General features: G+C 60.4%; 50 protein-coding genes (2 of these 50 running past the window's edge). 30 read left to right on the top strand and 20 right to left on the bottom strand.

Annotated elements, in window-relative coordinates:
• Together HNO79_RS07135 and HNO79_RS07140 are read left to right on the top strand one after the other, a co-directional pair.
• Nucleotides 1-1,436, top strand: the 3' portion of a protein-coding gene (locus HNO79_RS07135) for an efflux transporter outer membrane subunit (protein ID WP_214165059.1). It extends 16 nt beyond the left edge of the window; only the last 1,436 of its 1,452 coding nucleotides appear in the window; its start codon lies beyond the left edge, outside the window; its stop codon occupies nucleotides 1,434-1,436.
• Between the two features lie 381 nt (nucleotides 1,437-1,817).
• Nucleotides 1,818-2,351, top strand: coding sequence for a methylated-DNA--[protein]-cysteine S-methyltransferase (locus HNO79_RS07140; RefSeq protein WP_200409153.1), 534 nt, complete (start codon nucleotides 1,818-1,820; stop codon nucleotides 2,349-2,351).
• 40 nt (nucleotides 2,352-2,391) lie between these two features.
• On the opposite strand, the gene HNO79_RS07145 is transcribed toward HNO79_RS07140, so the two are convergent.
• The 7 genes from HNO79_RS07145 to HNO79_RS07175 form a co-directional block, all read right to left on the bottom strand.
• Nucleotides 2,392-3,009: an acetate uptake transporter gene (locus HNO79_RS07145; RefSeq protein WP_214165060.1), complete on the bottom strand. Its 618-nt coding sequence runs from the start codon at nucleotides 3,007-3,009 to the stop codon at nucleotides 2,392-2,394.
• A gap of 666 nt (nucleotides 3,010-3,675) precedes the next feature.
• Nucleotides 3,676-4,134 (bottom strand): c-type cytochrome, encoded by a 459-nt coding sequence (locus HNO79_RS07150; RefSeq protein WP_214165061.1) that lies wholly within the window; start codon nucleotides 4,132-4,134, stop codon nucleotides 3,676-3,678.
• A 268-nt stretch (nucleotides 4,135-4,402) separates the two neighbouring features.
• Nucleotides 4,403-4,678 carry a hypothetical protein gene (locus tag HNO79_RS07155; protein WP_010517727.1) on the bottom strand — a complete coding sequence of 92 codons (276 nt, stop codon included), beginning with the start codon at nucleotides 4,676-4,678 and terminating at the stop codon, nucleotides 4,403-4,405.
• A gap of 128 nt (nucleotides 4,679-4,806) precedes the next feature.
• Nucleotides 4,807-5,166 (bottom strand): hypothetical protein, encoded by a 360-nt coding sequence (locus HNO79_RS07160; RefSeq protein ID WP_010517725.1) that lies wholly within the window; start codon nucleotides 5,164-5,166, stop codon nucleotides 4,807-4,809.
• A 37-nt stretch (nucleotides 5,167-5,203) separates the two neighbouring features.
• Nucleotides 5,204-7,240 (bottom strand): FUSC family protein, encoded by a 2,037-nt coding sequence (locus tag HNO79_RS07165; RefSeq protein WP_214165062.1) that lies wholly within the window; start codon nucleotides 7,238-7,240, stop codon nucleotides 5,204-5,206.
• Nucleotides 7,241-7,482: 242 nt separating this feature from the next.
• Entirely contained in the window at nucleotides 7,483-9,150 is a 1,668-nt protein-coding gene (locus HNO79_RS07170; protein ID WP_244987457.1) for a carbohydrate porin, read from the bottom strand.
• A 106-nt stretch (nucleotides 9,151-9,256) separates the two neighbouring features.
• On the bottom strand, nucleotides 9,257-9,775 hold the full coding sequence (locus tag HNO79_RS07175; protein WP_214165063.1) for a hypothetical protein: 519 nt from the start codon (nucleotides 9,773-9,775) through the stop codon (nucleotides 9,257-9,259).
• Nucleotides 9,776-9,940: 165 nt separating this feature from the next.
• Between HNO79_RS07175 and HNO79_RS07180 the strand changes: the two genes are divergently transcribed.
• From HNO79_RS07180 to HNO79_RS07200, 5 genes are all read left to right on the top strand, one after another.
• Nucleotides 9,941-10,483 (top strand): iron transporter, encoded by a 543-nt coding sequence (locus HNO79_RS07180; RefSeq protein WP_048856977.1) that lies wholly within the window; start codon nucleotides 9,941-9,943, stop codon nucleotides 10,481-10,483.
• A 41-nt stretch (nucleotides 10,484-10,524) separates the two neighbouring features.
• Complete coding sequence (locus HNO79_RS07185; RefSeq protein WP_010516246.1) at nucleotides 10,525-11,661, top strand: ABC transporter substrate-binding protein; 1,137 nt, start codon at nucleotides 10,525-10,527, stop codon at nucleotides 11,659-11,661.
• Complete coding sequence (locus HNO79_RS07190; RefSeq protein ID WP_200409159.1) at nucleotides 11,648-12,751, top strand: FecCD family ABC transporter permease; 1,104 nt, start codon at nucleotides 11,648-11,650, stop codon at nucleotides 12,749-12,751. Before HNO79_RS07185 ends, HNO79_RS07190 begins: the two co-directional genes overlap by 14 nt.
• On the top strand, nucleotides 12,748-13,530 hold the full coding sequence (locus tag HNO79_RS07195; protein WP_010516244.1) for an ABC transporter ATP-binding protein: 783 nt from the start codon (nucleotides 12,748-12,750) through the stop codon (nucleotides 13,528-13,530). The genes HNO79_RS07190 and HNO79_RS07195 overlap by 4 nt, the downstream gene beginning before the upstream one ends.
• 975 nt (nucleotides 13,531-14,505) lie before the next feature.
• Nucleotides 14,506-15,006: a MucR family transcriptional regulator gene (locus HNO79_RS07200; protein ID WP_010516243.1), complete on the top strand. Its 501-nt coding sequence runs from the start codon at nucleotides 14,506-14,508 to the stop codon at nucleotides 15,004-15,006.
• Between the two features lie 539 nt (nucleotides 15,007-15,545).
• Here HNO79_RS07200 and HNO79_RS07205 read toward each other — a convergent pair.
• The 3 genes from HNO79_RS07205 to HNO79_RS07215 form a co-directional block, all read right to left on the bottom strand.
• Nucleotides 15,546-17,540: a M1 family metallopeptidase gene (locus HNO79_RS07205; RefSeq protein ID WP_214165064.1), complete on the bottom strand. Its 1,995-nt coding sequence runs from the start codon at nucleotides 17,538-17,540 to the stop codon at nucleotides 15,546-15,548.
• Nucleotides 17,541-17,628: 88 nt separating this feature from the next.
• Nucleotides 17,629-18,414: a sulfite exporter TauE/SafE family protein gene (locus tag HNO79_RS07210; RefSeq protein WP_214165065.1), complete on the bottom strand. Its 786-nt coding sequence runs from the start codon at nucleotides 18,412-18,414 to the stop codon at nucleotides 17,629-17,631.
• 551 nt (nucleotides 18,415-18,965) lie between these two features.
• Nucleotides 18,966-19,955, bottom strand: a complete 990-nt coding sequence (locus tag HNO79_RS07215) for a nucleoside hydrolase (RefSeq protein WP_214165121.1) — start codon at nucleotides 19,953-19,955, stop codon at nucleotides 18,966-18,968.
• A 165-nt stretch (nucleotides 19,956-20,120) separates the two neighbouring features.
• Here HNO79_RS07215 and HNO79_RS07220 point away from each other — a divergent pair, with 165 nt between their 5' ends.
• The 6 genes from HNO79_RS07220 (at nucleotide 20,121) to HNO79_RS07245 (ending at nucleotide 25,564) form a co-directional block, all read left to right on the top strand.
• Nucleotides 20,121-20,375 (top strand): hypothetical protein, encoded by a 255-nt coding sequence (locus tag HNO79_RS07220; protein ID WP_042659009.1) that lies wholly within the window; start codon nucleotides 20,121-20,123, stop codon nucleotides 20,373-20,375.
• 206 nt (nucleotides 20,376-20,581) lie between these two features.
• Nucleotides 20,582-21,757 carry a cytochrome-c peroxidase gene (locus HNO79_RS07225; RefSeq protein WP_338034400.1) on the top strand — a complete coding sequence of 392 codons (1,176 nt, stop codon included), beginning with the start codon at nucleotides 20,582-20,584 and terminating at the stop codon, nucleotides 21,755-21,757.
• Between the two features lie 51 nt (nucleotides 21,758-21,808).
• Entirely contained in the window at nucleotides 21,809-22,117 is a 309-nt protein-coding gene (locus HNO79_RS07230) for a hypothetical protein (protein WP_232275950.1), read from the top strand.
• 68 nt (nucleotides 22,118-22,185) lie between these two features.
• Nucleotides 22,186-23,472, top strand: a complete 1,287-nt coding sequence (locus tag HNO79_RS07235; protein ID WP_214165066.1) for an Hsp70 family protein — start codon at nucleotides 22,186-22,188, stop codon at nucleotides 23,470-23,472.
• Between the two features lie 365 nt (nucleotides 23,473-23,837).
• Nucleotides 23,838-24,581, top strand: coding sequence for a CDP-diacylglycerol diphosphatase (locus HNO79_RS07240; protein WP_042659008.1), 744 nt, complete (start codon nucleotides 23,838-23,840; stop codon nucleotides 24,579-24,581).
• Nucleotides 24,582-24,763: 182 nt separating this feature from the next.
• Nucleotides 24,764-25,564: an SDR family NAD(P)-dependent oxidoreductase gene (locus tag HNO79_RS07245; RefSeq protein WP_214165067.1), complete on the top strand. Its 801-nt coding sequence runs from the start codon at nucleotides 24,764-24,766 to the stop codon at nucleotides 25,562-25,564.
• A gap of 21 nt (nucleotides 25,565-25,585) precedes the next feature.
• On the opposite strand, the gene HNO79_RS07250 is transcribed toward HNO79_RS07245, so the two are convergent.
• Nucleotides 25,586-26,098, bottom strand: coding sequence for a DUF3574 domain-containing protein (locus HNO79_RS07250; protein ID WP_200409166.1), 513 nt, complete (start codon nucleotides 26,096-26,098; stop codon nucleotides 25,586-25,588).
• A gap of 380 nt (nucleotides 26,099-26,478) precedes the next feature.
• Nucleotides 26,479-26,865: a VOC family protein gene (locus HNO79_RS07255; protein WP_200409167.1), complete on the bottom strand. Its 387-nt coding sequence runs from the start codon at nucleotides 26,863-26,865 to the stop codon at nucleotides 26,479-26,481.
• A gap of 175 nt (nucleotides 26,866-27,040) precedes the next feature.
• Here HNO79_RS07255 and HNO79_RS07260 point away from each other — a divergent pair, with 175 nt between their 5' ends.
• Nucleotides 27,041-27,730, top strand: coding sequence for a YfdX family protein (locus tag HNO79_RS07260; RefSeq protein ID WP_010516230.1), 690 nt, complete (start codon nucleotides 27,041-27,043; stop codon nucleotides 27,728-27,730).
• 55 nt (nucleotides 27,731-27,785) lie between these two features.
• Here the strand turns inward: HNO79_RS07260 and HNO79_RS07265 are convergent, their stop codons facing one another.
• Entirely contained in the window at nucleotides 27,786-28,253 is a 468-nt protein-coding gene (locus HNO79_RS07265; RefSeq protein WP_154220799.1) for a hypothetical protein, read from the bottom strand.
• Nucleotides 28,254-28,407: 154 nt separating this feature from the next.
• Complete coding sequence (locus HNO79_RS07270; protein ID WP_214176804.1) at nucleotides 28,408-28,767, bottom strand: hypothetical protein; 360 nt, start codon at nucleotides 28,765-28,767, stop codon at nucleotides 28,408-28,410.
• 242 nt (nucleotides 28,768-29,009) lie between these two features.
• On the opposite strand from HNO79_RS07270, the gene HNO79_RS07275 reads away from it, so the two are divergent.
• On the top strand, nucleotides 29,010-29,543 hold the full coding sequence (locus HNO79_RS07275; RefSeq protein ID WP_048855968.1) for a DUF4142 domain-containing protein: 534 nt from the start codon (nucleotides 29,010-29,012) through the stop codon (nucleotides 29,541-29,543).
• A 39-nt stretch (nucleotides 29,544-29,582) separates the two neighbouring features.
• Here HNO79_RS07275 and HNO79_RS07280 read toward each other — a convergent pair whose 3' ends face one another.
• The gene (locus HNO79_RS07280; protein ID WP_214165133.1) at nucleotides 29,583-29,984 is read right to left on the bottom strand and encodes a hypothetical protein; all 402 of its coding nucleotides are present in this window, start codon (nucleotides 29,982-29,984) and stop codon (nucleotides 29,583-29,585) included.
• 61 nt (nucleotides 29,985-30,045) lie between these two features.
• Here HNO79_RS07280 and HNO79_RS17395 point away from each other — a divergent pair, with 61 nt between their 5' ends.
• Together HNO79_RS17395 and HNO79_RS07285 are read left to right on the top strand one after the other, a co-directional pair.
• A complete protein-coding gene (locus tag HNO79_RS17395) occupies nucleotides 30,046-30,405 on the top strand; it encodes an urease accessory protein UreD (RefSeq protein WP_253735561.1) in 360 nt (119 codons plus the stop codon).
• A complete protein-coding gene (locus HNO79_RS07285; protein ID WP_253735562.1) occupies nucleotides 30,386-30,844 on the top strand; it encodes an urease accessory protein UreD in 459 nt (152 codons plus the stop codon). The genes HNO79_RS17395 and HNO79_RS07285 overlap by 20 nt, the downstream gene beginning before the upstream one ends.
• An 80-nt stretch (nucleotides 30,845-30,924) precedes the next feature.
• On the opposite strand, the gene mgrA is transcribed toward HNO79_RS07285, so the two are convergent.
• Nucleotides 30,925-31,950 carry an L-glyceraldehyde 3-phosphate reductase gene (gene mgrA, locus HNO79_RS07290; RefSeq protein ID WP_010513377.1) on the bottom strand — a complete coding sequence of 342 codons (1,026 nt, stop codon included), beginning with the start codon at nucleotides 31,948-31,950 and terminating at the stop codon, nucleotides 30,925-30,927.
• A 221-nt stretch (nucleotides 31,951-32,171) separates the two neighbouring features.
• Between mgrA and glgP the strand changes: the two genes are divergently transcribed.
• From glgP to HNO79_RS07330, 8 genes are all read left to right on the top strand, one after another.
• Nucleotides 32,172-34,679: an alpha-glucan family phosphorylase gene (gene glgP / locus HNO79_RS07295; protein ID WP_214165069.1), complete on the top strand. Its 2,508-nt coding sequence runs from the start codon at nucleotides 32,172-32,174 to the stop codon at nucleotides 34,677-34,679.
• Between the two features lie 228 nt (nucleotides 34,680-34,907).
• Complete coding sequence (gene glgA, locus HNO79_RS07300; RefSeq protein ID WP_214165070.1) at nucleotides 34,908-36,533, top strand: glycogen synthase GlgA; 1,626 nt, start codon at nucleotides 34,908-34,910, stop codon at nucleotides 36,531-36,533.
• A 55-nt stretch (nucleotides 36,534-36,588) separates the two neighbouring features.
• Nucleotides 36,589-38,808, top strand: coding sequence for a 1,4-alpha-glucan branching protein GlgB (glgB, locus tag HNO79_RS07305; RefSeq protein WP_214165071.1), 2,220 nt, complete (start codon nucleotides 36,589-36,591; stop codon nucleotides 38,806-38,808).
• A complete protein-coding gene (glgX, locus tag HNO79_RS07310) occupies nucleotides 38,805-40,943 on the top strand; it encodes a glycogen debranching protein GlgX (protein WP_214165072.1) in 2,139 nt (712 codons plus the stop codon). The genes glgB and glgX overlap by 4 nt, the downstream gene beginning before the upstream one ends.
• Nucleotides 40,940-42,718, top strand: coding sequence for a malto-oligosyltrehalose trehalohydrolase (treZ, locus tag HNO79_RS07315; protein ID WP_214165073.1), 1,779 nt, complete (start codon nucleotides 40,940-40,942; stop codon nucleotides 42,716-42,718). The genes glgX and treZ overlap by 4 nt, the downstream gene beginning before the upstream one ends.
• The gene (malQ, locus tag HNO79_RS07320) at nucleotides 42,711-44,783 is read left to right on the top strand and encodes a 4-alpha-glucanotransferase (RefSeq protein ID WP_214165123.1); all 2,073 of its coding nucleotides are present in this window, start codon (nucleotides 42,711-42,713) and stop codon (nucleotides 44,781-44,783) included. The genes treZ and malQ overlap by 8 nt, the downstream gene beginning before the upstream one ends.
• Nucleotides 44,780-47,521 carry a malto-oligosyltrehalose synthase gene (gene treY / locus HNO79_RS07325; RefSeq protein WP_214165074.1) on the top strand — a complete coding sequence of 914 codons (2,742 nt, stop codon included), beginning with the start codon at nucleotides 44,780-44,782 and terminating at the stop codon, nucleotides 47,519-47,521. Before malQ ends, treY begins: the two co-directional genes overlap by 4 nt.
• A gap of 196 nt (nucleotides 47,522-47,717) precedes the next feature.
• The gene (locus HNO79_RS07330; RefSeq protein WP_232275569.1) at nucleotides 47,718-47,948 is read left to right on the top strand and encodes a hypothetical protein; all 231 of its coding nucleotides are present in this window, start codon (nucleotides 47,718-47,720) and stop codon (nucleotides 47,946-47,948) included.
• A gap of 88 nt (nucleotides 47,949-48,036) precedes the next feature.
• Here HNO79_RS07330 and HNO79_RS07335 read toward each other — a convergent pair whose 3' ends face one another.
• Nucleotides 48,037-48,333, bottom strand: coding sequence for a hypothetical protein (locus tag HNO79_RS07335; RefSeq protein WP_010513368.1), 297 nt, complete (start codon nucleotides 48,331-48,333; stop codon nucleotides 48,037-48,039).
• Between the two features lie 676 nt (nucleotides 48,334-49,009).
• Between HNO79_RS07335 and HNO79_RS07340 the strand changes: the two genes are divergently transcribed.
• The 4 genes from HNO79_RS07340 to HNO79_RS07355 all read left to right on the top strand — a co-directional run bounded on the left by HNO79_RS07340 (nucleotide 49,010) and on the right by HNO79_RS07355 (nucleotide 53,374).
• Entirely contained in the window at nucleotides 49,010-49,585 is a 576-nt protein-coding gene (locus HNO79_RS07340; RefSeq protein WP_244987459.1) for a hypothetical protein, read from the top strand.
• Between the two features lie 139 nt (nucleotides 49,586-49,724).
• Nucleotides 49,725-50,033 (top strand): hypothetical protein, encoded by a 309-nt coding sequence (locus tag HNO79_RS07345; protein WP_214165076.1) that lies wholly within the window; start codon nucleotides 49,725-49,727, stop codon nucleotides 50,031-50,033.
• Nucleotides 50,034-50,127: 94 nt separating this feature from the next.
• On the top strand, nucleotides 50,128-50,595 hold the full coding sequence (locus HNO79_RS07350; protein ID WP_010513363.1) for a hypothetical protein: 468 nt from the start codon (nucleotides 50,128-50,130) through the stop codon (nucleotides 50,593-50,595).
• Nucleotides 50,596-51,025: 430 nt separating this feature from the next.
• Nucleotides 51,026-53,374: a mechanosensitive ion channel family protein gene (locus HNO79_RS07355; RefSeq protein ID WP_244987471.1), complete on the top strand. Its 2,349-nt coding sequence runs from the start codon at nucleotides 51,026-51,028 to the stop codon at nucleotides 53,372-53,374.
• Nucleotides 53,375-53,391: 17 nt separating this feature from the next.
• On the opposite strand, the gene HNO79_RS07360 is transcribed toward HNO79_RS07355, so the two are convergent.
• The 3 genes from HNO79_RS07360 to HNO79_RS07370 form a co-directional block, all read right to left on the bottom strand.
• A complete protein-coding gene (locus tag HNO79_RS07360; protein ID WP_214165077.1) occupies nucleotides 53,392-54,030 on the bottom strand; it encodes a hypothetical protein in 639 nt (212 codons plus the stop codon).
• 240 nt (nucleotides 54,031-54,270) lie between these two features.
• Entirely contained in the window at nucleotides 54,271-55,653 is a 1,383-nt protein-coding gene (locus HNO79_RS07365; protein ID WP_214165125.1) for an Nramp family divalent metal transporter, read from the bottom strand.
• A gap of 530 nt (nucleotides 55,654-56,183) precedes the next feature.
• Entirely contained in the window at nucleotides 56,184-57,335 is a 1,152-nt protein-coding gene (locus HNO79_RS07370; protein WP_214165078.1) for an acyl-CoA dehydrogenase family protein, read from the bottom strand.
• Between the two features lie 261 nt (nucleotides 57,336-57,596).
• On the opposite strand from HNO79_RS07370, the gene HNO79_RS07375 reads away from it, so the two are divergent.
• Nucleotides 57,597-57,671, top strand: partial view of an aldo/keto reductase gene (locus HNO79_RS07375; protein ID WP_214165079.1) — the start only. Its footprint extends 972 nt past the window's final position; only the first 75 of its 1,047 coding nucleotides appear in the window; the start codon lies at nucleotides 57,597-57,599; the stop codon falls past the right edge of the window.

The raw sequence follows: 57,671 nt of genomic DNA on the forward strand, positions 1-57,671 counted from the left end.
TTTTCCAATGCAGGGTGCGCATGCTCCTGTTTCCCATGCTGCTTGCGGTCGCCGGTTGCAGTATGGGGCCGGATTTCGTACGGCCGAAGCCGGTGCTGCCGGAGCAGTGGCAGAATGCGGGGGCTGTGGAACATGCCCGGCCGTCATCCCTGCCATGGTGGCATATGTTTAATGATCCTGTGCTCGATCAGCTTATGCTCCGCGCCGAAACCGGAAATCTGGATATGGCGCTGGCGCGTGAACGGGTCAAAGCCGCCCGCATACAGCGTCGCGCCGCATCGGCTGAAAGTCTCCCGTCACTGAACGGGCAGGCTTCCTATACGCATGAACGCCTTGCCACATCAGGGGTAGGGGAGGTCCTGCAGCCCCTGCTGGGTCTTTCTCCAGATGCGGTAAGGCAGGAGCCTGAGGGTGTTTCCTATACAAATTACAGTATTGGCGCGGTGGCCTCATGGGAACTGGATATATGGGGACGCCAGCGTCGGCTAAGGGAGGCGGCAAAGGCGGAGTTGTCTGCCGTACAAGCCGATGTGGATGCCATGCATCTTTCGACACAGGCAGAAATTGCACGAACCTATTTTCAGTGGCTATGGGTTTCGGACCGCCTGAAATGCGCCGAAAAAACGCTGGAACGGGCAACGCAGCTTCTGACCATAGCCAGGGCTGTCCATGCACGCGGCCTCCTTGCGGGTGTTGATCTGGAGAAACAGCAAAGCGTCACTCAGGCCGCACTTGGTGAAAAAGATGAACTTGCCCTGCAACAGGCTTCGTTACATCGGGCACTGGCCGTGCTTGCGGCAGGGCGACCGGATGCGGACATACCCGAACTGGCAAAACCCGCAGACCTTCTGGATATGACAATGCCAAAGGTTGCTGTTGACATTCCTTCCGATATGGCCCGGAAACGTCCGGATATCCGGGCGGCGGAGGCGCGGCTTCACGCGGCCACAGCGACGATTGGCATGGCACAGGCCGATTTCTATCCGCAGGTTACCCTGACAGGGCAGATCAGTCTCGATGCGCTGACAGTGGCCGAACTGGGGTGGAATGCACGCAACACGTCCTTTGGCCCGACACTTACCCTCCCGATCTTTAATGGTGGCCGTCTGTCCAGTCAGCTTGCGCTGCGCCATTCTGAACAGAGGAGCGCGGGCATATTTTATCAAAGCGTCGTTTTGAATGCATGGGTTGAGATCGAAAACCTCTTGTCACACGAACAATTTTTAAGGTCACAATATCAAAGGCAGCTCTCTCTCCTTAATGCTGAAAAAGCGCGCACTGCAGCACTTCAGAAACGCTATCAACATGGTGACATGTCGCGGGAGGAACTATTGACTGCCGCTCTTTCTGAAAGTGAAAGTGAAGCAAACCTTGCCAGAACATATGTAGCATTGCTGACCAATGCCGTTGATCTCAAAACAGCACTTGGTATCTAACATTACCTTGGCAGAAAATTTGGGTAAGGATTCTGACATGCTCCCCGAAAATGTGCCCATTTTAAGGTAGGGTCCGATCGGGAAGGATACGGACGGATGAAACGCAGTGGCTTTACGGAAGAGCAGATCATAGGGATACCGAAGGAACAGGAAACTGGGCTGGAGGTCTCTGATCCATGCCTCCGAGACCCTTGTCATTCCATCAGGCCCAAGCCATAAAAAACGGGAACTCTCCTTATTAAGTGGATACAAAAAGGGGGCACGTCACTTAGACAGCGTCTATACGCTTAAATGACGATCCGCCGTCCGGAACGTTGAACCCTGTTGTATTACCGCAGGCGCATGGGATAGAAACGTGTAGCCACAGGGAATGTCCCGACCATGACATCCGTATCGTCTGCTGTTTCCGGTGCCCGCCTTGTCACGGGACAATCCGTGCTTGGGGCGGTACAGGTGGTGACCGGGGATGGTGGTGTCGCGGCCATCATGCTGGGTGATGATCCGGTCGCGCTTCATGATGCAGCCCTGAAGCGTTTTCCGGATGCCGTTCCCGCAGGAAAGGCGGAGGCGGATCGTGTGCTGGCTGCCGTGCGGACATGCATTGAAACGCCATGGGCAACGTTTGGCCTGCCGCTGGATATGCGGGGTACCCCATTCCAGTGTCAGGTCTGGCAGGCCCTGCGCGCCATCCCGTGTGGCGGAACGGCAACATACACGGAACTGGCGGCGCATATTGGCAGGCCAGAAGCCGTGCGTGCCGTGGCGGGTGCATGCGGCGCGAACCCGCTGGCGGTTGTCATTCCCTGTCACCGCGTCATACGGCGCGATGGCAGCCTGTCTGGCTATCGCTGGGGTGTCAGCCGCAAGCAGTGGCTGCTGGACCGGGAACGGACCGGGATGGCGCGCGGGCAATAGGCGCGCGCCATTGGCACGGGAAACATCCGGTCCGTCCTGATCAGGAAATATGCAGGACCAGATCATCCTTGTGTGGGGCGTCACCTGTGGTGCGGGGCCAGCCTACCGGCAGGACCGCGTGACCGAACTGGGCTGCAAGGATCTCGCTGGCGGCCAGATAGATGGCGCTGAAACCGCATAGAAGTCCTTCATATCCAGCGATGACATCCAGCATGGGCCGATTTAATACCGCAGCACTGCCAAGCAGGACAAACAGCAGCGTCAGGCTGAAGAACACGACCTGATGCATGCGCGATGCCACCAGTGATCCCACTGCCATGATGGCCGTAAACAATGCCCACAGCCACAGGTAACCACCCAGCAGGGCGGGGGACGACGCGGGCATCAGTCCCCATTGCGGCAGGAACAGCAGCATGGCCAGCGATATCCAGAACGCCCCGTAGGCCATGAAGGCCGTCATGCCAAAAGTATTGCGGTTGCCATATTCCATTACCCCCGCGATGAACTGCGTCAGCCCGCCAAAAACCAGCCCTGTCGCCATGATGGCGGAACCCATCGGCACGATCTGGGCATTGTGCAGGTTAAGCAGGACGGTACTCATGCCAAACCCCATGAGCCCCAGCGGGGCGGGATTGGCGTCTGTGTTGTTGTGTATCATGCTGGTTTTCCATTCCACACCGGATGAATATGACAAACCATGTCACCGTCATGCGGGTCGGGATATTAAAATATGCCTTACCCTTGCCGCACACGACATCACGCCAATGCGTGATTGCCGGTGGGGTTCCCGCAAAGGGGATAAAGATATGAAATGAGGGATATTCCTCTGTCCATATTGCATATTGCCGGACACAGAATGCGAATTTTCCAATAATTTAAGTAATATTTATTTCATAACAAATAATGAAATATGTTTTTTGGAGGCAGTTATGAAACAAGCGCGCACATATGTGTTGTGACATCAAAATGGCAACTGCCCTATCTATGATATGAATGAGGTATTGGTGCCCCTGTAATACTTAATTTTTACTTACGTTTTCTTGTGTCTGTTCAGAGATCATGCAGAAAGGATAATGACCGGATGCATGCTTCAGTGCCGGAGGGCCAGATGGGTGTTGACGGGGCAGGACGGAGCATAACCGGTTTCCTGCCCTGACGCTGTCGCCTGATCTACCGGCTGTACTTCCTCTGTTCCGCTTTGGTACAGGCCGAATTCAAAGTAAACGAATAATAGAAATATTCGATCCCAGCCAGTTGCCTGAGAAGCATCACACGGGATTCCATGAAAGGCGGGTCAGGTCACGATCCGCCTTTCATCATGTCATCAGGGCAGCGGATGCAGTGCGTCAAGCGCCTGTCGTTTTTCCACCATGGCGGAGGGCGCGATGGATTTCCCCCGTGCGGCGGCGACGTCCTGCACGGTAAAGATGGTTGCATCCGGACCGTCCGGCAGGCCCGCGACATGATTCAGGATGGCGGCGACCTGATCATCCGCCAGCATCTTGAAGGGGGGCATGAACCCGGCATAACTGTTGCCCTGTATCGTGATGGCCCCCATGATGCCGTTCAGTGCGACGGCAACAACATACTGCCGACCTTCGGGTGTGCTGGCGATCTTTCCCACGCGTCCGACCAGTGCCGGGAACTGCCCCGGCACGCCCTGTCCATTGGGCTGATGGCACATGCTGCAGTTTGACTGGAACAGGGCCGTGCCATCAGCGGCGATTGCTGATCCCGCAGGGATGGAAAGGCAGAGCATTGCGGCAAGAAGTCTTTTTTTCATGGGCGATGTCCTGATGTATCCTGTTCCCGGGGAAACCTGCAGGGTTGATCCTATCGCACCGCTGTCCGCAGACATACCCCCTGCCGGGATGCCATGACCGTACAAAAAAAGGACGCCCCGCCGAAGCGGGACGCCGAGTTTAGGGATTGGGAGACGTTGTGGTGTCACGAGATCCACAGTTCATTAACTTCACTTATGGATAATAGTTTTCCCAAAAACACATAAACGAAGAAAAAATATTGTTTACGATATGTTCCATTCCGTCGCATCATGTGCCGTGCAGCATGACAAACTGCCGGGCAAAAGGCAGCATGACCGCAATGCTCAGCAACCCGAATATGACGGTCATTCCGGCAAAGGTTGCCATGTGATGGGGGTAATCCTCGGTATATAAAAGACCGCAGACCCAGAATATCACGGCTTCCACCGCAAGGCCGACGCCTATGACCGGAATATGGAAAAAGGATCCGGCCAGCCACCATGCAAGGGCCCCGGTCAGGACGACTGCCGCCGTCGCACGAAGCAGGAAAGAAAGTGCACGCATGTCTGCCCTGAACCTGGTTATCGGAAAGGAAACATCACGTAACCGTGACCATAGGGCCAGAATGCCCGTTTCCATCCCGATGGGCAACCACAGGCAACCGGCATGACCGCCTGCCTGCGGGGTTGTGATTACTGTGCGGCGGGGGCTGCAGCCGGGGCCGTGCCGGATGCCGCATCGGGCGTCATCTTGCCGGGCGTGGTCGAATGTTCAACGTCGTACGCCGTGGCCTTTGCTTCATAATTGCCCTTGGCGCCGGGGTGTTCCTGATCATACAGGGCGGCCTTCGCCTTGGCTTCCTTGCGGTATTCGTGGCGCTTGTACATGCCCGTTACGCAACCGGCGGCGGCGCCCAGTACGGTATGGTGGTTGGCAACATGGCCCCCCACGGCCCCCACGGCGCCGTATTTCAGGCAGCCACCGGGTTCGGCATGGGCGGCAGTGGCGCATGCCATGACGGCAACTGCGCCCAGAAGAGCGATCTTACGCATTAACATCATCCTTTTTGCTGATAAATAGGTCTGATATTCACGACATATCCGATACGACATACTTTGTCACCTTCTGGGTCATGATGTCCGGATTTTCGTGCAGGCCCGTGGTAATGATCCGCAGGCAGGCCAGAACTTCCGCCATCTGTTGCCTTGCCTGCGGTGTCGTAACGCGGGCCTGCTCATGCCGGGTCCATGCAAGTACATATGGTGTCATGGCGGCTGCCTGTCCACGGTCCCAGCGGGCCAGAAACAGGCCGACGATCCGCCCGGCACGTGGGGACAGGTGGCCCCCGCGGACCAGTTCACGCAGGCGGATGACATAGATGCCGACAGTCATGGACATGATCTGCCGCGCCATGCACGCGCCCAGCACAGGGGGCGGCAGGGCACTGGCCTGAAACAGGATGCGCACAAGGCTGGCGGCGCAGGCGGCCAGCCAGGTTGTGGCGTCAGTACGGGTCCCGATCCGACCAAGGTGCCGCAGGCGCTGGCTGACCCAGGCTTCCGTCCGGCGGATATGGACATCCATGCGGAAGGGCACGACCAGACGGTAGGTCAGCAGCACGAAAATGATACTGGCCAGAAACGCCATGGTATTGTTGAAAAAGGAGACTTCATCAAACCGTCCCTGGTTGATCGGGCCAATCAGCACAGGCAGGAACATATTGAAGGAAAAGGCATATCCAGCCAGGTGGGGCCTGCGGGCTGCAAGCCCGCCAATTGTCATGGGCACCAGCAGGGCGGCCAGCAGGATTTCCGGCGCGGTAATGGCGGGAATGATCCACAGCGCCAGAACCGACGCCACCGCCGCGCACCACAATCCCCCCTTCAGGAAGGGGGTGGTGGCGACCAGCGGGTTCTCCCGTGTCGCCATCAGGCCATAGATCAGGGCGACAAAGGAAATGAACGCAGGCCCATGGTGCCATGCGGTGATTTCCCACACCATGCACGCCCCCATGATGGCTGCTGCCGCGCGGATGCCATTGTTTACGGCTTCATGCATATGGCGACGCGATGTCAGGCTGAAACGGAAGCGGTCCCCACGCGGGGCGGTGGCGCACGCGGTCATTTCGCTGCGGACCCGCGCAGCTTCGGATACAAGCGCCGTGGTCACCGGCTGCCATTCCGGGCTGTCCACCGTATCGGTGGCGGGATCGGGCGTATTCTGCTGTAGCCATGTCGCAAGTGCGCGCTCGGGCGGCGTATCATCCATGCGTGGCGGCGCGGTCATGCGGGGATGCAGGATCTGCAGTGCGCGTGCCTGCGCCAGCATCACCAGCATGCCTGCCAGCGCGCGGCGGGCGTGGTCGCCCACATGGTTGCGTGGCCCCAGTTCCAGCGCGCTGAATTCGATCTGTCCGCTGAAGGTGACGATCTGTTGTAGCAGGGAACCGGTAATGGCCTGCTGTTCCGGGCCAGCGGGTGCGCAGATCTGCTGGATAATGTTGGCGCATGTGGCGCGGAATGTCTCTGCCAGCCGGTCGAGCAGTTGCTGGCGCGCATGTTCCACCATGCGCGGCATGAACACGACCGCCAGAACCGCTTCGCACAATACGCCCAGTATGATGTAGCTGGTGCGGGCGACGCTTATGGCAAAGACATCATCGGGCTGCGTGATGGCCCCCGTGGCAATGATGGCGGATGTAAACCCCGTCAGCACCAGCCCGTAGGCCCGGTACTGATCCAGCAGCGTTGCCAGTGCGCAGCACAGCCCGATCCACAGGGACAGGCAGGTGAAAAACAGCGCCGGCGCCTGCGGAAACGCCGCCATGAGCGTAATGGCCGCAACACCGCCTACCAGCGTGCCGAAAATCCGCCACCGCGCCTTGGACAGGCTTTCCCCGCGAGAGGATTGCGCCACCACCCACACCGTCAGAGGCGCCCATTGCGGGCTGTCCAGTTCCATCCACATCGCGATCAATAGCGAGATGATGGCCGCAAACGACGTGCGGACCGCGAATGCCAGGTCCGGCAGGGTCGGCGCATAAATCCAGGACACGCGCCTTACAGGATGAAGCAGCACGGTGGTAATGCGTTCGGTCAGGGGTAAAGTTGCGGTCCGTGCCCCCATTATTCTTCAGCCCCTACATCATGGTCAGGATGTGCGTAACCCGTGGGTCATGTCGTGGCGGACCATGGGGTGGAAGGGGCGGGCCGGTCCAATCGTTTGTTATGATATTTTAATAAGTAATATTTATGAAATCCCCGGTTGTGTCCGTGGGGGCGACGTAGCCCATGCCGGGGCGGCAGGCACGCGACTGGCTGGCGTGTGGGTGTTCAGGTGCCGGGTTGTGGCTGGCATCAGCCGGTTTTTCAGAATGTAATGCTGCTGTGCAGGCCGAAAATGGCCTCGTTGCCCACGCGGCGGTAACCGGTCCAGTCTGCCACCCCGCCCGAGGGATGCCAGACGTACTGGAAGTCCGGCTGCATCACCAGCCACGGCGTAACCTGCGCCTGATAGGTCAGTTCAAGGTGGTTCTCGTTGCCCTGCACCGGGCTGTAGGTGCCGGTTTGGGCCACGTTACGGTCGAACTGGCGCTGGCCCGAACTGGCGCGGCCAATGCCCCAGCCCAGCCCGATCGTGTCGTTGTCACGTCCCCGGAACGGGGCCTTCAGGTTCAGGCCCGCGTCAATGGCGAAGCTGATCAGGTTACGGTCGCCGCCATTGCCCGTGGCGCGCACGAAAATACCCAGCGAACGCGCGGACTGGATGGAAGGCCGCCAGATCATCTGGTCAATGATGCCGTACACCATCCAGTTGCCCCGGTCCCAGCGCGGGATGCCGGTGGTGTCATTGGGGCCGCCAAGGGCCTGCCCCATGTTGTTGTAGCGGTAATCGGGAAATCTGGCGGTGTCGTAATATCCGCCCAATTTATAGACGCCCGGCAGGCCGGGATTTTTTGTCACGTTGGACATATCGGCGGGCTGCGGATTGAGTGCGTACTGCAGTTCGGTAATCAGCAGCGCGCCATTACCCATGTTGAAGTTTGTGCCATTGGCGCCGTTATAGGTCTGGCTGGTGGGATCGCTGTTGCTGCCCAGTACTGCGCCCGTGGCCTGCTGGATGGGTAGCGAGTTATAGCGGTTGCCCGGCGGGTTGTCGTCAGCAGCGGCGAACATGAAGGTGAACTTCTCGCTGGGTCGGTAACGGATCCGCACGGCGGGCGAGGAGAGTGGCCATGACGGGCCGCCGCCATACAGGTTGACTGACGGGGCCATGGGCCAGCCGAAATTGGCGTTCAGGTACAGCGATGCGTAATCGCTGATCAGGAATTCGGTATCAAGGTCCTGCTGGCCGATCTTGACGTCGAGTTTCCCCTTGAGGAACGACTGCTGGTACCACAGTTCGAACAGGCGGGTGGAGCGGTCAGCCTCGAACCCGCTGACCGGGTTGAAATTGGCCAGGTGATCCTGCGAAATGGAACGTCCGCGCGTCTGCAGTGCGCTGACATTGAACAGGCCGCCCTTCAGCCCGAACAGTTTTTCGGTATCGATGGTCAGCGTGGGCATGGTCACGCCGTCATAGGCAGGGCCGGTGCCCGAACCGGCCGCTCCATCGCTGCCTGAAGCCGATCCGCCAGTGCCGTTGCCCCAGACTTCATCGACTTCCTGAATGTCGAAGCTGATGCCGTGTTTGTACAGCCACGGGCGTGCGCCCCACATATTGCCCAGCAGGTTGCCGCTGGTATCCAGTTTGTCACCATCGTCTGCGGCCTTTTCTTCCGCATCGGCCTGCGCGCGTTCTGAATCGCGCACGGTGGCAGGGTCGATCTGTTCGACCAGCGGGGTGGAATTGCCAAGGCGGGCGCGGTCTTCCTCGATCTGGGTCTGGACCTGTGCAAAGCCGGTCGCAGGAAGGGCCAGCCCGAAACATATGATCCATGATCCGGTGCGCAGGCGCTGTCGCATGCTGCCAAAGGGAAGGGCAGGAACGAAAAAGCTCGATCCCTTCAGAATACGCCGTGTCTGTTCCAGGGTCATGCTTTCCACCGCAACTGAGAATCACTATCAACAAGAATGACTCTCAATCACACTTTGACGCAAACCCGTCAACAGCAGGCGACATGCAAAAATTGCAATCCAGGTGTCAGCGCAAGAAAACTTTAGGTACACCTTCACTATTCAGGCAGGACATGATCATCACGCCCGTCCACAGACAGAGTGAAATACTTGCCCCCACCCGGCCGCGCAGCGAGATGACCGGATGCCCCCTAAGTACAGATAAATAAACCGAACGGTGGCACCACATTGCATTGAACATGGCCAGCGTGATCAGCAGCAGTTTGGGGGTCAGGTACGCCCGGCTGCCAATATGCACCGGATCATAAAAAAACAGCACCACACCCGTGACCATGGCGATGGCAAAGGTGATGTGCAGCGGACGGACCATCAACTGCGCGGTAGGGGCCAGGCGAGGCGCCATGCGGGGGGTGAGGATGCCAAGATCAAACAGCATGTCCATCCCGAAAAACATGGCCATGCTGACGATATGCGCAATGCGGATCAGGTAATGGACCGGCTGCAGCCAGAAGTGCAGCATCCGGCTGTCCATTGCGATCAGGACCTCATAGGGCAATCGCATAAACGCGAGGGGATGGCTGATCATGCGGGTGGTCTCCGTGTGTATCGGACATGACATACCATCCGTTGACATTGATAACAATTATCATTATCAGATTTGTGTAATCAGCCGAAAGGGAATCTGCGATCTGTCGCGGCATTACTGTAATTAAAAAATAAAACATTATGTCGTGACTTAATGATCAGAGAGATGGAAACAGGCATCATGAATAAAAAGTTTTCTATACTAGCACTGGCTATCGCGGCGCTGCCCGTTGGTGTCACTGCGGCGCAGGCGCGTGAATATCCCATTGGCGGTCCTGTCCATGCGCATGACATGGAAATCGCGTCGAGCTACCTGACCGGGATCATGGTGGACCCCATGCCTGCCGGCATGACCGACAATACCAGGCCCGATACCATCCACCTTGAAACCGACGTCCATGCCACTGCCGATAACGTGTGGGGCTACCCCGACGGAGCGTGGGTGCCGTACCTGACGATCGGCTATTCGCTGACCAAGGACGGCACGCCATGGAAGGCCGAAGGCACGATGCACTTCATGACCGCCAAGGATGGCCCCCATTACGCCGATAACGTGCAGATGGATGGCCCCGGTCGTTATACCGTCGTGCTGACCTATTCCTCGCCCGAGCAGAGCGGTTTCCTGCACCATGTGGACAAGGAAACCGGCACGCCGGGATTCTGGCAGCCGTTTACCGAGAAATTCAATTTCGCCTACCCCCAGAAGTGATTCCCGAACGGGGATAGGACCTCACAGGTCGGAGTAAAGTGATGAGACGGATACTGGACAGCTGGCGCGTGCTGGCATGCGGGATGGTGACGGCCATGGGTCTGTCAGCGGTGATCCCCATGGCACGGGCCGAAACCGTGACCGACCTTGCGGGCCGCAAGGTGGATGTCCCGGCCAGTGTCCATCGCATCATCCTGGGGGAAGGGCGGCTGATCTACGCCCTTGCCCCGCTGGAAAAACAGCATCTTTTTGATCGGATCGTCGGGTGGCAGGGGGAATTCCGCGGCGCGGATACCCAGAGCTATGACCAGTACGTCGCAACCTTCCCGCAGGCTGCGAACGTGGCGCTGATCGGCAAGACCACGGCAGATACGGTCAGCCCGGAACGGGTTCTGGACCTGCACCCCGACCTTGCCATCCTGACGGTGTCCGGCCATGGACCGGGGGCGGCGAGCGAACTGGTCTCGCAACTGGAAAGCGCCCATGTGCCGGTCATCTTTGTCGATTTCCGCGCCGATCCGCTGCATGACACCGTCACGTCCATGCAGATACTGGGAAAGGTCCTGAATCGTGAACACGAGGCGGCGGAATACCTGGCCTTCTATCAGTCGCATCTTAAGCATGTGACCGACCGGGTGGCGTCGCTGCCGCAGGCGCAGCGGCCAAAGGTCTTTATCGAAATGCTGGCGGCCATGCGTGAAAGCTGCTGCCATACGGCGGGCAAGGGCAACATGGGGGCGTTCATTGACGCCGCCGGTGGCCAGAACATCGCTGCCCCGCTACTGCCGGGATATATCGGCGATATCGATCTGGAAAAAGTCATCTCCGCTGATCCCGACATCTATATTGCCGACGGCACCAAGGGACCGAAGGCCGCCGGGCCGGGCCTGCGCATGGGGGCGGAGGTCACGCCGGACGTCGCGCGCGCGTCCCTGCTGCGGGTGACGGAACGTCCGGGCATTTCCAGCCTGCGCGCGGTCACCACCGGGCATGATTATGGAATCTGGCATTCCTTCTATGATTCGCCATACAATATCCTCGCGGTCGAGGTCATGGCGAAATGGTTCCACCCCGACCTGTTTGGCGATCTGGACCCGGATGCGACGCAGAAGGAGCTGTATGCCCGTTTTCTCCCGGTCAGGCAGGAAGGGACCTTCTGGATCAATGCGCGTCCCTGATGATGACACCGTAACCGCGTTCCACGCCACTTCCCCCGACCTGTCGGATTTCGCCCGGCAGGTGCGCGGGTCCTACCGCATGCTGCTGCGGCGGCGTCTGGGGATTCTGGCGGTCATTGCCGGGTGTATCGTCGCATCGGTCGTGCTTGATTTCTGCCTTGGGCCATCGGGCCTGTCGGTGGGCGCGCTGATCCGCACGTTGCTGCACCCGCATGATGTCTCGGCGGGGCAGAGCGTCATTGTCTGGCAGATCCGCCTGCCATATGCGCTCATGGCCGTATGCGTCGGGGCGGCGCTGGGGCTGGCGGGGGCGGAAATGCAGACCGTTCTGGCCAATCCGCTGGCCAGCCCGTTTACGCTGGGGGTTTCGGCCGCGGCGGCGTTTGGCGCGTCCCTCGCCATTATCCTGCAATGGCGACTGCCCGGTGTGCCGGATGCGTGGGTGGTGTCGGCCGATGCCTTCGTGTTTGCCATCGGGTCCGTCCTGCTGCTGGATATGGTGTCGCGCAGGCGCAATGCAGGGACGGGAACCGTTGTGCTGTTTGGTATTGCGCTGGTGTTTGCGTTCCACGCGCTTGTGTCCCTGTTACAGTTTGTTGCCAATGAAGACGCGCTGCAGGATCTGGTGTTCTGGACCATGGGCAGCCTGACGCGGGCAACATGGCCCAAGCTGGGGCTGCTGGCGGCGGCCTGCGTTGTGGTGGCGCCGCTGTCCTTTCGCGCGGCATGGAAACTAACCGTGCTGCGCATGGGGGAAGAACGTGCGGCCAGCCTGGGGGTCGATGTGCCGCAGGTTCGGCGGGGCGCGCTGCTGCGGGTCAGCATCCTGTCGGCGCTGGCAGTGTCCTTTGTGGGGACAATCGGGTTTGTCGGGCTGGTGGCCCCCCATATCGCCCGTCGCCTGCTGGGGGAGGACCATCGTTTCTACCTGCCCGGCAGCATGTTTGTCGGTGCGCTGGTTATGTCGCTGTCTTCGGTGGCGGCGCGCAACATCATGCCCGGTGTGGTGATCCCCACGGGTATCGTTACGGCTCTGGTCGGTATTCCGTTCTTCCTTGCCATTGTCCTGCGCCGGCAGGGGCTGTCATGACCGGCGGCCTGTTTGCGGAACATGTGACCGTCAGATACGGCCGGCGCATCGTTCTGGATGACCTGACGGCAGGACCGTTCCCCAGGGGCAGGGTGTCGGCCCTGCTGGGACCCAATGGTAGTGGCAAGTCCACCCTGCTGCGTGCCATGGCGGGACTGGGGGAGGCGACGGGACGGGTCATGCTGGGTCCGGACGAGCTTTCAGGCATGTCGCTGGCGCAGCGCACACGGCGTTGCCTGTACCTGCCCCAGACCCTGCCGGCCACCGTGCACCTGCAGGTACTGGAATCCCTGCTTGCGGCCCAGAACGCCACGGGTGTGATGCCGGAAGTCACGGGCAGCGACGAAATTGACGCGGCCCTGCACATGCTGGACATATTCGGCATAGCGGATCTGGCCATGCAGTATATGGATGAACTGTCGGGCGGCCAGCGTCAGCTTGTGGGGCTGGCGCAGGCATTGGGGCGGCATCCGGATGCCCTGTTACTTGACGAACCTCTCAGTGCGCTGGACCTGCATCATCAGTTTGCCGTCATGGATGTACTACGTCGTGAGACCGAACGGCGTAACATCGTGACGGTCATGGTGCTGCATGACCTGAATATTGCCGTGCGCATGACGGATTACGATGTCATCCTGCGCAATGGTAAAATTATTGCAGCCGGCCCTCCACTCGATGTCATTACGCCTGATACACTAAGCCAGACCTATGACATTGTTGCCCGTGTTGAAACGTGCAGTCGTGGACTGCCGCATGTCATGGTGGACGGGCTAAGCTAGGGATTCCGTTGTTACGGAAACGGGCAGGGGAAAGGCAGGATGTGGGCGCATCCTGCCTTCTGTTTATTTATGCGCAATAATCATATAATTGTTACAAATAATGTAATATTCCTGAACACATTCTGTTGGCCGGGTGCCGCGGCATGGGTGATGTCACATAAATCTGAATGACGGGCGGGGCGGTTGGACAGGTATACAACTGATGCGTGTATTACTTGTATATGATTTCTGACCGGGATTAATGCCGGCTCTGTCATTTATGTAATAACACACGCCATGACCGGAATGCGCCATAAGTGGTGCAGGCCGTCCGCGATGATGTCCATATTTATATGTATATGGATATGTCAGTATGGCCCATCCTGGATGTCGTTATTTTAATATGTAATAACTGAATGGTTTACGTCTGGATGTTGTGATAACTTCGGGCCGTAGCATTGAAATCAAATGAAAGAAAAGAAATTTCCATCATCCGTCAATGTGGCTGATGGCATGATATTCACTTTACATGATATTGAAAATAAACGGACTTCTGTCGATATGAAAAATTTTCCTTTTTTATATTGATTCTGGCATTTTGTTTTCATTCCGGATCGTTTATTACAGCAATCGTATAGGGAATTCCGGCTGCATTTTTTATATGATGTATTTGTAAAATAATGAAAATTCATTAACAAAAATTAGTAAAATTCGAAGTTGCGATAAATCTGTTCAATGGTTCCAGAGAAAAAATTGCATATCCTGCATGAATGCGATAATGGACGAGGTTATTGGCGTGTAATCAGGCGTGTGGGAACATGTGGACACACTGATATGCAACCTGTGCTGGCGTTGGTCGTGTGTGCGCCTGTAATGGGGGATATATAAAAAATACGCGGCAGAAGGCTATTATTGTGGTTGCATAATAGACACATGATTATTACTGATAGGGGAGAGAGGTCCCCGGACATCAATCGACAGAGGAAAGACCAGACATTGGATAATAAAGATCTTCCGCATACCGAACTGGTATCCATGACGACAGAGATCGTGGCGGCGCATACCAACCATAATACCGTTGGCATTGAGCAGATCCCCACCCTGATCGAAACGGTTTATACTGCGCTGAAGGGGTTGGGCGTGGAAAAGGCGGTCGAACCCGCCCCGCTTCAGCCTGCAGTGCCGATCAAGAAATCAGTATTTCCTGATTACGTGATCTGTCTGGAAGATGGCAAGAAGCTGAAAATGCTCAAGCGCCACCTGCAGACAGCGTACGGCATGACCCCCGAACAGTATCGTGAAAAATGGGGCCTGCCCGCCAATTATCCGATGACCGCGCCCAACTATGCCGCGCATCGTTCGTCCCTGGCCCAGAAGATCGGTCTGGGTCGCAAGGTCGTGGCGGAACCGGAAGCCCCCCCTGTGGAAGCTGCCCCGGCAAAGCCTGCCCGCAAGACCCGGCAGCGCCGTAAGAAAGCTGCTGACGCAGAAGCATAATATCAGACGTTATGACATAATAAATGCCCAGCCTGTTCGCAGGCTGGGCATTTATGTTTGTGGGGAATGGAAAAGAAAATTTCTCATATGTAATGACAAAGGAAAAGGCGCGCCCTTCCACTTGCCCATGTTGCATGTGGCCGGTTTTGTGGTGTCCGTCTTGGCAGCATGGCTTCATGTCCAGATTTCATGCACATGGAAGAAACGCCAGTAGACAGGGCAGGGCAGCCGATCTGTTTTGTTGAACTATCAATGTAACGATATGATACGCCATATATGGCTTTTCATTTTTGTGTTGTCCTCCATTATATATGGCGATCAGGCGGATGGAACCGGGACCATTCATTGGTCGAAAACTATCTTGAAAACCTGTTTACAAAATGATCGTCCAGATAGGATGAAGAGTTCCGGCGACGCCTGTTTCAAAGCATTGGAGAGCACCGCTTCCTGAAAAATGCGACGTCTGAGATTTTCATCAAGATCCATGGTCAAATATCGTCACAGGTCATGCGCACGCAGTTCCGCGTGGGATGACGGCTTTACTTCATGCTGCGTATATTATTCGCGCGGTCCGGTTCGGGCAGGGTATGGTCCGGGTCAAGAACAGCCCGAAGGACGGGCGGGCCACCGGGAAAGGTCACCGTAAGCGTATCCGTCTGGTGCCAGCTTTCGGTGGGGATAACCTGATCGGCATGCGTACCATCATCATATTCCAGCCGTAGCGTTATTGGCAGCATGAGCCGACCCAATGTGCGTATGCTGACCTGCGTACCCTGCTGGGCGTCATTATTGATATAGGACAAATCGGACACTGCATAATCGGGCCAGTCATTTTCAAAATACCAGCCGCGCCAGAACCAGCCCAGATCTTCCCCGCTTTCACTTTCCATTATCCGGAAAAAATCCGATGGCGTCGGGTGGCGGTATGCCCATGCCTGAATATATCGCCGAAAGGCGGTATCGAACCGCTCGGGACCAAGTATCTGCTCACGTAGCAGCACAAGTCCATATGCGCTTTTGAAATATGAAACCGAATGCCGGTATTTTTCCGGTACCAGTTCTGCTGCTGTCATAAGGGGCGGTGCTTGCGGGTCCGTCAGGACAGGAATGATGTCATCCGCAGGTCGGCCGGTTTGTGGTGCGAATTCCGGGTCCTGTTTCGGGGCGTATTCCCCATGGTTGAAATGTCGGGATGCGTAGGCGTCAATGAAAGTATTGAATCCTTCATCCATGAATGCATAACGTCGCTCGTTGCTGCCCACGATCATGGGAAACCAGCCATGGCCGAGTTCATGGGTGGTAATCCAGAACAATGCTGCATCACGGTCTTTCCACCCGTCAAAGACAATACCCGGATATTCCATGCCTGCCCCATGCCCGCCGACATTGATGGCATTGGGCCAGGGGTAGGGGAACCATTGGCGGGAAAAGTATTCAATGGCATGCCGGACGTATTCGGTGGAACGGTCCCATGCCTGAGGGCCGCGCCCCGCGCGTGGGTAAACCGACATGGCCAGACGTGGCGCAGGCGGCATGCCGGGGGCGGGGCGAACGGGCGGCAGGTCCATTCGCGCCGCGTCCCACATAAAGGCAGGCGACGCGGCAAAGGAAACGTCGCGCGTGTTTTCCATGTGGAAATGCCACGTCTTTTCCCCTGCATGGGCCAGATGGCTGTCGGGGGCGGTCACGTCCTGCGCCGTGCGGATCATCACGGCTGCGCGGCTGCGGGCGGCCTGCGCCAGGCGCCCGCGTTCGGTCCGGGTCAGGACAGCGGCAGGGTTGAGCAGCGCGCCCGACCCCACCACCGTGAAATTCCACGGCACTGTGACCGCATAATCAAAATCACCGTATTCCAGATAGAACTCCTGCCCCAAATACGGCAGCGTGTCCCAGCCACGATGGCTGTCATAAACGCACATGCGCGGATACCACTGGGCGATTTCATATATGTCGCCATCCTCGGTTGGCGTTACCGCCGTGCGGCCGCCCCATGGCCCGGGGATGGTGTAATGCCAGCGGATGCGCAGGCGCAGCCTGTGTCCATGTGGCAATGGCGCACCGGGCAGGGCAAGCCGCATGCGGGTGTCGGATATATGGGGCTGGAGCGGTATTTCGTGTCCTTCATGAAGGATGGCGACTGAATCGAGTGTAACCCCGTCGGTCGTGCGCGCGTGGCGTTCGGGGTTGACGAAGCTCGCGCGGGAATGGGGGCGGTATATGTTTTGATCCAGTTGCAGCCACAGCGTATCAAGGCTGTCGGGACTGTTGTTGGTATAGGTCAGGGTTTCCTCCCCCGACAGGGCATGGGTGGGCGTGTCGATCCGCGCATGGATCACGTAATCCGCCCGGTTTTGCCAGTAATCCGGCCCTGGCAGGCCGGAACCCGAGTTATAGCGTGTCGGGGCATCCGGCAGGGTCAGGGTGTCAAAGATCCGTCGCATCTCCATTGCGGACACATCGGACGCCGCCTGTGCCCACCCCACACAGCAGTAGCCCATGCTGATGAGGATGAGTGCGTATTTTCCATATGCCATTCCCGTGCCTCCCGCCTGCCATGGTTGCGGCACGGTAATGGATTACGTCCCGGGTGCAAGATCCTGCCCCCGATACGTGTGGGTACCGTCAGACGACCTTCAGCCCGACGATCACAAGGATCGCCGCCAGGATGAACCGCTGCGCCCGATCGGGAACCAGTCCGATGCACAGGCTGCCCAGTATGATGCCCGGTATGGAACCACACAGAAGCGAGGTCAGCAGCGCGACATCGATATCCCCGATCCACCAGTGCCCCATGCCTGCGATCGCTGTCAGCGGCACGGCGTGGGCAATATCGGATCCGACCAGCCTGCGGAGCTCCAGCCTGGGATACAGAAAGATCAGCGCCGCCATGCCGATGGCCCCGGCTCCCACGGAAGACAGCGTGACCATGATCCCCAGCACCGCGCCCAGCAGCGTGGTCAGCCGACCGGTCATGGCGGGGGATACGCTGCCTGCCTTCTGTCGCGACAGGGTCTGCAGCCGCTGGCGGAACAGGACGCTGGGCGCGGTGATCAGCAGGGCGATGCCCAATGCCACGGAAATCACATGCGTCACCTGTGCCGAAGGACTGCCGGCCCAGTGCAGCATGCCGATTGTCAGTATGGTGGCGGGTATGCTGCCCATGGCCAGCCGCCCCACCACGCGCCATTCCACGGACTGGCGGCGGCCATGGGCCAGCGTGCCCACCGTCTTGGTCAGGGCCGCATACAGCAGGTCCGTACCGACAGCTGATTGCGGATGCACCTTGAACAGCAGGATAAGCAGGGGCGTCATGAGCGACCCGCCCCCCACGCCCGTCATGCCGACAAGGAAACCGACACCCAGGCCGGAAAGCACGTAAAGCAGGTTGATCGATTCAGGCAGATGCATGGCGTTCGGGCTTCATGGCTTGATGGTCATTGATCAGGGGTGTCGTCCATCCAGCAGGGAAAGGGCCGTCTGCCCTGTCGGTTTCTGATCGCTGCATATGCAAATTACACCAAAAAATAAGTGCTTTTCGGCACTTCTCCACGATTGTTTATGTGTAATTTTCCGTAAGCACAAGGCCGAACGGTGATACGGAGGGTCCATATTTTTGCACATAACCCGTGCAAATATGAAAATCCCACGTTTCGCGCACATGTCGGGGCATATCACGCGGGCAGGCAGCAAAAGCCGATGTGGCACGGCCATGAACCGCTGCCGGGCTTTTCCATATGATGATGGGGGAAGGGAGCCGATGCGTCCGGCTGAACGTATTGTTATCAGGTCAGGTGGGAATACGCTCCCCGTGGCGGCAGCAGGTGCGGGGCCACGCCTGCCCATACCGCATGGGGCAGGATACCGGACTATTCTCTGGTAACGCCGTTTCGGAACGTTTCATGGGGCGCCGCCTGCCTGGCGGAAGGGGGCGCCCTGAAACATGCGATCCGGAATGGCCGTCAGGGCAGGCGCGCCAGGTGATCGGCCAGCAGGGACCACAGGCCATCGCTGTCCACATGCCTCAGGAAACGGGCATTTACGGGCCGATCGGTCACGTGCCACCAGTCCACGGCCGTGGCGCCCTGCATCAGTGGACCATCGACCACCACCGATACATTGACCTCCCGCCCCGAAAACAGGTCGGGTGCCAGCAGCCAGCCAATGGTGCAGGGATCGTGCAGGGGCGCGCCCTCCCAGCCATATTTTTTCAGGTCAAACCGTTCGGAAAAGCCCAGCATGCTGGCCGCTGCCTGCGCGCACCGCCCCGGCATGGCGCGCAGTTGTGCCAGACGGGGTGGTGTGACCAGGAACTGATGCGTTACATCCAGCGGCAGCAGCGTCAGCGGGATCTGGCCGTGCAATACGATATCGGCGGCGTCGGGATCGGCGAACATGTTGAATTCGGCATTCGGGGTAATATTGCCGCATTCGGAATAGGCCCCGCCCATGGCGACGACCTGTTCCACCCGCTGCGCGATATCCGGCGCCTTGACCAGCGCCATGGCAAGGTTGGTCATGGGACCCAGCGTGACCACCGTTATGGTGCCGGCAGGGTGCGCGCGGATCGTGTCGATCAGGAAATCTACCCCGTGCTGTGCCTGTAGCGCGATGGTGGGGGCGGGCAGGACGGGGCCATCCATGCCGCTCTGGCCATGCACATGCTCGGCGGTGATGGGGGGGCGACGCAGCGGGCGTGCGCAGCCCGCATAAACCTTTATGTCCCTGCGGTCCGCCAGTTCCAGGATCTTGCATGCATTGGTTGCCGTCTGCGCGACCGGCACGTTGCCCGCCACGCTGACAATCCCCAGCACCTCAAGGTGGGGAGACGCCAGCGCCAGCATGAGGGCAATGGCATCATCCTGACCGGGGTCGGTGTCTATGATGATTTTACGCCTGTTTTCGGGCAATGATCGTCTCTCCTGAAATAAGCCGGTCGATACTATGTCCATCATGGCCCCGTGTCAGCCCGCGGGACATGGATCAGCCATCATATCATGGCGGAGGTCAGTTTCCCCGCGCTGTCCCGCGCGGTCATGGGCTGAAAATATCCCCGCTGCGGCGAAACCCGTTTTCATCGTGCCCGTTGCATGCTGACCCATGAATGGAGACATGCCATGTTCATGATTGAGGAAACGGGAACACCACTGGATACCATTCCCTTCCGGCCTGCTTCGGTCGTGCCGCGCCCCCCCATCGATGATCCGGGCCATGACCCCGGGCAGGGTGAACCCGATGAGAAGGAGCCGCTGGACCTGCCCGAAGATCCCGGCCCGGATTATGATGAGGAAGAACCCATTGATCCGGACAAGGATGGACTGGTCGAACCATTGGAACCCGATGAGGAAGACGAAGGCCCCGTGGCGGACTGAACCGGCATGCTGGCGTGGGCTGCTCCGTTAAACGGGAAAGGGTTTTGACTTGATGGTTGGCGCATCGTAACATCGCGGCCTGCGTCATCCGGCCCTCCGGCCCCTGACGCCACGGCAACGGAGAGCGGAAACAGGTGCCTTCCCTGACATATCGGGTCATGTCACGCTGGACCTGCCTGTTGCCCATCCTTCTGGTGCTGTTGTCCATGCTCCTGCCCGATGCCGGTGGGCGGGCTGACGAAATTGTGGCCCTGTCGCGCCCGCAGGCACGTGCACGGGCGCAGGCCATGGCCACGCTGGGCCGGGACATGTTCCATGACCCGCGGCTGTCCTCATCGGGGCGCATGGCCTGTGCGTCCTGTCATGCGGACGGGCACGCCTTTGCGCAGGCCAATGACAGATCCGTGCAGGCTGGCGGCCATCGTGCCGTGCCGTCCCTCAAATACCTGCAGGACGTACCCCAGTTTACCGAGCATTTTTATGACTCGGAAGATGAAGCCGATGAAAGTATCGATAACGGCCCCACCGGCGGCCTGACGTGGGACGGCCGCGCCGACACCGTTCAGGCGCAGGCGGGCATCCCCCTGCTGTCGCCCTATGAAATGGCGAATGCCAGCAGGGCGGACGTGGTCCGCAGGGTCTGGGCCGCAGGCTATGGTGCACGCCTTGACGCACTGCTGCCGGCCGATAGCGATACGGATGCCCGCTTCGCGATGGTGGTGGAAGCCCTTGCGACCTACCAGCAGGATGAACGGCTGTTTTATCCATACACCAGCAAATACGACGCGGTACTGGCGGGCCGGGCACGACTGTCCGCCCACGAAGCACGCGGGCTGCGTCTGTTTGAGCAGGAAGACAAGGGAAACTGCGCATCGTGCCATATCAGCGCGCCGGGGCATGATGGCACGCCCCCGCAGTTTACCGATTACGGCTTTATCGCCCTTGGTGTGCCGCGTAATATGCATATCACGCTGAACCGTGATCCCGGCTATTTTGACCTGGGGTTGTGCGGTCCCGACCGCACGGACCTGCGCGACCACCCGGAATATTGCGGTCTGTTTCGCACGCCATCGCTCCGCAACGTGGCGACGCGACGGGTATTTTTCCACAATGGCGTCATGCATTCCCTGCGGCAGGCCGTGGCGTTTTATGCCCTGCGGGATACGCGGCCGGGGATGTGGTACCCGACCGGCGCGGATGGTCGAGTGCGCATGTATGATGATCTGCCTGCGCAGTATCATGACAACATCAACATGGACCCGCCCTTTGGGCCCCGTCCGGGCAACAGGCCGGCGCTGTCGGATGCTGAAATTGATGATATCGTTGCGTTCCTGCGCACCCTGACCGATGGCTACATCCAGCCCGAAGGCAGAACGCCGTGAACGTCTGTCATCCAGCCCGCCCCGGCGCGTTGGGGCCGGTGGCATGCGCGTGTGGCTTCCAACCCGCGCGGTCTTGGGGTACAGCAGGCCGGTCGGGGGTACCGGCGCACGGGACAGGCGAGGGATCGTATGATGGAACAGAAACTCCGGGAAATTAACGGCGGCCGGACGCTGCTGATGAACGCGGGCGCTTTTTTCTGTGTCGTGGCGATGCTGGGGATCGCAAACCTGATCTGCCGCTTCGTGCTGCATACGGATGTGGTGTTCCTCATGCCGTGGCTGCTGGCGGCTACGGGGCTTTTTTTCTTCCTGCCTGCGCTCATGCTCTGGCTCATGACGGGAAAGCCGTCGGGGTCCTGAATGCAGAAGGACCACAAAACGCCCGCCAGCCGATGGACATGCGCACGGCACATGCCTATTGAGGCGGTATGTCTTCCATCGGATCCAATCGGGGCGTCAGGCTCGGCATAGATTTCGGCACGACCAACACTGTCGTGGTCCTGCTTGATGCGCAGGGGCGGCCATATCCCGCGCGGTTTTCCTTTCCTCATCATCCGCCTTCCGAAACCTGCCGCACCCTTTTGTGCCTGTGGCGGGAGGAGGGGGTGCCGGGTCGATCCGCCCTGCATGAAGCGATCGGGGCGGCGGCAATCGACGCCTATCTGGAAGACCCGGCGGACAGTCGGCTGATCATGTCCATGAAATCCTATCTGGCGCAGGCATCATTCCGTCAGACCCGCCTGATGGGACAGGTCATGACGCTGGAAATGCTGATCGCCAGTTTCCTGACATGCCTTACGCGCACGCTTGGCATCGACCCGGCCGATGTCACGGCCACGGTGGGCCGCCCCGTGCATTTCGCGGGCGAACGGCCCGATGATGCACTGGGGGAGCAGCGCCTGCGCGACAGTTTCCGCGCGGCGGGATTCCACCATGTTGACGTGGCGCTGGAACCCGAGGCGGCAGGCTGGCATTTCGCACGACGGCTGGATGCGCCCGCAACCGTGCTGGTTGGCGATTTTGGCGGCGGCACCAGCGACTTTTCCATCCTGCGCTTTGATCCCGCCAACCTGCGCCACGCCACGCCGCTGGGCTATGCCGGTGTCGGCATTGCGGGCGACCAGTTCGATTACCGTATCATCGACAATGTCATTGCGCCGGAACTGGGCCGCCATTCCACCTATCGCGTCATGGGGGGGCAGCCGCTGCCGGTTCCGGCCGAATGGTATGCAAGCCTTGGGCGCTGGCACCGCCTGGCGCTGATGCGCACCCCCCAGACATTGCGTGATATCGCCGATGTCGCCCGCACCGCGTCCGAACCCGACAGGCTGCGCGCGCTGATGAACATTATTGATGACCAGCAGGGGCAGGCGCTGTACCGCGCGGTGGGGGCGGCAAAACGGGACCTGTCTACTGCCGACCGGGCGGTGCTGCGGTATGACCACCGTGACGTGCACATAAATCGTGAAATCACGCGCGCGGAATTCGAAGGCTGGATTGCCCCCGATCTGAAGCAGTTTGATGATGCGGTGGGGCTGGCGCTGGAACGGGCGCAACTGCCTGCTACCGCGATTGACCGGGTCTTCCTGACGGGTGGTACATCGTTCGTGCCCGCCGTGCGCGACCTGTTCAACCGACGGTTCGGGGCGGAGCGGGTGGATACCGGAAATGAATTCGTATCAGTTGCCGAAGGGCTGGCCCTGATCAACGCCTGAAGATGAAATGAAATCATAAAGGTTTTTTGGTGAGGCTCTGTGCAAAAAGCTTCAGGACATGTCACCTTGCCGAAAAAAACGTTCCGCCGAATTCTCCATGAATTTGTGGGCCATCCTGATCGGCTGCTGTCGTCTCCGGCATCCAGGAACAGTCATAATCCGCCCCGTCAGTGACCGTATGATCCGCGTCTTCATGAAGGGGAGAGAGTATGCCATGATTGGGCTGAAGGTCGGCGGTATTATCAATCCCATGGTGGCAGTGGGATGCGTGTGTGACAGCCCGTTTTCTGTCATGCCGTCCAGCTATGTCGCGACGGGCCGGAAAATGGGGGCATGTGCATGCGGGCTGAAGGCGGGGAAACGGGATGAAGAAGATCACATGGGCAATCGGTATCATGGCCGGGGCACTGGTCTGTGGCTGTATTGCCCGTGCCGGTAGCTCCCCCGATGTGCTGTGGCATATCGTGCACGAAAAATGCGCGGTGCAGGCAAATGCCGGACCGTGTGAGGAAACCGATACGCATGCCGGCTACGCCGTGCTGAAGGACCGTGTCGGGGTGGGGCAGTACCTGGTGATCCCGACGCAACGGGTCACGGGTGTGGAAGATCCCCTTGTTACGCGTCCGGATGCGCCGGACTACTTTGCCTATGCATGGCGGCAGACGGCCCGTGTCAATGGCAGGCTACCCCATCCGCTGCCGCCAGAGGATATGTCCCTGGCCATCAATTCGGCCTACGGGCGCAGCCAGAACCAGTTGCATATCCATGTTGACTGCATCCGTCCCGATATCAAGGTGGCGCTGCACTGGGCATCGCCACGTCTTGGGCGCGACTGGACTGACCTGCCACTTGCCGGGCATGCCTATCGTGCCCGTCTGATCAGTGTGGGGGACCTGTCGGGTGCGCGGCCCTTCGGGTTGCTTGCGCACGATCTGGCGGACCCGGCACGGGAAATGGGACAGCATACACTGGTGATTACCGCCGTCAGGCAGCCCGATGGGCAGACGGCTTTCGTGATGCTGGATGACCGTGTTGATATTGCCCATGGTGATCTTGCGTCAGGCGAAGAACTGCAGGACCATGAGTGCCGGATACAGCATTTTCCCTGATCCCGCAGGGCATGAATTTTATGCAGACAACCAGATAGGTCCTGTTCAGATTTTCCTATAGTCGGCGCGCAGGGAACCCGTTAGGGCAGGAAGCCATTGTACTGTCCGGGCCGGGTAAGGCAGGACAGGCGTGCTGTCGTTTCTTTCTTCAATCCGGACCCGTTGTGACCAAGGAAATACATATGTCTGGTGTTCCCCTTTCATTTTCAGGAAAAGTAGCAGTGGTGACCGGCGCCGCAGGCAATATCGGCCTGGCGGTGGCGACCCGCCTGGCCAGTCAGGGCGCTGATCTGGCGCTGCTGGATGTTGATGCGGCCAAGCTGGAACAGGCGCGTGCGACACTGCTTGAACATGACGTGCGCATTAATATCTATACCTGTGACGTAACGGATGATGAACAGGTCCGGCAGACGGTCGAAACCGTTGTGGCGGAACTGGGACAGATCGATTTTCTGTTCAACAATGCCGGTTATCAGGGCGCTTTCGCCCCAATACAGGAGTATCCCGCAGCCGACTTCGCCCGCGTCATGCAGATCAACGTATGCGGCGCGTTCCATGTGCTCAGGCATGTTTCACGGCATATGGTCGCGCGTAAATCTGGCGGGATCATCAATACCGCCAGCATGGCAGGCGTGCAGGGACCGCCCAACATGGCGGCGTACGGGGCATCCAAATTCGCCATTATCGGCCTGACCGAAGTGGCGGCAAAGGATCTGGCCCCATACAATATCCGTGTTAACGCCATAAGCCCCGCCTTCATGGGGCCGGGCTTCATGTGGGACCGGCAGGTGGAACTTCAGGCGAAGGCCGGAAGCCAGTATTTCTCCACCGATCCCAAGGAAGTGGCGCAGCAGATGATCGGCAGCATCCCTATGCGGCGCTATGGCAACATTAACGAAATTCCCGGCGTGGTGGCGTTCCTGTTCAGTGATGATTCCAGTTACATGACCGGCGTCAACCTGCCCATTTCCGGCGGTATCTGACCGGTCAGTCCCGGCAGGCTGTCAGAACGAACTGCAGCCTGCCGTAATGGACAGTCCAACGGACTGCTGCTGGAAACGGGTGGTATAGGCCTGCCGGATGGCCGCGATGCGGTCGGACAGGTCAGGGATCTGTGGGGTGACAATCCAGATGATATGGCTCGGTTCATGCCCGACCCGTCCGGTTTCACGATCCTGCCACTGTCCATCTGCCTGAAACACCGACAGCCCGGCGGGAAAACGCGGCGTTACAGTATCGCGCAGGAAATCATTCCATTCCTGTTTCGTAATTTTTTTACCGTGCGGGCGATACATCCCGAACATAAGCGATACCCGCAGGCCCATCTGGCCATGTACCGCAGTACAGGTCGATCCCAGCATGTCGGGTGCGGCGGCAGGCGGGGCCGCTGTCGGCAGGGTACGTGCCATGGTGGCGTGTGCCCATCCTGGTATCGCCAGTGCCGCAAGCACGACCGGCATGAAGCGCCGGTTATGCCGCCGCGGTGACATGATGGATGGAACGGTCTGGCGCGTCATTGTCTATTCCGATGTTATTCAAGGGCTTGTTACGGGAACAGGATAATATGTCCTGCGTCCCTTGACCAGAGTATCGGGATGACGCAACCCATCCTGATAGTGCATGGGTTCTTTTCCACCAGCGGATGGTCATGCCTCTGTTTCATGCACGTCGGGGCATGCACGGCGGACATGGGATCACGATATGTCCGCTCAGTACCTGTTTCAAAAGACGAATAATGAACAGTCCACACGTCCTGAAGAGATGTATGGTGAAGGTTTTTCAAATATCTCCAGAAAACGTCGCCTTATAAAAAGAATGGCGACGCCCGGAAACCTTCATATTTCATCACTATGTTATTTTTTTATGCCTCTTTCCCCAATGCAGGGACCATATGGCGTTATGCTGGCGGCACGCGATACATGGCGCACAGCTTGTTACCGGTCGGATCGCGCAGATAGGCAAGATAGAGGTCGCCTGATTCATGGTGACGGATGCCCGGCGGGTCTTCGCACGTTACACCGCCATTGGCCACGCCCGCTGCATGCCACGCGCGCACGGCGTCTTCCGAACGGGCGTGAAGGCCGATCGTCCCGCCATTGGCGGCGGTTGCAGGCTGGCCATTGACCGGTTTGGTCACGATCAGGCGGCCGGTGCGATCGGCATAGACCAGACGCCCCTTGGCATTGATTTCCGACGGCGGCACATCGAGGGCTTCAAAGGTGCTGTCATAGAATTTTTTCGAGGCTTCAATATCGTTCGAACCGATGACGATATGGGTAAACATGAAAGTTTCCTCTGTTCTGTCCGGATGTGATCATGGCATAGCCCACGACGGGGCGGCAACCGCGTCACGGCGGGGAATAGGCATGGACCGGGGAGCAATTTTTTGTAACAATACCGGATGGGATCAGCGATCGGGCTGATCAGTGACCTGACATGTTTGCGAAAAAAGGAAAATCATGCGTCTTATTGCTTCACTGGCCGTCGTGACCGGACTGGTTGCAGCGCCACTTGGCGCGCATGCGGCATCGCTGCATACGGACTGGGAAAAATACAAGGCAACCCGTGCGTTCAATCATCTGTCCGCTGATGGCCAGCGCGCGATGGCTGATATCCTGAATGCAAAGCAGATCCTGGATGCAGGCCAGACCGATGCCGCCATTCCCGCGCTGTATGACGCGACAAAGCGCCTGACCGCCGCGGGTAAGGCAAATGGCAAATTCATGGCCGCTGAAAACAGCCTGCAGCCAGCCCCCCAGCATCCCGCCCCCAGCGGGCATGTAGCGGGCACGACGCCGGTCGCGTGGGTGCCTGTTGGTGGTGAAGTCATTGGCAGCGAAACACTGGCGCCGGAAAAGAAGGCCGCCATTTCCACCGCCAATGACCAGCTGAAGGCAGGCAAGACCCAGCAGGCCGCGCAGACGCTGCAGGTCGTAGCGGAAGATGCCGACTTCATCATGGCGATCGCACCGCTGGACCAGACACTGGGCGCGGTAAACCGTGCCACGGTCTTTACCGAGGCGCGCCACCCGCAGGACGCATCGGCAGCACTGCAGCAGGTTCTCGACAGCCTTGTTTTCGTATCGGAAGACTTTGCAGAAACGGCCATTCCCGATCAGGGGCAAAAGCAGGCCCCAACCGGTAAATAACCGACCAGCCCGACCGGGCGTCCCGCCATGTGCAGGGACGCCCGGATACGGGGCGTTATTCCTCCCCGCCCACTTTTTTCTTCTTGCGTTCGGCATCCACGCTCAGGCGCTGGAACACGCCAAGGGATATGACAATCATCGTCGCCACCACCAGCAGGCTGGCGGGATACAGGATATCGGATGGCGCGCCGGTATTGGTTTCAAAAACCCCAACCAGTCCTTCTATGAATACCGCGATGATGATGGTGGTAATGAATTTGGTCAGGCTGGCACGTGCTTCGCCCAGGCTTTTCTTGCCACTTGTCTGTATGACCTCCTCTTCGACGAAATATTTCGCCACGTCAAATACCGCGACTGCAATCACGACATAGCTTATGGCCTGCAATATGGCGTTCCGGCCCGCATGCCATGAATGGCCCAGCGCGGACAGCAGGTTGACCATGCCGAATGTCAGCAGCAGGAGCGCCAGCAGCATGAGCATGACACTTGCGCAGGCAAAGGCGAAGCGTGACAGATGTTGCATTGAGTGGTTCCGTTATTCCTGTGGGCGGGTTGCGCAGGTATCCCTTCGGGCCGGGTGCGTCCGTCGCTGCGCTGACAGTCATATCCTGTCTTTTCACATGCTTCCCGCCCGCAACGGTTTCAAGGGAGGAATGGGGGACGTCCCGGTTTTTATATTATGAACCTGATATCCAATTCATAAACCAATGATGTAATATTATTTTTTTATTTTGATGGATGGTGCCGGAACCGTCCATGTCCTGTTCCGTTGATCTGTTCACAGCGTAGGTATGCAGGATTGCTTCCCGATCACGGCCCCGAATGGGACCGGGGAAAAACAAGGATCTTATTAAGGCAACCGCGCTGTAAAAAGGTGAACGATCATGGTTTATCGCATCAACCAGCGCGAACGCATCAGTCTGACAGCAATGACCTTTGCCGACCGTCATGGCGGCGCGGCTGCGCATATGCCGGGCAACTGCGTCGATGCCCCCCGGCATATGGCAATAGCCGACTGCCGTTACGATGCGGGCCACGGCCGCGAAAAATCCTGAACAGAACGGGCGGTCCCTTTACGGGGTCCGCTTTTTTTGGGGGAACCGGCAGCCCGCCCGTATGGTCTGATGCAGCCGACGGTGCCCCCCGTTTTCCATACCTGATCTGTCTGGCCCGGATACTTACGAACCTGCCGGGCAGCATGGTCCCTGTGCCGACCTGCCGCGATGGCGGGGCCGTTGCGCGCGATCATGTCCGTTTTCAACCATCTGGAGGAATCCCAATGAAGAAAAGCATGATGGCAATGCTGGGGTTGGCGATATGCATGTCCGCTCCCGCCGTGGCGCAGTCCATACCCGAAAAGACGGGGGTCAATTCCCTTATGGGCATTGCCCCGCGGACCGAGGATTTCATCAAGCTTGCCACAATCAGCGACATGTTTGAAATCCAGTCCAGCGAACTGGCGCTGCAGGGCAACAGCCCGGCCCTGTCGTCATTTGCCACGCGAATGGTCGAGGACCATAAAAAGACATCCGCCGCCCTGCAGGATCTTCTGCGCAGCGGTAATGTGCAGGTACAGCCACCGACCGCGCTTGATGAAAGCCACCAGGACGAACTTGACAAGCTCAAGGGCCTGCATGGGCGGGACTTCGCGCTACAGTACAGAACGGACCAGATTTCGGGGCACGAGGATGCCGTCTCCCTGTTCCGTCGCTATGCTGAACATGGTGAAAACGCATCCCTGAAAACATGGGCGAGCAATACATTGCCCATGCTTGAAAATCATCTGCGGGCGGCAAAGTCCCTTCCGCAATAGATGACGGGATATCGTGTTCGTCCCATGCTGCCCCGTTGGCTACACCTTTCCGCAATGCATGATGCTGAACCCGGATATCGGGCAAAGGATGGTTCCAATGAAGTATTCATCCGACGGAAATCCGCGCGACGGGCGTGCGCCTGTCAATCCCACCAACGCGCCGCCATTCACGACGCGTGAACAGAAACGGCATGGTTTTATTGTTGGGTGCATGGTCGTCTTCTTTGTCACGCTGATCGCCATGGTATGCTGGTTCTTTCCACAGATCCCGCTACCCAGATTTTGATACACTGACATGAACATGACGTCATGCATGATGCGAATGCCGGCCAGATACAGGGTCGGCATCCGTTCAGTTCCTGCTGCATCTACCTGATCCATCCCGATATCATCGACCCGACCGGACGCCCCGTGCGGCGTGTCCTGTGCAATTTTACGCAACGGACCTGTCATGCAGGGTCTGTAAGGTTACGGTGGTCGGATCTGGATGGAAGTGGAGTTTGTGATTACGCCTCTCCAGCGTGCAGGAGGGCGGTTCGGTCTGGACGTCAGGGCCGAGGGTTCGCTTACGCGCATGGCCCACCTGGAGCAGGCGGGGCGCTGCCGCCTGCTTTTTTCGCGTATTGCGGGACAGGGGATGGAGGCCGCGATCGTCAACATGTCCGGTAGCGTTGCCGCAGGCGAGCGCATCGAGGGTCATCTTGCCTGTGGCGAGGGGACGGACCTGCTGGTGACATCGCAGGCGGCGGAGCGAATCTATCGCGCCCGTCCTGATGACGCGCCTGCTGAAATCGCGGTCTCGTGCCATGTTGCCGCCAATGCGCGGCTGGAATGGCTTCCGCATGGCACGATCTTCCTTTGATGGCAGCCGCCTTCACCGTCACATGGCGGTGGACATGGCAGGCTCCGCCTCCTTCCTTTTTTTGGAAAACCGGATATTCGGCCGCCAGGGCTCGGGTGAGCATCTATTGCGGCTGGACTGCACGGATGTTTCGGCCCTGCTGGCGCAACCCGCCGTCATGGGCGGACAGGGGGCTGTCGCGACGCTGGTGCTGGTCAGCCCGCAGGCCATGGTCGTGCTGCCCGCGCTACGGCTGCGGCTGACTGCCCTCGAATGTGCGGGGGTTGCCGCATCCGCATGGAATGACATGCTGGTGGCAAGGGGGCTGGGCCCCGGCGGGCGGCCATTGGATGTTGCGGTGCGGCACATCCTGCCCGTGCAGGACCGTGGCAAGGTCGTGCTGGCGGGGCAGGCGTGTGATCTCGTGGCGGAGGATGTCCGCTCCCACATCACGATCTGATCCGGCAGGACCGCCAGAAGGGCGCGGATATGGCAGGCGCGCCCATCATCTTCCGCCGTCCTGCCGGTGCGTGGTCCGTTTTACAGCGTGCTGACCGTGCGCCACAGGTCGATTTTCCCGTCCCGCGCGTACCGGTCGATCAGGGCGAGTTCATCCGTGCTGAAGGACTGGTTCGCCAGCGCATCCAGCGAATTGTCCAGTTGGGCGACATTGCGCGCGCCGATCAGGGCGGATGTCACGCGCGGGTCGCGCAGCACCCACGCAATGGCCATCTGCGCCAGGCTCTGCCCACGTTTTGCGGCAATATCGTTCAGTGCGCGGACATGGGACAGGTTGTCCTCGCTCAACATGTCGCGGCTGAAGGAGGAACCGGCCGTCGCACGTGATCCTTCCGGTACGCCATGGAGGTACTTATTGGTCAGCAGCCCCTGCGCCAGTGGCGAAAACGCAATGCATCCCACCCCCAGTTCCGCCAGCGTATCCAGCAGGGAGACCTCGATCCAGCGGTTCAGCAGGGAATAGGACGGCTGGTGGATCAGTAGCGGCACGCCTTCCGCGCGCAGCAGTTCGGCGGCTTCGCGCGTGCGTTCGGGGCTGTAGGACGAGATGCCGACATACAGCGCCTTGCCCTGACGGACCAGCTGCACAAGCGCGCCGACCGTTTCCTCCAGCGGGACATCGGGGGTGGGGCGGTGTGAATAGAAAATATCCACATAATCCAGTTCCATCCGCTTCAGGCTCTGCTCGGCGGAGGCAAGGATATGCTTGCGCGATCCACCTTCCCCATACGGGCCGGGCCACATGTCCCATCCCGCCTTGGACGAAATGATCAGTTCATCGCGGTGTGCCGCAAGGTCGTGTTTCAGGATCTTGCCGAAATTTTCCTCGGCCGATCCGTAAGGGGGACCATAATTGTTCGCCAGGTCAAAATGTGTCACTCCCCGGTCAAATGCCCGGCGGATCACCGCGCGCCCGGTTTCGAACACGTCCTCCCCACCAAAATTGTGCCACAGCCCCAGCGATATGGGCGGCAGGCTTATCCCGGAATGGCCGCAGCGGCGGAACTGGGCATGTGCATATCGCTGTGTATCAGGAACCCATGTCACGGTCGGTCCTCCTTCTGTCAGGTGGGGATATAAAAAGGGAACTGATTGATCCCGCATGACCCGGCCCCTGTCCAGAGGGTGGGGACAGGAATTGATTGCGCGTGACCGCAGACCAGCCATGGCAACGGGCCGCGTGCAACCGCCCCGGACCGTGCGCGTTCGCCCCGTAATGGGCAGGGATCCACCACCGGGATGTTCGCCTCCAGCACGAATGTAGCGCCATGAGCGATATGACGGCACCATGCAATACCAGTGGGGAACAGGCGGTGACCGATCTGGCGCTGGACCTGCACTGGACATGGAATCACGCCACCGACCGGCTGTGGCGGCAGCTTGCGCCCGATATATGGGATCATACGCGCAACGCATGGGCCGTGCTGCTCAATACGCCACGCAGCCGCCTGCGCGCCCTGCTGGCCACGCCCGATTTTCGTGACATGCTTGACCAGCTGGTGCGCGCCCATGCCGAAAGCCGGGAAAAACCGGCATGGTTCACGCAGGCCTGCACCATGGCGCCGCCGCCCACCATTGCCTATTTCAGCATGGAATACATGCTGGACGAGGCCCTGCCCATCTATTCCGGTGGGCTGGGGAACGTGGCGGGTGACCAGCTGAAGGCCGCCAGCGACCTTGGCGTGCCGGTCGTGGCGGTGGGGCTGCTGTATGCGCAGGGATACTTCCGGCAGGGCTTTTCCGCAACGGGACAGCAGGAAGCCCTGTATCCCATCAACGATCCCGCCCAGTTGCCGATTACCCCCGTATGTGATGGCAATGGCGACCGGCTGCGCGTGCCCTTCCGTATCGCCACGGGGCAGATCTGGCTGCGCGCATGGCGTGCGCGGGTGGGCAGGACGGTCCTTTACCTGCTGGACACCAATGACCCCGACAATCCGCCCGCCATCCGCTGCATTACCACCCAGCTTTATGGTGGCGACGACACCCTGCGCCTGCGCCAGGAAATGGTGCTGGGCATAGGGGGGTGGCGCCTGCTGCGCGTGCTGGGCCTGCGGCCGGATGTCTGCCACCTTAATGAAGGCCATGCCGCCTTCGCTGCCCTTGAACGCGCCTGCGGGCTGATGGAGGATCTTGGCATCCCCTTTGTCCATGCCCTGACCATCGCCCGCGCAGGTACGGTCTTCACCACCCATACTGCCGTGCCTGCCGGATTTGACCGCTTTGCCCCCGAACTGGTCCGGCGGCATCTGGACTTTTACGCCTGTCATGACCTGCGTACGGACATTGCCGAAATTCTTGCGCTCGGACAGGGGGAAGGCGCGGCCCCTGATGCACCCTTTAACATGGCCTGGCTGGCGCTGCGCGTCAGTGGCGCGGTCAATGCCGTCAGCCGCCTGCATGAACAGGTCAGCCGCGCCCTGTTCAACCCGCAGTTTCCCCGTTGGCCGCAGGGCGAGGTACCGGTTTCCCATGTCACCAACGGGGTGCATGTGCCCACGTGGGACAGCGCCGCCGCCGATGCCCTGTGGACCAGCGCCACGGGCAAGGACCGCTGGCTTGGTACGCTGGAGGAAGTGGAGCACGGCGTCCGCGCCATTCCCGACCATGATCTGTGGCACAGCCGCATGCAGGCCCGCGCGGCACTGGTGGGGTTCATGGTGGGCCAGCACAGCGCGCGGGCCTGCTTCATGGGCGGGCGGCATGAATGCGGCATGCCACCGCCAGCATTTGGCCCGGATGTCCTGACCATCGGGTTCGCGCGGCGTTTCGCCACCTACAAGCGTCCGGACCTGCTGCTGCATGACCCCGACAGGCTGGCCCGTATCCTGACCCGCGCGGACCGGCCCGCGCAGCTGGTGATCGCGGGCAAGGCGCATCCGCGCGACATGGCGGGGCAGGCGCTGATTACCCGGTGGATGGAGTTTATCCGCCGCCCCGACGTGCAGGGACATGCGACCTTTCTGGTGGATTATGACATGTCCATTGCGCGACGGCTGGTGGAAGGGGTGGATCTGTGGATCAATACCCCCCTGCGCCCATGGGAAGCCTGTGGCACCAGCGGCATGAAGGTTCTTGTCAATGGCGGTCTGAACGTGTCCGAACCCGACGGGTGGTGGGCGGAAGCGGGCGCGCCGGATGTAGGCTGGGTCATTGGCGACGGCATGGACCATGGCGAGGGCCCGTCGCGCGACGCCCATGATGCGGACAGCCTGTACACCCTGCTGGAACATGAAATCGTCCCCCTGTTTTACCAGCGCGACGGGGAAGGGGTGCCACGGGACTGGGTTGCGATCATGCGTGAAAGCATGGCGCGGCTGACCCCGCGTTTTTCAGCCAACAGGGCGGTGCGGCACTATACGCACGGGTTTTATCTGCCTGCTGCCGCCGCCTATCGCGCGCGGCTGGCTGATGGTGGGGCAAAAGCAGCCGACATCGGGCGCTGGCGGCAGGCAATGGCGGCGGGATGGGCGGACATACGCTTTGGCACGTTGCAGGTGACGCGCGTGGCGGATCGCTGGCGTATCCATGTTGACCTTCATCTGGGGTCGATTACGCCCGATATGGTGCGGGTCCAGCTTTATGCTGATGTCCCCGCCGGCTCCCCCATCGTCGTGCCCATGACAGCGGGGGCTGGCGGACGGGACGGGTCTGTGTCCTATGACGCGGAGGTGGACGCCAGTCGGCCTGCAACGGATTACACGCCACGGGTCACGGGTTTTCATCCCGATGTGTCCATTCCGCTGGAAGCGTCCTTCATCGCATGGCAGAAATAGACATGATGGCCACCGGCGTAAAATAATAACTTCGGACCTGTATTTGGTCATGTCGCCACATAATTGCCGTTTTATTATCTTCGGGCTATTTTTGAATATTTCAAAGTAATAACGTAGCGGCCGCATGATCACATAACCGTGTAGGTGAGACCATGCCGGTAATGACCCGTTAACTGTCACAGAACCAGAAAATATGACCGGTTTTTCCCCCTGCAAGGAAACAGGCCGATGGTCCGTGCGGTTACCCCTTTCTTTTCCCCGATCCGGCTGCTGTCCGTCACGGCAGAGATGTTTCCCTTCGTCAAGACAGGGGGGCTTGGTGACGTAACGGGGTCGCTGCCCATGGCGCTTGCGCCCTATGGTGTCATGGTTACGACGCTGCTGCCCGGTTATCCCGCCGTCATGGCGGCGGCGCGCGAACGGCGGGTGGTTGCCCATATGGACAGCCTGCTGGGACATGCCGCCACGCTTTGGTCCGCCACAGTGGACGGGCTGGACCTGCTGATCCTTGACGCGCCCGCCCTGTTTGACCGTCCGGGCAACCCGTATATGTGCCCCGATGGGCAGGACTGGCCCGATAACGGCATCCGTTTCGCGGTCCTGTCGCGCATGGCCGCCGATATCGCGCAGGGCCGGATCGACCAGTACCGACCCGACATCGTGCAGGCGCATGACTGGCAGGCCGGCCTTGTGGCGGCCTACCTGTATCATGACGGCATCGCGCTGGGCACGCCGCGCCCGCCCGTTGTCCAGACCATTCACAACCTAGCCTTCCAGGGGCGCTTCCCCGCGTCCTGCCTGTCGGAATTCGGCCTGCCGCCCGGGGCGTTTTCGGTCGAAGGGTGCGAGTGCTATGGCGCGATCAGCTTTCTCAAGGCCGGGCTGTACCATGCCGACCGGATCACCACCGTTTCCCCCAGCTACGCGCAGGAAATCCAGACACCCGAAGGCGGCATGGGGCTGGACGGCCTGCTGCGCCACCGCAGCGACCGGCTGGAGGGCATCCTGAACGGCATCAGCACCGATACGTGGAATCCGGCCAGTGATCCCGCGGTCCATTTTCCCTACGTCGTGGGGGACATGATCGGGCGCGCGCCCAACAAGCGTGACCTGCAGGCGGAATTCGGCCTGTGGGCGGACCCGAATGCATTCGTGATCGGCATTGTCAGTCGCTTGACCGCGCAGAAGGGCATCGACCTGCTGGCTGATGTCATGCCACGGCTGCTCGCGGGCAATACCCAGATCATTGTGGTGGGGGAGGGGGATCGGGAAATCGAACGCGGCCTTGCCGCCCTGCATCGGCAGTATTCCGGGCGGTTTGCCTGCCATATCGGGTATAGCGAGGTACTGGGCCACCGCGTGCCCGCTGGCGTGGATGCCCTGCTTATCCCCTCGCGGTTTGAACCCTGCGGGCTGACCCAGCTTGGTGCGCTGCATTACGGGGCCGTACCGATTGCATCGCGCGTGGGTGGCCTGGCCGATACCATTGTGGATGCCAATCCTGCTGCTCTGGCGCGTGGTGGGGCGACGGGCTTCCTGTTCACGCCGGTGGATGGGGAGACGCTGGTCGCCGGCGTCGCGCGGGCCCGCACGCTGTACCGGCGCAACCGCCCGGCCTGGCGGCAGCTTCAGCTGAATGGCGCGGGATACGACGTGTCGTGGAATGACAAGGCGGCGCATTACGTCATGCTGTTTGCCGAAGCCCTGGGCATGGATATGTCGTCGCCTGCGGCATCCAACGTGATCTGCCTGCCCGGCGGGGCGGATATGGGCGTGCGCCTGCGCGAAGGCCGCAGGCGCACGATCGCCCGCAGGCCACCGCGCCTGTCCCGCCCGCTGGCTGCGCCGTACTGATGGCGCGCGCCACCCAACCGCGTCACGACATGGACATGATGATAAAGGCCCCGGCATGAGGATCAGGCACGATGCAGCCCATTATTCCCTTCCAGAAGGCGTTGATGACCTGGTGCATGGACGCAGTAGTGACCCGTTTTCCATCCTTGGCCGACATAATATGGGCAAGGTCGATGTTGTCCGCGTCCTGTACCATGACGCGGCACGCGTAAGGCTGGTGGTGGAGCGCCCGCGCTCGGGTGCTACGGAACGGCCCATGCGGCGCATGGGCGATACCGGGCTGCATATCGGCACGATCCCTGCCGGTGCGCGTTATCACCTGAAGATCGTATGGGCCGACGCGGTGGAGGAAACGGCTGACCCTTACGCCTTCGGCCTGCTGTTGGATGAAGCGGACCTGCGGCTGTTTTCCGAAGGGCGGCACCCGCATCTCGACCGTGTCATGGGTGCGCAGCCCATGGTGGTGGACGGGACGCCGGGCGTGCGCTTTGCCGTATGGGCGCCCAATGCGCGGCGGGTATCGGTCATTGGTGACTTCAATTTCTGGGATGGCAGGCGCCATCTCATGCGTCTGCGCCATGGGGCGGGGGTATGGGAACTGTTCATTCCCGGACTTGGCTCCGGGGAGCGGTACAAATTCGAGATCATGACGCGTGAGGGGCATATCCTGCCGCAGAAGGCAGATCCCTTCGCCCGTTTTGCCGAACGCCCCCCGGCAACCGCGTCCGTCATCGCATCGGCGGCGGCATTTGCGTGGCAGGACCATGAATGGATGGAAAAGCGCGCGGCACGGCAGGGGGAAGATGCGCCGGTGTCCATATATGAACTGCATGTCCCCTCATGGCGCAGGCCGCAGGGCGACCCCGACCGTATCGTGACATGGCGGGAACTGGCGGCGGAACTGATCCCGTACGTGCTGGCGACGGGGTTTACGCATGTGGAACTCATGCCTGTTACGGAATATCCCTTTGGCGGGTCATGGGGGTACCAGCCGCTGGGCCTGTTCGCGCCATCCGCGCGACACGGGACACCGGCGGATTTCGCGGCTTTTGTCGATGAATGCCACCGTGCGGGCATTGGCGTGATACTGGACTGGGTGCCGGCCCATTTTCCCAATGATGCCCACGGTCTGGTCAGTTTTGACGGCTGTGCGCTGTATGAACACCAGGACCCGCGTGAAGGCGTGCACCGGGACTGGAACACCCATATCTATAACCTTGGCCGGCACGAAGTGCGTGGCTTCCTGATCGCCAGTGCGCTGATGTGGCTGGAACGCTTCCATATCGACGGCCTGCGGGTCGATGCGGTGGCGTCCATGCTGTACCGGGACTACAGCCGCAGGGACGGGGAATGGATACCCAACATACATGGCGGCCGTGAAAACCTGGAGGCCGTGGCCTTCCTGCAGCAGCTGAACCAGACGGTGCGCGACACCATTCCCGACGCCATTACGGTGGCGGAGGAATCAACCGCCTGGCCCGGCGTCACGCGGCCGGTGGAACAGGGGGGGCTGGGCTTTTCCTATAAATGGAACATGGGCTGGATGCATGACAGCCTGCGGTTTTTTGCCCGTGATCCGCTATGGCGGAGCTATCACCTGTCTGAAATCCTGTTTGGGCTGCACTATGCCTTCAGCGAACGGTTCATCCTGTGCCTGTCGCATGACGAGGTCACGCACGGCAAGGGATCACTGCTGGCGCGCATGCCCGGTGACAACTGGCAGCGTCACGCCAGCATGCGTCTGTTCCTTGCCTTCATGTGGGCGCATCCGGGCAAGAAGCTTATTTTCATGGGCATTGAATTCGCGCAGGAAAGCGAGTGGTCGCATGACGGTCAGCCGGAATGGCATATCCTGTCCGACCCGTTCAAGTCCGGCATGCGACAGCTGGTGACCGACCTGAACCACACGTACCGCGCGTTACCCGCGCTTCATGCGCGCGACTGCGACCCGGCGGGTTTTGCATGGGTCATTGGCGATGATACGGTCAATACGGTCATTGCGTGGCTGCGCTTCGCCCCCGGCCATGTGCCGGTCCTTGTCGTGCTCAACATGACACCGGTTGTCCGCCACGACTACCGCGTTGGGGTGCCGGTCGGCGGGCAGTGGCGCGAGTGTCTCAATTCCGACGCCACCGATTACGGTGGCAGCGGGGTGGGGAACGGGGGATACGTCATGGCGACGGATCATGCAGCCCATGGGCACCCGTGTTCGTGCGCGCTGACGCTGCCGCCACTGGCCGCGCTGTACCTGCATCCGGCAGGGGTGGTGGCATGATGCGTTTTCCGTCATCGCTCCTGCCCGGAACACCCACGCGGCTTGGGGCCCACTGGGATGGCATGGGCGTCAATTTCGCGGTGTTTTCCGCCAATGCGCAGCAGATCGACCTGTGCCTGTTCGACCCGCGCGACCGGCGCGAGATCGCACGTTTCCACCTGCCTGAATACACGGACGAAGTCTGGCACGGCTACCTGCCGGATGCGGAGCCGGGGCTGCTGTACGGCTTTCGCGCCTTCGGGCCGTATGACCCGGTCAATGGCCATCGTTTCAATCCGCACAAGCTGCTGATCGATCCCTATGCCCGCCGGCTGACCGGCCCGATTTCATGGTCGGACATGCAGTTTGGCTACCGCCTGCATTCGCCGCGTGCCGACCTGTCGTTCGACCGGCGCGACAGCGCGCCCTACATGCCGCGCTGCGTGGTGGTGAATGACGCGTACGAATGGGAGGACGATGTCCTGCCGCGCGTGCCGTGGGACCGCACCGTCATCATGGAAGCCCACGTGAAGGGGCTGACCATGCGCCGTGAAATGGAGCGCAACCCCCAGCCCGGCACGTTCCAGGCGCTGGGGGCGCCTGAAATGATCGCCCACCTGCACCGGCTGGGCGTCACCACGCTGGAACTGCTGCCCATCCAGTGCTTTGCCCCTGAACGCTATCTGCTTGAACGCGGGCTGACCAATTACTGGGGGTACAACACGCTGGCGTTTTTCGTGCCGTATGCAGGGTATCTGGCCAACGGTTCACCGCACGAACTGCGTGCGGCCATCCGGCGGTTGCACAAGGCGGGGATCGAGGTGGTGATGGACGTGGTCTACAACCATACCTGCGAAGGCAGCGAACTTGGCCCCACCCTGTGTTACCGGGGGCTGGACAACGCCATCTATTACCGTCTTGTGCCGGGGAACGAGCGGCACCTGATCAACGATACCGGGTGTGGCAATACGCTCAACCTGTCGCACCCGCGCGTGTTGCAGATGGTGCTGGATTCCCTGCGGTACTGGGCGAGTGAATTCCATGTTGATGGATTTCGCTTCGACCTGGCCCCCGTTCTGGGGCGCGAGCCGTATGGCTTCGACCCGGGATCGGGTTTTTTCGATGCGATCATACAGGATCCGGTCCTGTCCGAACGCAAGCTGATTGCCGAACCATGGGACCCGGGGCCCGGCGGCTACCAGTTTGGCAATTTCCCGCCCGGCTTTGCCGAATGGAACGACCGTTTCCGCGATACCACGCGCCGGTTCTGGCGTGGGGACGCAATGCAGCAGGGCGAAATGGCGGCCCGTATTGCCGGCTCGGGCGACCTGCTGGACAAGCGCGGGCGCAGGCCGTGGAGTTCGGTCAATATCCTGACCACGCATGACGGGTTCACGCTGGAGGATGTGGTCAGCTACGCCGGGCGGCATAATGACGCCAACAAGGAAAACGGGCAGGACGGACACGCCGAAAACTACAGCGCCAACTGGGGCGTGGAAGGGCCCAGCGACGATCCCGCCATCGTCAACCTGCGTGGCCGGGTGCAGCGCGCGATGATGGCCACCCTCATGCTGTCGCACGGCACGCCGATGCTTCTGGCGGGCGATGAATTCGGCCAGACCCAGGACGGCAACAACAACGCCTACTGTCAGGACAATCCCATAAGCTGGCTGGACTGGGATCGCGCCGCATCGCCCGAGGGGCAGGTCATGATCGGGTTCGTGGCGCGGCTTTCGGCGCTGCGCCGGGCGCATCCTTCATTGCGGGCCGCGCGTTACATGCATGGACGGCACCACCCGCTGCCCGGGCTGGCCGATATTGGCTGGTTCCGCCGTGACGGCTCGCCCATGGGGCAGGAACAGTGGGGCGAGGAAGCCTTTCACCTGCTGGGTGTTCGGCGCGCCAGCACGGACACGCATGACGGGGTGGACGTAACCTACATGCTGCTCAATCCCGGTGGCGATGACATCAGGGCCATGCTGCCTGGGCCGGAGGGTCGATGGACGATGCTGCTGGACACCACCAGCCCCGAAAAGCCTGAAACGGTGCTGGACGAAGGCACGAAGGATGTTGTCGTGCCCGCGCATGGCCTGCTGCTGCTGTCGCTTGCCCCCGATGCCGAACCTGATGCATCGCTTGGTGGGGACGCACCATGAACCGGTATTTCCAGCATCCGCGCCATGCCGGGGCGACGGTGGTGGATGGTGGGCACACGCGCTTCCGCCTGTGGGCGCCGTCATGCGATACCGTCATGCTTGAGGTGGAAGGGCACGCACCTGCCCCCATGGCGCGGCGCAAGGGGGGATGGTACGAATGTGTCTTTCCCTGCGGTCCCGGCGCGCGGTATCGCTACCGCGTCGCCCCTGACCTTGCGGTGCCCGACCCGGCGTCGTGTTACCAGCCCGATGACGTGCATGGGGCAAGCATGGTGATCGATTCAGGGGCATATGACTGGCAGTATCCCCGCTGGGCCGGGCGGCCGTGGCATGATGTCGTGATATACGAACTCCATGTCGGGGCGATGGGTGGGTACGCAGGGGTCGCGCGCGACCTGCCGCGCATTGCGGCCCTTGGGGTTACCGCCATCGAACTCATGCCCCTGTCGGAGATACCGGGCGGGCGGAACTGGGGATATGATGGCGTGCTGCCGTATGCCCCCGAATCCTCTTATGGCCATCCTGATGATCTCAAGGCGCTGGTCGATGCGGCGCACGGGCTTGGGCTTATGGTGTTCCTGGATGTGGTGTACAACCATTTCGGGCCTGACGGGAATTACCTGGCCGCCTATGCCGCCCCGTTCTTTCGTGCCGACCAGCCCACGCCCTGGGGGGCGGCCATTGATTTCCGGCAGGCGGCAGTACGGACGTTTTTTGAAGATAATGCGCTGTACTGGCTGATGGAGTTCCGTTTTGACGGGCTGCGGCTGGATGCGGTGCAGGCCATTACCGAACGTGACTGGCTGCGTGAACTGCCCGCGCGCGTCCGGGCGCGGACCGAACCGGGACGGCACGTACACTTGATCGTGGAAAACGAGAACAATGACGCGGGCCTGCTGCGCGCGGGGTATCGTGCCCAGTGGAACGATGACGCCCATAACGCCCTGCATGTCCTGCTGACGGGGGAGGATGAAGGGTATTACGGCAATTTTTCCCACGCGCCCGCGACCGCCCTTGCACGCGTGCTGGCGGAAGGGTTTGCCTTTCAGGGCGAGACATCGCCCGTTACACACCTGCCACGCGGCAGCGCCAGCGCGGATCTGCCGCCCGACCGGTTCATTATCTTCCTGCAGAACCATGACCAGATCGGCAACCGGGCGATGGGTGAACGGCTGGGTGTGCTGGCCCCGCAGCAGGCGTTGCGTGCGGCCTACGGGCTTGTGCTGCTGTGCCCGCAGATCCCCCTGCTGTTCATGGGGGAGGACTGGGGATCACGTCGTCCCTTCCTGTTCTTCACCAGCCATACGACCGAACTGGGCCGTATCGTGCGGGACGGGCGGCGTCGGGAATTTGCCGGGTTTTCGCATTTCGCTTCCCTCGAAACACGCGACACCATCCCCGATCCCAACGCGCCGGAAACCTTCACGGCGTCCCGTCCGTGCGAGGCGGAACGCACCGCACCCGACCATGTGGCGTGGACCGCCTTCATCCATGACCTTCTGGTCATCCGCCATCGCTGGATCATGCCCCGCCTGTCCGGCGCGCACGCCATGGGTGCGCAGGTGATCGGGCCGAAGGCGGTGGTGGCACGGTGGCGCATGGGCGATGGGGCGGTTCTGGGCATTGCGCTCAACCTGGATGAGGCCCCCGTGCCCATGGCCGATGCGCCGGAAGGACGGTGCCTGTACGCGCTGCCGCAGGCTGCCGGTATGACTGCAGGCAGCCTGCCACCCCATTGCGTCATGGTCCGCCTGACCGAGGTGCATGATGAATAACCGCGACCTTGTCGATCGTGCCCGCCATGTCGGGCTGAGCATGCGCTGGCGCGATGCGGCGGGGCAGATCCACCGTGTCTCCAACGAAAGCGTGCGCCGCCTGCTGGCCGTGCTGGAGGGGCATGGCGCCCCCGTTGCCGCCGGGCTGCCGCCCATGATCGTGACGGTAATGGGACAGCTGACCCCGCTGAGCCTGCCTGACGGCACGCAGGCTACCGATTTTCGGCTGGAGACGGAAACGGGGGAGGTGGTGGAAGGCCCGTTGCGTCGCATACGTGGTCGGCCGGCCCTGCCGCCGTTCCGGTCATGCGGGTATCACCACCTGTCGATCGGGCCGCATGCCACTACCCTGGCGGTGGCGCCGCCTGCCTGTCCCACCATTGACGCGCGGATGGATGGGGCAGGGGGCATGCGGCCATGGGGCGTGGGGGCACAGGTCTATGGCCTGCGTACGCCCGGTGACGGGGGGATCGGCCATCTGGGTGCGGTGGCGACCCTGTCGCGTCTTGCCGCGGCGCGGGGGGCGGACGCGCTGGCCATAAGCCCGGTCCATGCCATGTTTGCCGCGCGGCCGGACCAGTACAGTCCCTATTCACCGTCCTCGCGGCTGTTCCTCAATGTCCTGCTGGCCGATCCGCTGGCGGTGTTCGATACGGCAACCGTGCAGGCGGCGGCCCTGCGCAATGGTCGGGCCTATGTCGATACGGTCAGGATGCTGGAAGATGCGCCCCTGATCGACTGGCCGCAGGCGGCGGCCCGGCGTTATGAACTGTTGCGGCGACTGTATGAAGAACGGATCGTGCCGCACCCCCCTGCCGAACTGGCGGAATTCCGCAAGATGCGTGGCGTGGCGCTGGAACAGCACGCGGTGTTCGAAACCCTGCATGCCTATTTTTCCACCCGTGGCGGGCGTGGTGGCGACTGGCGGCAGTGGCCGGTTGCGATGCGCCGCCCCGACAGCCCGGAAGTCGCGCGGTTCGCCTATGAATTCGCCAGTGACGTGAACTTTCATGTGTTCGTGCAGTGGCTGGCCGCCAGAAGCATGGAACAGGCATGTGGCGCGGCGCGTGCCGTGGGCATGCGGATCGGGCTGGTGGCCGACATGGCGGTGGGCGTTGACCCGACGGGCAGCGAATGCTGGTCGCGGCAGCAGGAATTCCTTGTCGGTGCGTCCATCGGCGCGCCGCCCGATGCCCTCAGTCCCGTGGGGCAGGACTGGGGGCTGACCACCTTTTCCCCTGCGGGCCTGCGGGCGGGTGGCTACCGTGCCTTTATCGAAACGGTGCGCGCAGGGCTGGCGCATGCCGGGGGAATACGCATCGACCATGTCATGGCGCTGGAGCGGTTATGGGTCATACCGCAGGGCGGGACATCGGCCGAGGGGGCGTACCTGTCCTTTCCCGTGCGTGACCTCATGCGGCTTGTGGCGCTGGAAGCCGCGCGCGCCAACGCCATCGTGATTGGCGAGGATCTGGGCACGGTCACGTCCGCCTTCCGGACAATGGCGCACAAACACGGGATCATGGGCATGAACGTGCTGTTTTTCGAACGCACGCCACAGGGCGCGTTCAGGCCACCGGTAACGTGGTCGGCCAACGCCACCGCCATGACCACGACGCATGACCTGCCCACCGTGGCGGGATGGTGGCAGGGAACCGACATCGACTGGCGCGTGAAGCTGGGGCAGATGGCGCCGGGGGTGGATGGTGTCACCCTGAAGGACGAGCGTGAAAACGACCGCACCGCACTGTGGGCGGCCATGACGACCTCATCGGCCGGTCCTGCCGCCCGTAGGAAACCGGGTGCTGAAAAACCGCCCGCCACCGCCGCGGGGGCGGCGCGGGTGGTGGATGAAGCCATTGGCTTCGTCGCCCGTGCGGTATGCCCGCTGGCGGTCATTCCACTGGAGGACCTGCTGGGCCTGCATGAACAGCCCAACCTGCCCGGTACCACCAGCGGCCACCCCAACTGGTGCAGGCGGTATCCGGGCATGACCGCCACCGTGCTGTCCGGTGTGGATGCGCGCCGGCGTTTGGGGCGCCTGCGGGCGGGCAGGTCGTCATGAACAGCCGCCATGGCGCGCCATCGGTGCGGGCGACGTATCGTCTGCAGTTCCGTGGCGGGATGACGCTGGACGGTGCGACAGCGCTTGTGCCGCAGCTTGCGCGACTGGGTGTAAGCCATCTCTATGCCTCGCCGCTGCTGGCCGCGTGTCCCGGTTCCACGCATGGCTATGACACGATCCGTTATGACCGGATCGATCCCGTGCTGGGGGATGAAGCGGCGCTGGCGCGCCTGGCCGCGCGGCTGCATGCCCATGGCATGGGGCTGATCATGGATATCGTGCCCAACCACATGGCGGCGGACGGGCATAATCCGTGGTGGAGGGATGTGCTGACATGGGGACAGGCATCGGTCCACGCCAACTGGTTTGACATTGACTGGGATGTGCCGGACCCCGATCTGCATGGGCGTGTCATGCTGCCCGTTCTTGATCGCCCGTTTGATGACGTGCTGGCGGCGGGGCTGCTGGTGCTGCGCCATGATGGGGAAAGCGGGCTGTTTTTCATCCATCACCATGACCAGCGCTTTCCGCTGTGCCCCATGGGGTATGCCGGTCTGCTGGCCGCGGTGGATGCACCGGGACACCTGCTGGCGGCCTTTACCACCGTGGCAATGCGCGCACGCCCGGGGCAGGAGACGGATGCGGCGGTGGACATGCTGCGGCAATGGGCAGCGACCGGCGCGGGCAGGGTGGCCATGGCCCGGATCGCGATGATCCATGACGGCACCAACCTGTCGGGTCGGGCGCGGCTGACGGATGTGCTGGCGGAGCAGGCATGGCATCTGGCGTGGTGGCGCGAGGGGGTGTTGCGCCTGAACTGGCGGCGGTTTTTTGATATTACCGGCCTTGTCAGCCTGTGTGTCGAACGTGAAGAGGTGTTCGACGCGGTGCATGCCTATGTCCTGTCCCTGTACCGACGCGGACTGGTTGACGGGTTGCGCGTGGACCATATCGATGGATTGAGCGCGCCCGCAGTCTATTGCCAGCGCCTGCGCGCCCGGCTGGATGCCCTGACGCCCGACCGCCCGGAGGACGCATTGCCGGGCGGGGCGGTGTATGTCGAAAAGATCCTGGCCGAAGGGGAAACGCTTCCCGCCGCATGGCCGGTTGACGGCACCACGGGCTATGACTTCATGGACCAGGTATCGGCTGCGTTGCACGATTCTGACGGGGCTGGCGTGCTGGACCGGCTATGGGCCGGGTGCGGGCCGGACGCCGGTATGCCGGCCCCGATTGCTCGGGCGGCGCGCGCCTATCTGCTGGATCAGGTCTTTTGCGCGGAATTCGGCCATCTGGCAGTCCTGCTGCGCCAGTGCCTGCCTGATGAAGGCGGGTCATGGGCGGCGCAGGACATACGGCCCGCGCTGGAAAACCTGCTGCTGTGGTTTGGTCCGTACCGCACCTATTTCGGGGATGAGGCGATTCAGGACCATGGGGGGGACGCCATGGCGCTGGACAGGGCGAAACTGGCGGCCCGCCGGATTGCCACGGGCGAACAGGCCATGGTGGTGGGGGACATCGCGCGCCTGCTGTCCGCCTGTCCCGAATGGGCGCCGCCCCCTTTGGTGCGTCGGGCGCAGCAGGCGTTTGAACACCTGACCGCGCCACTGGCCGCCAAATCGCTGGAGGATACGACCTTCTACCGTTATGGCCGCCTGCTGTCGCGTAACGAAGTGGGGTCGGACCCGGCCGTAATGGGTCTGCCGGTTGCGACCTTCCATGCCTGTTGCGTGTTGCGGCAGGCACATTTTCCCCATGCGCTGCTGGCGACCGCAACCCATGACCACAAGCGGGGGGAGGATGCCCGTGCCCGCCTTGCGGTCCTGAGCACGATGCCCGCCGAATGGGAACGGCAGGTGCATGACTGGTTTGCCCATAATCACGCGGCGGGTCGCGGCGGGCCGGACCGTATTGACGAGCTGATGCTGTACCAGACGCTGGTGGGGGCGTGGCCGCTGGAGCCGTTTGCAAATGATGCGGAGCGGCTGCATTTCCGCAGGCGCATCCAGCAGTGGCAGACCAAGGCCCTGCGTGAAGCCAAGCGCCATACCGGGTGGATCAGCCCCGATACAGCATATGAGGACGCCTGCGCCGGATTTGTGGACCGCCTGCTTGATCCTGTTGTCTCAGCCCCTTTCCTGCGGCAGATGGCCGGATTTGTAGACCGTATCGCCCCGGCGGGCGCGGTGAACGGCCTTGCGCAGACCCTGCTGCGGCTGACCACGCCGGGGGTGCCGGACCTGTATCAGGGCTGTGAATTGTGGGATTTCAGCCTTGTTGATCCCGATAACCGGGTACCGGTCAATTTCGATTACCGCGCGATGCTGCTGGAACAGTCCACCAGTTTTGCCGCTGCCGCCGCGACATGGCGCACGGGGCGGGTCAAGCAGGACATGATCCGGCGCATCCTTGCATTCCGGCAGAATTATCCGGTCCTGTTTACGGATGGAACCTATGAACCCGTGGACATCGGGGGGGATGACCGGTCCCACGGCATTGCCTTCATGCGGCGGCATGGGGGGATCAGCCTGCTGGTTGTGGCCCCGCGTCTGCCATCAGGACTGGCGATCCATGCCGGGACGCTGGCCGTGGGGCGGGATGTGGATCTTTCGCTTGTCCTGCCGGACATGACCGGGCAATGGCACAGCCTGCTGGGTGATGTGCCCCGGCGGGTGACGCATCCCTTCACACGCGGGCAGGTGCCCCTGACCTGCCTTGTCCACCATGAAGGGGCATAGTGACCGGGAAACCGCCCGGACTGGTTTTCGTTCCGGCTGGTCCGTTCATTGCGGATCACATCGTGCGGAGAAAAATGCCATCGGCCCGAACTTATGTTAACATCTGGCGTTGGGTGCATGTGGCGGGCTGCCACCGCACCCTTCACAAACCTCGTGACAGTTCCAGTACCCACCATGCAGATGCAGGGAGATGGACATGACGACGTCAGATCACACCGTGAACAATCAGGAACTTGAACTGCGGGCCATAAACCTGTGGAACAAACAGCATCCCGACCGGCCGTGGCGGCGGTTAAGCAACCTTCATCGTTATCGCAGGACAACGCATGCGCTGCAGGGGATTCCGGCCTTTCCTGAAGAACAGGCGCAGTTCCGGTTTCTTGCTTCGCATGGCATGGGTCTTTCGCAAGGTGAAAGCCGCGGGTGACACGGGGACGGCGGGGGTCCTGTTGCCCCGGTTTTACATGTGAATGAATGGGGCGGGTACGGTCACGTGTCCGCCCCATCATGCATGTTCAGTGCAGGGCGGAAGGGCTGCGCAGGGTCTGGTGATTGGAAGACATGCCCGGACTGTCGGGCGTATTCCCGGCTGGCTGCCGTGTCAGCGGATGGCCCGACTGCCGCGGTGCAGGTGCGGCCTGTTCCGGCAGGGGTTCCGTCTTGCGTGAATACGGCTGGGTGCGTTCTATGGTGGAAGGCGAATTGGACCCCGGCTGGCTTACGCTTTCATCATGTGGATGATGCTGCGCCATGGCGGCGGGGGATATGACCAGCAGCACGCACAGCACGACAGGTGCATGAAAGTATCGCATCACGTCGTATCCTCTGAAGATGGCTGGATGGGATGCAGGGGGCAACGGCCGGCCCGCCCGGCGGTTTGGTTGCGGCGTTTCATGCACCCCCTGTCCATATCGCGCGGCGCTACGAACAGTTTCGGCCCGATGGATATCTTTATTGTAATATGAAAGGAATTACTGTCGCGCATGAAGTGGGCGGTGCATCATTCCATTTTAAATTTATAATTATTTTTATAAAGATACAATTTGAAACTTTTGTGAAAACCGACACGTTCATGCCCGGCGTCATTCGTGGTGAATGCGGGATACGCAACAGTTCCAGGTAAAGCCGAAATGATGCATCAGATCCGGAGGGAAAACGCTTTCACCACATTGGTGCGGTTACGACGCATGTAATGATGGGAGAACGAACATGCCAAACAGACTATCCCAAAAAAAGGACTTCTTTGATTCGGAGTTCTGTCAGCATAAGAATTTCTGGCAAAAGCGGAAGGTTTCTGTACTGTCTGACATGGTATTTGATCTTCATAACAGGAAATTCGCCAGACAGGTCAGTCATGTTGCGACAAGGCACCCGGTCCGGAAAATACTTGTCACCTCGGTTCAAGTTCCCCGGCGGGACAGAAAGCTGCGCACGGTGTTCAACCGGTTTCGGAAAACACGGCACAGTGTTGATTTCGCTACCGCCCGCATGATGCAGGGGAAAGGAAAGTTCAGTAATATCAATACGGCCCTGTCACAGGTCAACCTGCCGGATTATGACTGGGTTATCGTGACGGATGATGATGTGGACCTGCCACCGCGATTTCTGGACATGTTCATTCCGTTATGTGAAATCATGAAGCTGAAAATATCGCAGCCCGCGCACCGTTACCACTCCTATACATCCTTTACGTTCAATTACAGGAAATGGAACAGTATCGCGCGTGTAACGCGATATGTGGAAGATGGCCCGGTCACGGCGTTCCATCGTGATGCCATGGCCTATCTGTTTCCGTTTCCCGAACTGCGCTGGGCATGGGCGACCGATATCCTGTTCTGTCATGAAGCGCACAAGCGCAATCATAACGTCGGTATTGTCGATTATACGGCCATTGAACACCTCAAGCCCGCAGGCAATGATTATTCCGTGCGGGAGGCCATGACCGAAGCCCGCGCGTTCCTGGCGCGCAAATCACTGCAGCCTGACCGGCAGGAGCTGTTCCGTATTACGGAAATACTGCGCCGGATTGACCATAACTTCCTGAATTGCGATATCATGGTATAAAATGGTTGTATGTGCATCCTGTGACAGGAAATGGTCGGCTGTGCATCAATACTGGCCGTCTTCCTGATTTCCCTTTATGGCGGTTCGCATAAGGGCACCCATGCAGCGACGGTGCCCGCCATGTTACGAAGGACCGACCATGCCCCCATCGCACGATGATATCCTGTCCCCTGCGGAACAGGCGCAGCTGGGCGTGCAGATCTGGCAGAATGCCTTCTGTGCCGCACTGCTTGACCTGGATGACGCGCAGCGCGGGAGGCTGCTGGCCCGGCTGGACCGCCTGCGCCAGACGATAGCCCACGGCAAGAATACACCCAGCCGCGTCAATACCCGTGCGGCGCAGGACCATGCCCTGCATGTGGTGGGGCAGGCAATGGATCAGGCGGCGGACCGTACGCCACCCCTGCGTGTGCCGCTGTGGTGCCGGGACATACCCGATTGTGACTGATCGTGCATAAGCATCTTTTCCATGTCACTGATTGTCTATTATGGAGGGCGACCCCATTTTAGCATTGTAATCATGATGGAAAAGAGGACTGGGCGTGATTGATCGTGTTCTGCAGGGGATGATGCTCCATCACATGGCGGCCAATGGCGGTTCGGCCGATCTGGCGCCGGAAGACGACGCGGATGCGGAGCGCTACGCCAGAAACCTGCTTGATCTGGAGCTGCAGGGGCTGACCAAGGGCGGTGTCACCATTACCGACAGGGGGTTGCGCATTACCGGCGACAGCACCCTGACCAATGCGGGCCTGGCCTATCTGGACCGGCCGAATGACGTGCATATGGTGCTGGATGGCCCTGCGACCGTAAAGACCCTGCACCAGCGCATCGCGGGGGATCCCACGCTGTCGGATACGGAACGGCACGACCTGGCGCAGTCGCTGGACGACATGCACCCGCTGGCGCTGAAGGCCTTTGGACAGGAACTGATGGAACGCGCGGTGGCGCGGGGCGCGGATACGATACCGCTACTGAAAAAACATACGGCCCTTAAAGGAAGCCGGTGACAGGCTGCTGCCCCTGCATGCCGGGGCAGGGGACTGAATTCGCATGCCCGTACGGTGATATTCATTCTGAAACCAAATATAAGAAAAAATGCATATAAATTTAATACATAAGTCTTATTTCAATAAAAACTTAACATAGTAAATAAAACTCCCCTGCCGCATGTAAGTTGCAAAAAGGTAGATTATTTATTGCATATCAGGTCGGCTCCCCCGTATCTGCGCTTTTACTGTCATCTCTGCGATAACGCACGATATCTGTCTGAAATGGCCAGTGATGTCGCCATGTTTACATGGCTGCCCGTGCCGGTCAGGCAGCCGGGATGGAAGGGGAAAGATGCGGCACTTTACCAGGACCTGTCAGCGTAGAGGCAAGGGACCTTCGTTGCTGGCGCTGTGGCAGGTTGCCGTTGCGGGACTGTTTGCCCTGTGCATGGTGGTCGCGCCAGCGCATGGCCATGCCGCCGATGCCGATGCGGCGCAGGGCATGACCCGTGATCAGGCCCGGCAGGTGCTGGCCGTCATGAATGATCCGGAAAAACGCGCTGAATTCGCCAGTACGCTATCGGCCATCGCGTCCCAGCTTCCGTCTGCCCCGGTTGCGCCTGCAGCCGCCCCCGCGCCCAAGGCTTCTGCAGATGCTTTGGCGGTTGAACCCGATACGCTGGGCAGCGACCTGGTGCAGGACATGGCAACCCTGCGTGGTCGGCTGATCGTACAGGCCCAGCATTTCGTGGCCCTGTTTGGTGATCTGGTATTCGTGGTGCACTGGACCCATACCATTTTTGCCGATCCGCAATCGCGGGTCATCCTGTTTGACGCTGTCGGGCGGGCGACCCTTATCCTGCTGCTGGCGCTGGCGGCGGAACATGGCTTTTCCCTGCTGTTGCGCAAGCCATTGCTCAAGGTGACCGAACGGGCGGTTGCGACCGAACGCCGCCTGAACCTGCCCGATACCCGGACCGAGCCGCCTGCGCCAGTAGCCCCGGCGGCCGCTGCCGCGCCGCAGGACAACGAGGCACAGACCCGGCAGGTCGACATGCAGGCGCAGCACGCGACGCTTCGCCTGCTGGCGCGTGTGCCCTATTCGCTCATGCATCTGCTGATCAAGCTGTTGCCGGTGGGGCTGTTCTTTGCGCTGGGCACCAGTTTTGCCTACCTGCTGACCACAACGCATCAGGCGATGCTGGTCACGCTTACGCTGACCAACGCCTATGTGGTCGCGCGCGTGGTCTATCTGTTGATGGAAACGCTGTTCGTGCCCCATTCGCCCGCCATCCGCCTGTGCAGCGCCAGCGACCAGACGGCCTTCATGGTCACGCACTGGCTCAATTTTCTGGTCGCCGCGCCATCGGTGGTGGTGTGCCTGTCCACGCTGGGCGGAGTGTTTGACATGCCCGCGCGCGGGACGGAGGCAATCATCCGCTCCGTCGTGCTGATCGAACATGTACTGGTCGCCATTTTTACCTGGCGTGTCCGCAGGCATGTCGCACTGGCGCTACAGCCACCGGCGCGGTTGCTTGCGCAGCCTTTCTGGATGTTCCTTGGGCGCCTGGTCTATCTGTGGTGGGTGCCGGCCATGTTCTTCAACTTTGCCCTGTGGCTGATCTGGGCCACGCATATCCAGGGCGGATATGCGTGGATCATCCGCACGGTCATCCTGACCACAACCGTCGTGATCGTGTCACGTCTGCTGTCGGTCGTGATCTATAACCTGCAGAACCGGCTGTTCCATGTCTCCCCCGCGATGGAGGCGCGTTATCCCGGCCTGCAGGCGCGGGTGAACTATTATTATCCCACGTCACGCAAAATCCTGTCATTCCTGATGTTTTTTGCATCCGCCACGCTCTTCCTGCAGGCGCTGGGGCTGCCCGCCATCCATTTCCTGTTTCATGGCAGGCTGGGGCCGAAGATCATTGGCGCGATGCTGTCCGTCCTCGTCGCCTATACGGTTGCGATCATCACGTGGGAGGCCGCCAATGCGGCCCTGCAGGGACAGATTACCCGGTTTGAACAGTCATCACAGACGGGGCGCGCCAGCCGGCTGCGCACGGTCCTGCCGATTATCAAGACCGTTCTGCTGGCGTTGATCATCATCATCGTGGCCGTTACCACGCTGTCACAGATCGGGATCAATGTGGCGCCACTGCTGACGGGTGCGGGGATCATGGGTGCTGCCATCGCCTTTGGCGCGCAGAGCCTGGTGAAAGACTTCATCACAGGCTTCTTCATGCTGGTGGAAAATGCCATTCAGGTGGGCGACTGGGTTACGGCGGGTGGCGTGTCCGGCACGGTCGAACACCTGTCGATCCGTACCCTGCGGCTACGTTCGGTCAATGGTGACCTGCATATCATCCCGTTTTCGGAAGTGTCGTCCATAGCCAATACATCGCGTGACTACAATCTGGTGGTGGTTGATTTCATGATCGACCTCAGTCAGGACACGAAACAGCTTTGCGCCATATTACATGAAGAACTGGAACTGATGCGCAAGACCCCGCGCTACGGGCACCTCATCATGTCCGGGTTCTCCTTTCTGGGCATCGAGCAGGCGGATGGAAATGGCGCCCGCTTCCTTGGTTCGGTGCGGACCATGCCGGGCGCCAAATGGACGGTCTATCGGGAATATTACAGCCGTCTGGCCGTGCGTATGAATAATGAGGGCATTAAATTCCCGGTGCCCAGTTTCCTGAACCTGCTGGGCAATGGCCCGGGGCCGGATGGTCTGAAGGTATCAGCCGCCGTATCGCCCGCGCCCGGACCGCACGCGCCGCAGGCGTGAGTATTACGGGGGCGGGGTTACGGGCCCGCGGCCAGCCCCGTTGCCGATGACAGGGCCGTGCCGGCATTGACGAACAGGCCCTTCAGCGGAATGTTGCTAATGGATCTGAAATAAAGCGGGGGCCATCCGGGTATGCCGTCCGAGGCAACCAGCCGGTAGATGTGGAGCGTTGCTGGCGCAGGGGTCGGCACCGCCCCGGCAGGGGAACGTACGGCCTCAATCAGCAATAACGTCGGCGTATTGTCAATCCGGGCGGTCGCGAACGACAGCGCGGCAAGGGCGTCGTCACTTGTGTGCGGTGTATCTGTCAGATGGTCGCGCAGGCTGCTGTCCCTGCTTTCGGGCAGCGGATCGGCCCCGATAACGCTCTGTCGTCCGTCCGGTGTCACGGCCGTGACAAGAAAGACGTGGTAGCCCCATGCGTTGCCATTATCGCGCCATGCCCGAAATATGGATATTTTTGTTCCCGCCGGAATGTCCGGCTGGTCCTTTGGCAGTGCCCCCGGCGGAAGGGCCATTACATTTGTACCGTCATGGAGCGTGATGGGCGCAAGGTCGGCAGGTAGCCCGGAAACGGGGGCGGCAACAGCGGCAGAAGCCGTGCCTGCAATGGCCAGTATGACGGTCATTATTGTATGAACTGACAGCTTTATCATGGATTGAATCCTGATGCCCGTATCTGTTCAGCCATACAGATCCAGCAGGGCGGGAACAACCAGAATGACCATAATGCTGACAGTAAAATGTTTCCGTCTTTGTTATCCCGGCTGTGAGGAGGTGTAATCGTCAGGTCATTAGGAATTCCAACAGTTTGCCTGCGGTACATGCTGTCTGTGGGGATATATCCGGTCGGCTGCGAATACCATGACACAGATGGACATGCCGTATCCACAGGATCAGGGCGATGGAAAAACCGTATCGAACAGCAGTTTGGAGTTCAGGACCACGATAATGGCCGCGATCAGCCACGATACCATGGCAAGGGGGCGGGAAATGACGAATGTCCCCATTTTCTGCCGGTCGGATACAAACATGACCAGCGGAATCACCGCAAAAGGTAACTGCAGGGACAGGATCACCTGACTGGCCAGCAGCAGGTCACCCACGCCCCTGTCGCCATAAACGGCCGTGACAATGACAACCGGCACGATGGCCAGCCCACGTGTCAGCAGCCTGCGCGCCCAGTGGGGAATGCGCAGCCGAAGGAACCCTTCCATAATGATCTGGCCCGCAAGTGTGCCGGTAATGGTGGAATTGGTACCTGCCGCCAGCAGCGCAACCGCAAACAGGGTGGAGGCAATGCCCATGCCCAGCACGGGCGACAGCAGGCGGTAAGCATCTTCCAGTTCCGCGACATCCTGATGGCCGGTAGTATGGAAGGCAGCGGCCGCCACGATCAGGATCGCGGCATTGATGAACAGCGCCAGCATGAGCGCAAGCGTGCTGTCCCATGTGGCCCAGCGTATGGCGTCCTGTCGTCCCGGTATGGTGCGGGGAAAGGCGCGCGTCTGCACGATGGAGGAATGCAGGTACAGGTTATGCGGCATGACCGTCGCCCCGATAATGCCAATGGCGATATACAGCATTTTGCTGTTGGTCACGATCCGGGTGGAGGGCACGAACCCTTTCAGCAGGGCAGCGATGGGTGGACTTGCGGCTACGACCTGCACCGCAAAACACAGGGCGATGATGCTGAGCAGCCCGATAATGAATGCCTCAAGGTACCGGAAGCCCCGGTTCATCAGGAACAGGACAAGAAAAGCGTCCAGCACGGAAATCAGGGCACCTGCCAGTAGGGGAATGCCAAACAGCAGTTGCAGCGCCACCGCCGTGCCAATGACTTCCGCCAGATCACAGGCAATGATCGCCAGTTCACAGGCCAGCCACAGGATAATGTTCACGACCGGCGGGAAATGATCGCGGCATGCCTGCGCCAGATCGCGGCCGGTGGCGATGCCAAGCCGCGCCGACAGGGACTGCAGCACGATCGCCATAAGGTTGGACAGCATGATGATCGACAGCAGCGTATAACCGAACTGCGCGCCGCCCTGCAGGTCGGTGGCCCAGTTGCCAGGGTCCATATACCCGACGGACACCATGTATCCCGGCCCCACGAACGCCATGAACCGGCGCAGCCATGATGCGCTGGCGTCTGGCACGCGCACGCTGGCGAACGCTTCGGGCAGGCTGTTGGTGTCAGGTTCCCCCGCCCTGGCAAAACGCCATCCCGTGGATGAAGAGGAAGGGGAGGTCGGGGGTGTTGGTGGCGTCATGGTCATACTCAATCGTATCCGCCCTGAATATGCAATATGCTATATGACATTGCACAGGGAAATCTTATCAGCCGGTGCCATGGTCAGGCGATTGCGGAGTGTCAAAGAAAGATATGGGATTTTCTAAAAATCATGGTTAATTTCAAAAATACAATGGAAATATTTTGCATTTCTCATTAAATAATATAAATTACCAAACAACATTTTATGTTTTACTTGTGTCGTGTAAGCAGAGCATTTCATGGACTTGAGACGATGAGGCAGGGGTTCTGGTATGGCTTTTTTTCAAAACGCTCCGATCCATGCTGTCACGCAGGACCGATGACCGAAGGAAGGGCGTCAATCCTGTCCGAAAAGCGGAAGGCATCCTTCAGGCTCCGGTGCATCACGTCATGTCCAACGTAAATATCGCACCTAATGCTTATGTAGCCGGGATATTCTGTCCGCATGTCCTTGATATGCCACTATCTATGGCGCGGATCAGGGGAACAGCGTGCATCCTTTTGGGCGAAAAGGCGCGCAGTCGCTGTCCCTCCTCACGTCAGGGCCACCTTGCCAGCCGCCGCCAGCGCCACGTCCGCCTGTGGCGTATGGATACGTGCGCACAGTACATTGCGAAAATGACGTTCTAGCGGATTGTCCTGATTGAGTGCCGGATTGCCAATCGCCGCAACCCCCAGTTCCACGGCCCTGATGGCGTTTTCCGTCACGACGTATTTGGCCAGATTGGCCTCCGTGCCGGGATAATCACTGCTTTCGGTTCGGTCGAGCGCACCAGCCAGTATGCTGCGGTTGGTCATTAGCAGCGCGTCAATCTGCCCCAGCAGGGTATGAAACCGCGGCAACGTGGCCAGCGGTCGGCCCAGTGCGGTCGGCACGCGGACATGCAGGAAGGAGATCAGCCAGTCGCGGGCGGCGCGGGCAACGCCATCATACAGGGCTGCAATGGCCAGCGCGTGGCCGATAACCAGCGTGCCATCGTTACTGTGCCACTGATCCGGCGCCCGCAGGTCAACCAGCGCCGTTTCGGGCAGTTTGACATCTTCAAATACGAAAGTATGGCTGCCTGTGGCGCGCATGCCCATCTGGTGCCAGCTTCGTTCAATACGTATGCCCGGCGCATGCAGGTCAACCAGTACCTGCCCGACCCGTGGCTGTGCCTCATCTGTCGCGACCCATACCATTCCCCAGCGGAGCGCGGTTGACCCGGTTGAATAGATTTTTCGCCCGTTCAGCACCGGCCTGCCTGAAGTCAGCGAAATGCGTGTCGCAGGCAGGCCGCCGCGCGACGGGGTGCCAAGGTCCGGCTCGACCCGCAATGCATTGATCAGTGCACCATCACGCAGGGCGGTTTCAATGACCTGCCGCCGCGTGGTTTCGGGCCAGCTGGTGGCGCGTGCGATCAGGGCATGCTGCAGGAAATGCATGGCCAGTATCAGCGCCGTAGATGGATCGCCCGTGGCCAGTGTGCCCGTCACATTCACGATCTGCCTGATTCCGCCGCCCTGTCCACCATCCGCACGTGCTACGGTCAGGCCAGTCAGGCCTGCAGCGCGACAGTCATCAAGGTTGTCCATGGCAATTTCGCCAGACCGGTCATACGCGCCCGCGCGGGGGGCGAAACGTGCCGCCAGCGCGTCCAGCGCCTGCTGTGTCACGGCGGGGGGCGGGGGAAGTGGTGAACCCATAGTTCAGATGTCCTTGCAGCGGTTATCCGTGGCGGATCAGGGTATGTGGACTTCATCATCATGAAACGGCAGGCGCAAGGCATGTCGTCTATCGTGATCGGCCCCCGGCCCGACAGTCCGGCGATCATCTGGCATGCGGACAGGAAAGCGCGTCCGTGCGGTTGCGTCATGCGGAGGGGGTTGCAAGTATGGCGGCCCGTCATGCGGCGGTGCGGGCCATGCACGCGCCGCCTCCTTTTTTTCAGACCGCAGGTTTTTGACATGAAGCAACGTGAACTCGGGCGTACCGGTATCAGGGTCAGTGAAATCTGCCTTGGCACGATGACCTTTGGCCAG

This window comes from Komagataeibacter oboediens (assembly GCF_018491655.1).
Taxonomy (GTDB): Bacteria; Pseudomonadota; Alphaproteobacteria; order Acetobacterales; family Acetobacteraceae; genus Komagataeibacter; species Komagataeibacter oboediens.

Excerpts from the sequence above, each read along its gene's own strand:
- HNO79_RS07140 (WP_200409153.1), top strand. The coding sequence starts at position 1,818 with ATGACATCCGTATCGTCTGCTGTTTCCGGTGCCCGCCTTGTCACGGGA.
- HNO79_RS07190 (WP_200409159.1), top strand. The coding sequence starts at position 11,648 with ATGCGCGTCCCTGATGATGACACCGTAACCGCGTTCCACGCCACTTCC.
- malQ (WP_214165123.1), top strand. The coding sequence starts at position 42,711 with ATGAATAACCGCGACCTTGTCGATCGTGCCCGCCATGTCGGGCTGAGC.
- HNO79_RS07195 (WP_010516244.1), top strand. The coding sequence starts at position 12,748 with ATGACCGGCGGCCTGTTTGCGGAACATGTGACCGTCAGATACGGCCGG.
- HNO79_RS07205 (WP_214165064.1), bottom strand. The coding sequence starts at position 17,540 with ATGGCATATGGAAAATACGCACTCATCCTCATCAGCATGGGCTACTGC.
- HNO79_RS07215 (WP_214165121.1), bottom strand. The coding sequence starts at position 19,955 with ATGGACATAGTATCGACCGGCTTATTTCAGGAGAGACGATCATTGCCC.
- HNO79_RS07260 (WP_010516230.1), top strand. The coding sequence starts at position 27,041 with ATGCGTCTTATTGCTTCACTGGCCGTCGTGACCGGACTGGTTGCAGCG.
- HNO79_RS07285 (WP_253735562.1), top strand. The coding sequence starts at position 30,386 with ATGGCACGATCTTCCTTTGATGGCAGCCGCCTTCACCGTCACATGGCG.
- HNO79_RS07240 (WP_042659008.1), top strand. The coding sequence starts at position 23,838 with ATGAAGAAGATCACATGGGCAATCGGTATCATGGCCGGGGCACTGGTC.
- HNO79_RS07335 (WP_010513368.1), bottom strand. The coding sequence starts at position 48,333 with ATGCGATACTTTCATGCACCTGTCGTGCTGTGCGTGCTGCTGGTCATA.
- HNO79_RS07155 (WP_010517727.1), bottom strand. The coding sequence starts at position 4,678 with ATGCGTGCACTTTCTTTCCTGCTTCGTGCGACGGCGGCAGTCGTCCTG.
- HNO79_RS07225 (WP_338034400.1), top strand. The coding sequence starts at position 20,582 with ATGCTCCTGCCCGATGCCGGTGGGCGGGCTGACGAAATTGTGGCCCTG.
- HNO79_RS07250 (WP_200409166.1), bottom strand. The coding sequence starts at position 26,098 with ATGACGCGCCAGACCGTTCCATCCATCATGTCACCGCGGCGGCATAAC.
- HNO79_RS07330 (WP_232275569.1), top strand. The coding sequence starts at position 47,718 with ATGACGACGTCAGATCACACCGTGAACAATCAGGAACTTGAACTGCGG.
- HNO79_RS07365 (WP_214165125.1), bottom strand. The coding sequence starts at position 55,653 with ATGACCATGACGCCACCAACACCCCCGACCTCCCCTTCCTCTTCATCC.
- HNO79_RS07185 (WP_010516246.1), top strand. The coding sequence starts at position 10,525 with ATGAGACGGATACTGGACAGCTGGCGCGTGCTGGCATGCGGGATGGTG.
- HNO79_RS07275 (WP_048855968.1), top strand. The coding sequence starts at position 29,010 with ATGAAGAAAAGCATGATGGCAATGCTGGGGTTGGCGATATGCATGTCC.
- glgB (WP_214165071.1), top strand. The coding sequence starts at position 36,589 with ATGAGGATCAGGCACGATGCAGCCCATTATTCCCTTCCAGAAGGCGTT.
- HNO79_RS07345 (WP_214165076.1), top strand. The coding sequence starts at position 49,725 with ATGCCCCCATCGCACGATGATATCCTGTCCCCTGCGGAACAGGCGCAG.
- HNO79_RS07165 (WP_214165062.1), bottom strand. The coding sequence starts at position 7,240 with ATGGGGGCACGGACCGCAACTTTACCCCTGACCGAACGCATTACCACC.
- treY (WP_214165074.1), top strand. The coding sequence starts at position 44,780 with ATGAACAGCCGCCATGGCGCGCCATCGGTGCGGGCGACGTATCGTCTG.
- HNO79_RS07160 (WP_010517725.1), bottom strand. The coding sequence starts at position 5,166 with ATGCGTAAGATCGCTCTTCTGGGCGCAGTTGCCGTCATGGCATGCGCC.
- HNO79_RS07220 (WP_042659009.1), top strand. The coding sequence starts at position 20,121 with ATGTTCATGATTGAGGAAACGGGAACACCACTGGATACCATTCCCTTC.
- glgP (WP_214165069.1), top strand. The coding sequence starts at position 32,172 with ATGAGCGATATGACGGCACCATGCAATACCAGTGGGGAACAGGCGGTG.
- HNO79_RS07360 (WP_214165077.1), bottom strand. The coding sequence starts at position 54,030 with ATGATAAAGCTGTCAGTTCATACAATAATGACCGTCATACTGGCCATT.
- HNO79_RS07265 (WP_154220799.1), bottom strand. The coding sequence starts at position 28,253 with ATGCAACATCTGTCACGCTTCGCCTTTGCCTGCGCAAGTGTCATGCTC.
- treZ (WP_214165073.1), top strand. The coding sequence starts at position 40,940 with ATGAACCGGTATTTCCAGCATCCGCGCCATGCCGGGGCGACGGTGGTG.
- HNO79_RS07210 (WP_214165065.1), bottom strand. The coding sequence starts at position 18,414 with ATGCATCTGCCTGAATCGATCAACCTGCTTTACGTGCTTTCCGGCCTG.
- HNO79_RS07255 (WP_200409167.1), bottom strand. The coding sequence starts at position 26,865 with ATGTTTACCCATATCGTCATCGGTTCGAACGATATTGAAGCCTCGAAA.
- glgX (WP_214165072.1), top strand. The coding sequence starts at position 38,805 with ATGATGCGTTTTCCGTCATCGCTCCTGCCCGGAACACCCACGCGGCTT.
- glgA (WP_214165070.1), top strand. The coding sequence starts at position 34,908 with ATGGTCCGTGCGGTTACCCCTTTCTTTTCCCCGATCCGGCTGCTGTCC.
- HNO79_RS07340 (WP_244987459.1), top strand. The coding sequence starts at position 49,010 with ATGATGCAGGGGAAAGGAAAGTTCAGTAATATCAATACGGCCCTGTCA.
- HNO79_RS07180 (WP_048856977.1), top strand. The coding sequence starts at position 9,941 with ATGGAAACAGGCATCATGAATAAAAAGTTTTCTATACTAGCACTGGCT.
- HNO79_RS07175 (WP_214165063.1), bottom strand. The coding sequence starts at position 9,775 with ATGATCAGCCATCCCCTCGCGTTTATGCGATTGCCCTATGAGGTCCTG.
- HNO79_RS07355 (WP_244987471.1), top strand. The coding sequence starts at position 51,026 with ATGGTGGTCGCGCCAGCGCATGGCCATGCCGCCGATGCCGATGCGGCG.
- HNO79_RS07370 (WP_214165078.1), bottom strand. The coding sequence starts at position 57,335 with ATGGGTTCACCACTTCCCCCGCCCCCCGCCGTGACACAGCAGGCGCTG.
- HNO79_RS07145 (WP_214165060.1), bottom strand. The coding sequence starts at position 3,009 with ATGATACACAACAACACAGACGCCAATCCCGCCCCGCTGGGGCTCATG.
- HNO79_RS07170 (WP_244987457.1), bottom strand. The coding sequence starts at position 9,150 with ATGACCCTGGAACAGACACGGCGTATTCTGAAGGGATCGAGCTTTTTC.
- HNO79_RS07245 (WP_214165067.1), top strand. The coding sequence starts at position 24,764 with ATGTCTGGTGTTCCCCTTTCATTTTCAGGAAAAGTAGCAGTGGTGACC.
- HNO79_RS07235 (WP_214165066.1), top strand. The coding sequence starts at position 22,186 with ATGTCTTCCATCGGATCCAATCGGGGCGTCAGGCTCGGCATAGATTTC.
- HNO79_RS07150 (WP_214165061.1), bottom strand. The coding sequence starts at position 4,134 with ATGAAAAAAAGACTTCTTGCCGCAATGCTCTGCCTTTCCATCCCTGCG.